Source organism: Aeromonas sp. R2-1 (genome assembly GCF_040908425.1).
GTDB lineage: Bacteria > Pseudomonadota > Gammaproteobacteria > Enterobacterales > Aeromonadaceae > Aeromonas > Aeromonas caviae.
On record NZ_JBFODR010000015.1, the window covers coordinates 1 to 56,067 of the forward strand.

50 protein-coding genes and 1 riboswitch (1 of these 51 only partly in view) are annotated in these 56,067 nt (G+C 62.4%); of the genes, 28 read left to right on the forward strand and 22 right to left on the reverse strand.

Annotated features, from left to right (window positions below; all coding sequences use genetic code 11):
* The first annotated feature begins 348 nt into the window (after positions 1 to 348).
* The 4 genes from AB5Y80_RS03170 to AB5Y80_RS03185 all read left to right on the forward strand — a co-directional run bounded on the left by AB5Y80_RS03170 (position 349) and on the right by AB5Y80_RS03185 (position 5,423).
* Positions 349 to 801 (forward strand): pullulanase, encoded by a 453-nt coding sequence (locus tag AB5Y80_RS03170; RefSeq protein ID WP_029313820.1) that lies wholly within the window; start codon positions 349 to 351, stop codon positions 799 to 801.
* A 204-nt stretch (positions 802 to 1,005) separates the two neighbouring features.
* On the forward strand, positions 1,006 to 3,153 hold the full coding sequence (locus AB5Y80_RS03175; protein ID WP_010673143.1) for an adenosylcobalamin-dependent ribonucleoside-diphosphate reductase: 2,148 nt from the start codon (positions 1,006 to 1,008) through the stop codon (positions 3,151 to 3,153).
* A gap of 9 nt (positions 3,154 to 3,162) precedes the next feature.
* Positions 3,163 to 3,846 carry a hypothetical protein gene (locus AB5Y80_RS03180; protein ID WP_010673144.1) on the forward strand — a complete coding sequence of 228 codons (684 nt, stop codon included), beginning with the start codon at positions 3,163 to 3,165 and terminating at the stop codon, positions 3,844 to 3,846.
* Between the two features lie 206 nt (positions 3,847 to 4,052).
* A complete protein-coding gene (locus AB5Y80_RS03185; protein WP_010673145.1) occupies positions 4,053 to 5,423 on the forward strand; it encodes a PhoH family protein in 1,371 nt (456 codons plus the stop codon).
* Positions 5,424 to 5,489: 66 nt separating this feature from the next.
* On the opposite strand, the gene AB5Y80_RS03190 is transcribed toward AB5Y80_RS03185, so the two are convergent.
* The 4 genes from AB5Y80_RS03190 to thiB all read right to left on the reverse strand — a co-directional run bounded on the left by AB5Y80_RS03190 (position 5,490) and on the right by thiB (position 9,103).
* Positions 5,490 to 5,651, reverse strand: a complete 162-nt coding sequence (locus tag AB5Y80_RS03190) for a hypothetical protein (RefSeq protein WP_180321335.1) — start codon at positions 5,649 to 5,651, stop codon at positions 5,490 to 5,492.
* A 15-nt stretch (positions 5,652 to 5,666) separates the two neighbouring features.
* Entirely contained in the window at positions 5,667 to 6,377 is a 711-nt protein-coding gene (gene thiQ / locus AB5Y80_RS03195; protein ID WP_039041185.1) for a thiamine ABC transporter ATP-binding protein, read from the reverse strand.
* A gap of 141 nt (positions 6,378 to 6,518) precedes the next feature.
* On the reverse strand, positions 6,519 to 8,147 hold the full coding sequence (gene thiP / locus AB5Y80_RS03200; protein WP_042016674.1) for a thiamine/thiamine pyrophosphate ABC transporter permease: 1,629 nt from the start codon (positions 8,145 to 8,147) through the stop codon (positions 6,519 to 6,521).
* Positions 8,123 to 9,103 (reverse strand): thiamine ABC transporter substrate binding subunit, encoded by a 981-nt coding sequence (thiB, locus tag AB5Y80_RS03205; protein ID WP_368172511.1) that lies wholly within the window; start codon positions 9,101 to 9,103, stop codon positions 8,123 to 8,125. The genes thiP and thiB overlap by 25 nt, the downstream gene beginning before the upstream one ends.
* 83 nt (positions 9,104 to 9,186) lie before the next feature.
* A riboswitch (TPP riboswitch) is annotated at positions 9,187 to 9,277 on the reverse strand.
* A 91-nt stretch (positions 9,278 to 9,368) separates the two neighbouring features.
* On the opposite strand from thiB, the gene AB5Y80_RS03210 reads away from it, so the two are divergent.
* Positions 9,369 to 9,659, forward strand: coding sequence for a PilZ domain-containing protein (locus AB5Y80_RS03210; RefSeq protein WP_039041182.1), 291 nt, complete (start codon positions 9,369 to 9,371; stop codon positions 9,657 to 9,659).
* 51 nt (positions 9,660 to 9,710) lie between these two features.
* On the opposite strand, the gene AB5Y80_RS03215 is transcribed toward AB5Y80_RS03210, so the two are convergent.
* From AB5Y80_RS03215 to leuA, 5 genes are all read right to left on the reverse strand, one after another.
* A complete protein-coding gene (locus AB5Y80_RS03215) occupies positions 9,711 to 10,640 on the reverse strand; it encodes a transglutaminase domain-containing protein (RefSeq protein ID WP_323902565.1) in 930 nt (309 codons plus the stop codon).
* Between the two features lie 112 nt (positions 10,641 to 10,752).
* The gene (leuD, locus tag AB5Y80_RS03220) at positions 10,753 to 11,352 is read right to left on the reverse strand and encodes a 3-isopropylmalate dehydratase small subunit (RefSeq protein WP_368172512.1); all 600 of its coding nucleotides are present in this window, start codon (positions 11,350 to 11,352) and stop codon (positions 10,753 to 10,755) included.
* A gap of 99 nt (positions 11,353 to 11,451) precedes the next feature.
* Positions 11,452 to 12,849 carry a 3-isopropylmalate dehydratase large subunit gene (gene leuC / locus AB5Y80_RS03225; protein WP_323917013.1) on the reverse strand — a complete coding sequence of 466 codons (1,398 nt, stop codon included), beginning with the start codon at positions 12,847 to 12,849 and terminating at the stop codon, positions 11,452 to 11,454.
* Between the two features lie 32 nt (positions 12,850 to 12,881).
* Positions 12,882 to 13,967, reverse strand: a complete 1,086-nt coding sequence (gene leuB / locus AB5Y80_RS03230) for a 3-isopropylmalate dehydrogenase (protein WP_041211114.1) — start codon at positions 13,965 to 13,967, stop codon at positions 12,882 to 12,884.
* Positions 13,968 to 14,078: 111 nt separating this feature from the next.
* Entirely contained in the window at positions 14,079 to 15,641 is a 1,563-nt protein-coding gene (leuA, locus tag AB5Y80_RS03235; protein ID WP_010673154.1) for a 2-isopropylmalate synthase, read from the reverse strand.
* A 405-nt stretch (positions 15,642 to 16,046) separates the two neighbouring features.
* Here leuA and AB5Y80_RS03240 point away from each other — a divergent pair, with 405 nt between their 5' ends.
* The 6 genes from AB5Y80_RS03240 (at position 16,047) to ilvN (ending at position 21,194) form a co-directional block, all read left to right on the forward strand.
* Entirely contained in the window at positions 16,047 to 16,670 is a 624-nt protein-coding gene (locus AB5Y80_RS03240; protein ID WP_010673155.1) for a TetR/AcrR family transcriptional regulator, read from the forward strand.
* A 123-nt stretch (positions 16,671 to 16,793) separates the two neighbouring features.
* Entirely contained in the window at positions 16,794 to 17,297 is a 504-nt protein-coding gene (locus AB5Y80_RS03245) for a phosphatase PAP2 family protein (protein WP_039041177.1), read from the forward strand.
* Complete coding sequence (locus tag AB5Y80_RS03250; protein ID WP_029313827.1) at positions 17,294 to 18,403, forward strand: MJ1255/VC2487 family glycosyltransferase; 1,110 nt, start codon at positions 17,294 to 17,296, stop codon at positions 18,401 to 18,403. The genes AB5Y80_RS03245 and AB5Y80_RS03250 overlap by 4 nt, the downstream gene beginning before the upstream one ends.
* A 35-nt stretch (positions 18,404 to 18,438) precedes the next feature.
* A complete protein-coding gene (locus AB5Y80_RS03255) occupies positions 18,439 to 18,591 on the forward strand; it encodes a hypothetical protein (RefSeq protein WP_010673158.1) in 153 nt (50 codons plus the stop codon).
* A gap of 390 nt (positions 18,592 to 18,981) precedes the next feature.
* A complete protein-coding gene (locus tag AB5Y80_RS03260) occupies positions 18,982 to 20,700 on the forward strand; it encodes an acetolactate synthase 3 large subunit (RefSeq protein WP_368172513.1) in 1,719 nt (572 codons plus the stop codon).
* Positions 20,700 to 21,194, forward strand: coding sequence for an acetolactate synthase small subunit (ilvN, locus tag AB5Y80_RS03265; protein ID WP_010673160.1), 495 nt, complete (start codon positions 20,700 to 20,702; stop codon positions 21,192 to 21,194). Before AB5Y80_RS03260 ends, ilvN begins: the two co-directional genes overlap by 1 nt.
* 477 nt (positions 21,195 to 21,671) lie before the next feature.
* Here ilvN and pta read toward each other — a convergent pair whose 3' ends face one another.
* Both pta and AB5Y80_RS03275 read right to left on the reverse strand, forming a co-directional pair.
* Positions 21,672 to 23,825: a phosphate acetyltransferase gene (pta, locus tag AB5Y80_RS03270; RefSeq protein WP_368172514.1), complete on the reverse strand. Its 2,154-nt coding sequence runs from the start codon at positions 23,823 to 23,825 to the stop codon at positions 21,672 to 21,674.
* Positions 23,826 to 23,895: 70 nt separating this feature from the next.
* Positions 23,896 to 25,098 carry an acetate kinase gene (locus AB5Y80_RS03275; RefSeq protein ID WP_010673162.1) on the reverse strand — a complete coding sequence of 401 codons (1,203 nt, stop codon included), beginning with the start codon at positions 25,096 to 25,098 and terminating at the stop codon, positions 23,896 to 23,898.
* 301 nt (positions 25,099 to 25,399) lie between these two features.
* Here AB5Y80_RS03275 and yfbV point away from each other — a divergent pair, with 301 nt between their 5' ends.
* A complete protein-coding gene (yfbV, locus tag AB5Y80_RS03280; RefSeq protein WP_039040944.1) occupies positions 25,400 to 25,840 on the forward strand; it encodes a terminus macrodomain insulation protein YfbV in 441 nt (146 codons plus the stop codon).
* A gap of 54 nt (positions 25,841 to 25,894) precedes the next feature.
* Here yfbV and AB5Y80_RS03285 read toward each other — a convergent pair whose 3' ends face one another.
* The 3 genes from AB5Y80_RS03285 to AB5Y80_RS03295 all read right to left on the reverse strand — a co-directional run bounded on the left by AB5Y80_RS03285 (position 25,895) and on the right by AB5Y80_RS03295 (position 27,611).
* On the reverse strand, positions 25,895 to 26,395 hold the full coding sequence (locus AB5Y80_RS03285) for a YfbU family protein (RefSeq protein ID WP_039040945.1): 501 nt from the start codon (positions 26,393 to 26,395) through the stop codon (positions 25,895 to 25,897).
* A gap of 194 nt (positions 26,396 to 26,589) precedes the next feature.
* Complete coding sequence (gene bcp, locus AB5Y80_RS03290; RefSeq protein WP_010673165.1) at positions 26,590 to 27,054, reverse strand: thioredoxin-dependent thiol peroxidase; 465 nt, start codon at positions 27,052 to 27,054, stop codon at positions 26,590 to 26,592.
* 23 nt (positions 27,055 to 27,077) lie between these two features.
* Positions 27,078 to 27,611 (reverse strand): glycine cleavage system protein R, encoded by a 534-nt coding sequence (locus tag AB5Y80_RS03295; protein WP_010673166.1) that lies wholly within the window; start codon positions 27,609 to 27,611, stop codon positions 27,078 to 27,080.
* A 188-nt stretch (positions 27,612 to 27,799) separates the two neighbouring features.
* Between AB5Y80_RS03295 and dapA the strand changes: the two genes are divergently transcribed.
* The 3 genes from dapA to AB5Y80_RS03310 all read left to right on the forward strand — a co-directional run bounded on the left by dapA (position 27,800) and on the right by AB5Y80_RS03310 (position 31,071).
* Positions 27,800 to 28,687, forward strand: coding sequence for a 4-hydroxy-tetrahydrodipicolinate synthase (gene dapA / locus AB5Y80_RS03300; protein WP_029313831.1), 888 nt, complete (start codon positions 27,800 to 27,802; stop codon positions 28,685 to 28,687).
* Positions 28,680 to 29,798, forward strand: coding sequence for an outer membrane protein assembly factor BamC (bamC, locus tag AB5Y80_RS03305; RefSeq protein ID WP_029313833.1), 1,119 nt, complete (start codon positions 28,680 to 28,682; stop codon positions 29,796 to 29,798). Before dapA ends, bamC begins: the two co-directional genes overlap by 8 nt.
* A 169-nt stretch (positions 29,799 to 29,967) precedes the next feature.
* Entirely contained in the window at positions 29,968 to 31,071 is a 1,104-nt protein-coding gene (locus AB5Y80_RS03310; protein WP_301479888.1) for a phosphoribosylaminoimidazolesuccinocarboxamide synthase, read from the forward strand.
* A gap of 123 nt (positions 31,072 to 31,194) precedes the next feature.
* On the opposite strand, the gene AB5Y80_RS03315 is transcribed toward AB5Y80_RS03310, so the two are convergent.
* A complete protein-coding gene (locus AB5Y80_RS03315; RefSeq protein ID WP_128312855.1) occupies positions 31,195 to 31,797 on the reverse strand; it encodes a short chain dehydrogenase in 603 nt (200 codons plus the stop codon).
* A 97-nt stretch (positions 31,798 to 31,894) separates the two neighbouring features.
* On the opposite strand from AB5Y80_RS03315, the gene AB5Y80_RS03320 reads away from it, so the two are divergent.
* From AB5Y80_RS03320 to AB5Y80_RS03335, 4 genes are all read left to right on the forward strand, one after another.
* The gene (locus tag AB5Y80_RS03320) at positions 31,895 to 32,797 is read left to right on the forward strand and encodes a LysR family transcriptional regulator (protein ID WP_368172515.1); all 903 of its coding nucleotides are present in this window, start codon (positions 31,895 to 31,897) and stop codon (positions 32,795 to 32,797) included.
* A 74-nt stretch (positions 32,798 to 32,871) separates the two neighbouring features.
* Complete coding sequence (locus tag AB5Y80_RS03325; RefSeq protein WP_368172516.1) at positions 32,872 to 33,495, forward strand: DUF2057 domain-containing protein; 624 nt, start codon at positions 32,872 to 32,874, stop codon at positions 33,493 to 33,495.
* Positions 33,496 to 33,568: 73 nt separating this feature from the next.
* The gene (locus tag AB5Y80_RS03330) at positions 33,569 to 34,015 is read left to right on the forward strand and encodes an HIT domain-containing protein (protein ID WP_039040966.1); all 447 of its coding nucleotides are present in this window, start codon (positions 33,569 to 33,571) and stop codon (positions 34,013 to 34,015) included.
* Between the two features lie 118 nt (positions 34,016 to 34,133).
* A complete protein-coding gene (locus AB5Y80_RS03335; RefSeq protein WP_029313837.1) occupies positions 34,134 to 34,826 on the forward strand; it encodes a DUF3334 family protein in 693 nt (230 codons plus the stop codon).
* 61 nt (positions 34,827 to 34,887) lie between these two features.
* Here AB5Y80_RS03335 and AB5Y80_RS03340 read toward each other — a convergent pair whose 3' ends face one another.
* Complete coding sequence (locus tag AB5Y80_RS03340; protein ID WP_042881204.1) at positions 34,888 to 35,886, reverse strand: DUF2860 family protein; 999 nt, start codon at positions 35,884 to 35,886, stop codon at positions 34,888 to 34,890.
* 202 nt (positions 35,887 to 36,088) lie between these two features.
* Here AB5Y80_RS03340 and arcB point away from each other — a divergent pair, with 202 nt between their 5' ends.
* From arcB to AB5Y80_RS03370, 6 genes are all read left to right on the forward strand, one after another.
* On the forward strand, positions 36,089 to 38,401 hold the full coding sequence (arcB, locus tag AB5Y80_RS03345) for an aerobic respiration two-component sensor histidine kinase ArcB (RefSeq protein ID WP_039040952.1): 2,313 nt from the start codon (positions 36,089 to 36,091) through the stop codon (positions 38,399 to 38,401).
* Between the two features lie 29 nt (positions 38,402 to 38,430).
* Positions 38,431 to 39,807: a dGTPase gene (dgt, locus tag AB5Y80_RS03350; protein ID WP_202044168.1), complete on the forward strand. Its 1,377-nt coding sequence runs from the start codon at positions 38,431 to 38,433 to the stop codon at positions 39,805 to 39,807.
* 293 nt (positions 39,808 to 40,100) lie between these two features.
* A complete protein-coding gene (locus AB5Y80_RS03355) occupies positions 40,101 to 40,304 on the forward strand; it encodes a hypothetical protein (RefSeq protein WP_041211124.1) in 204 nt (67 codons plus the stop codon).
* Positions 40,305 to 40,448: 144 nt separating this feature from the next.
* Positions 40,449 to 44,723 carry a transporter substrate-binding domain-containing protein gene (locus AB5Y80_RS03360; protein ID WP_368172517.1) on the forward strand — a complete coding sequence of 1,425 codons (4,275 nt, stop codon included), beginning with the start codon at positions 40,449 to 40,451 and terminating at the stop codon, positions 44,721 to 44,723.
* Positions 44,716 to 45,927, forward strand: a complete 1,212-nt coding sequence (locus tag AB5Y80_RS03365) for an EAL domain-containing protein (protein WP_368172518.1) — start codon at positions 44,716 to 44,718, stop codon at positions 45,925 to 45,927. The genes AB5Y80_RS03360 and AB5Y80_RS03365 overlap by 8 nt, the downstream gene beginning before the upstream one ends.
* 37 nt (positions 45,928 to 45,964) lie before the next feature.
* Positions 45,965 to 47,941, forward strand: coding sequence for a methyl-accepting chemotaxis protein (locus AB5Y80_RS03370; RefSeq protein WP_368172519.1), 1,977 nt, complete (start codon positions 45,965 to 45,967; stop codon positions 47,939 to 47,941).
* 167 nt (positions 47,942 to 48,108) lie between these two features.
* Here AB5Y80_RS03370 and rfaH read toward each other — a convergent pair whose 3' ends face one another.
* The 4 genes from rfaH to metN form a co-directional block, all read right to left on the reverse strand.
* Positions 48,109 to 48,609 carry a transcription/translation regulatory transformer protein RfaH gene (rfaH, locus tag AB5Y80_RS03375; protein ID WP_226043802.1) on the reverse strand — a complete coding sequence of 167 codons (501 nt, stop codon included), beginning with the start codon at positions 48,607 to 48,609 and terminating at the stop codon, positions 48,109 to 48,111.
* A 97-nt stretch (positions 48,610 to 48,706) separates the two neighbouring features.
* Positions 48,707 to 49,507 carry a methionine ABC transporter substrate-binding lipoprotein MetQ gene (gene metQ, locus AB5Y80_RS03380; RefSeq protein ID WP_010673183.1) on the reverse strand — a complete coding sequence of 267 codons (801 nt, stop codon included), beginning with the start codon at positions 49,505 to 49,507 and terminating at the stop codon, positions 48,707 to 48,709.
* Between the two features lie 26 nt (positions 49,508 to 49,533).
* Complete coding sequence (locus AB5Y80_RS03385) at positions 49,534 to 50,187, reverse strand: methionine ABC transporter permease (RefSeq protein WP_368172520.1); 654 nt, start codon at positions 50,185 to 50,187, stop codon at positions 49,534 to 49,536.
* Positions 50,168 to 51,211, reverse strand: coding sequence for a methionine ABC transporter ATP-binding protein MetN (metN, locus tag AB5Y80_RS03390; protein WP_368172521.1), 1,044 nt, complete (start codon positions 51,209 to 51,211; stop codon positions 50,168 to 50,170). The genes AB5Y80_RS03385 and metN overlap by 20 nt, the downstream gene beginning before the upstream one ends.
* Positions 51,212 to 51,682: 471 nt before the next feature.
* On the opposite strand from metN, the gene AB5Y80_RS03395 reads away from it, so the two are divergent.
* Positions 51,683 to 52,138 carry a hypothetical protein gene (locus AB5Y80_RS03395; RefSeq protein ID WP_039040959.1) on the forward strand — a complete coding sequence of 152 codons (456 nt, stop codon included), beginning with the start codon at positions 51,683 to 51,685 and terminating at the stop codon, positions 52,136 to 52,138.
* Positions 52,139 to 52,189: 51 nt separating this feature from the next.
* Here AB5Y80_RS03395 and ppgK read toward each other — a convergent pair whose 3' ends face one another.
* Together ppgK and queG are read right to left on the reverse strand one after the other, a co-directional pair.
* The gene (gene ppgK, locus AB5Y80_RS03400; RefSeq protein ID WP_010673187.1) at positions 52,190 to 52,933 is read right to left on the reverse strand and encodes a polyphosphate--glucose phosphotransferase; all 744 of its coding nucleotides are present in this window, start codon (positions 52,931 to 52,933) and stop codon (positions 52,190 to 52,192) included.
* A gap of 83 nt (positions 52,934 to 53,016) precedes the next feature.
* Complete coding sequence (gene queG, locus AB5Y80_RS03405; RefSeq protein WP_368172522.1) at positions 53,017 to 54,171, reverse strand: tRNA epoxyqueuosine(34) reductase QueG; 1,155 nt, start codon at positions 54,169 to 54,171, stop codon at positions 53,017 to 53,019.
* A 99-nt stretch (positions 54,172 to 54,270) separates the two neighbouring features.
* Here queG and AB5Y80_RS03410 point away from each other — a divergent pair, with 99 nt between their 5' ends.
* Both AB5Y80_RS03410 and tsaE read left to right on the forward strand, forming a co-directional pair.
* Complete coding sequence (locus tag AB5Y80_RS03410; RefSeq protein ID WP_257709772.1) at positions 54,271 to 55,773, forward strand: NAD(P)H-hydrate dehydratase; 1,503 nt, start codon at positions 54,271 to 54,273, stop codon at positions 55,771 to 55,773.
* A 17-nt stretch (positions 55,774 to 55,790) separates the two neighbouring features.
* Positions 55,791 to 56,067: the 5' portion of a tRNA (adenosine(37)-N6)-threonylcarbamoyltransferase complex ATPase subunit type 1 TsaE gene (gene tsaE / locus AB5Y80_RS03415; RefSeq protein ID WP_029313846.1), read on the forward strand. It continues 197 nt past the right edge of the window; the window shows 277 of its 474 coding nt (coding positions 1-277); its start codon is at positions 55,791 to 55,793; its stop codon lies beyond the right edge, outside the window.

Genomic DNA, 56,067 nt, shown 5'->3' on the forward strand with positions numbered 1-56,067 from the left:
GTGTGGCATTCGCCATGCGAGAGTAGGACACTGCCAGGCACCCAATACAAGAAACCCCGCTCACTCGAGCGGGGTTTTTTATTGCCTGAAGTTCAGCCCTCACTGGAGGGCAAACGGGCACTATGGTGCGGTCTCCCGCCGTGTTTTCTGATACTCGCATTCATCATCCCAGCCAATATCGACGTGTTTGTGGCCTGTCTCTGCTCAATATCTATTCGAAGACCCGCGTTCTGGATATAAAAAGCACAGAATGTGATGCTTCTACCTTTCTTGTCATGCCTGCTCTGGTTTAATTCCCGGGTCCACATCGATGGACCAAGGAATCACAATAATTTGAGGAATGGACACATGTTCAAAAGAACAGTAACGATGATGCTGGCGGCGGGAACCCTGGTATTAGGCGGTTGCGCATCCAATGGTGGTGCAGAGCAGGCGGCGGCGGACAACAGCGACTTCGGCGGCAAGTCCATCTACCTGCGTGGTGAGATGAACGACTGGATGGCCACCGACGAAAGCAAGGTCGTCAAGGTTGCCGACAAGCTCTACATGGCCAAGGGGACGCTCAAGAAAGAGTGGGCTCCTTACAAGTTCAAGTTTGCCGACTCCGGCTGGAGTTGTGGCACCAACTTCGGTTACAAGAGCCCGAGCGATGGCGTTGCCGTGCTCGGCGGGGAACCTGTACCGGTCAACCCGTGCTCCAAGTATGAGGACATGAAGTTCTCGCCCGAGGCGGATGGCGTCTATGAGTTCTATCTGAATATGGCGGGTGAGACACCGAGCGTATACGTCAAGAAACCCTGAGATAGTCTCTCGCTTTAAATCTCTCGGAAATTGAACCGGTTAAATGCCCTGGCCCAGAAATCTACTGGCCGGGGCATTTTTTTAGGATAGAATCGGCGCCCTTACGACAGATAAATCACAATATATTGTGCTTTAAGTCCTTAAATTTACTACTGGTAGTATTTTTGTCACGATATTGTCCCATTCACAGGAGGTTGATTGACCATGGCTAAATCCATTCCGGTACTGGAGGGCGTCACCGCCAGCCGCCAGATCCCTCTGCAGGAGACGTCTCTCGAGATCTGGGACAGCAAGTATCGTCTCAAGAGCAAGGATGGCGCCCCCATCGACGGCTCCATCGACGAGACCTACCAGCGTGTCGCTCGCGCGCTGGCTGCGCAGGAGCGCGAACCCGACACCTGGTATGAACCCTTCCTGTGGGCCCTGCGCAATGGTGCCATTCCGGCGGGCCGTATCACCTCCAACGCCGGGGCGTTTGAGCACAAGCCGGCGACCTCCACCATCAACTGCACCGTCTCCGGCACCATTGAGGATTCGATGGACGATATCCTCGGCAAGGTGCACGAGGCGGGCCTGACCCTGAAGGCGGGTTGCGGCATCGGTTACGACTTCTCGACCCTGCGACCGCGCGGAGCCTTCGTCTCGGGAGCGGGAGCCTATACCTCCGGGCCGCTCTCCTTCATGGATATCTACGACAAGATGTGCTTTACCGTCTCCTCTGCCGGTGGCCGTCGTGGCGCCCAGATGGGCACCATGGATATCCGTCACCCCGATGTCGTCGAGTTCATCCAGGCCAAGCGGGAGGATGGTCGCCTGCGTCAATTCAACCTCTCCCTGCTCATCACGGAAGAGTTCGTCAGTGCGGTGAAGGAGGATGCCCCCTGGCAACTGATCTTCCCCTACACCGCCAAGGAGGTGGAGCAGGATGGCATCGCGCTGGATGACCCTGCGAGGGTGGTCTGGGCGGACTGGCCCAACAAGGAGGGTGTGGTGATCAACGAGCTGGGTCAGGTGGCCTGCAAGGTCTACAAGACCCTGCCCGCGCGCAAGCTGTGGAACGTCATCATGACCTCTACCTACGACTATGCGGAGCCCGGTTTCATCCTGATCGATAAGGTGAACCAGATGAACAACAACTGGTTCTGCGAAGAGATCCGTGCCACCAACCCCTGCGGTGAACAGCCTCTGCCGCCCTATGGGGCCTGCCTGCTGGGCTCGGTCAACCTGACCACCTTCGTGCGCGATCCCTTCACCGAGCAGGCCGCATTCGACTGGCCTGCGTTTCGCAAGGTGGTGGCCATCTTCACCCGCATGCTCGACAACGTGGTGGAGATAAACCAGCTGCCGCTGGCCAAGCAGCGCGAGGAGATCACCGCCAAGCGTCGCCACGGCATGGGCTTCCTGGGGCTGGGCTCGACCCTCACCATGCTGCGCATCAAGTACGGCTCTGCGGCCTCCGTCGCCTTCACCGAACAGGTCTCCCAGGAGCTGGCGATGACCGGCTGGCAGGAGTCTCTGCGTCTGGCGAAGGAGAAGGGGCCGGCCCCCATCATGGAGCAGGAGTTCGAAGTCACCGGCAAGATGCTGCGTCTGCGCCCCGAAATGGCGGCAGATGGCATCAAGCTCGGCGACAAGGTGAAGGGCAAGGTGTTGCATGCCCGCTACAGCCGCTACATGCAGCAGGTGGCCGAGGTGGATCCCGCTCTGGTAGCCGAGCTGGCCGAGGTGGGCGGACGCTTCACCCATCACAGCAGCATAGCGCCGACCGGTACCATCTCCCTGTCGCTCGCCAACAACGCCAGCAACGGCATCGAGCCGAGCTTTGCCCACCACTACAGCCGCAATGTCATCAAGCCGGGCAAGAAGAGCAAGGAGAGCGTGGATGTCTACTCCTTCGAGCTGCTGGCCTATCGCGAGCTGGTGAATCCGGCCGCCATGCCCTATGCCGAGGAGGAGGGTAGCCGCCTGCCGGATTACTTCATCACCGCAGACGACATCACGCCGACCGGGCATGTGGATATCCAGGCGGCGGCCCAGCGCTGGATCGACTCCTCCATCTCCAAGACCGCCAACGTGCCGACCGATTTTCCGTTCGAGCAGTTCAAGGATATCTACCTCTATGCCTCGGACTCCGGCCTCAAAGGCTGTACCACCTTCCGCTTCAACCCGGCCGCCTTCCAGGGCGTGCTGGTGAAGGAGAAGGATCTGGAGAACACCAGTTACGAGTTCACCCTGGAAGATGGCACCGTCATCACGGCGAAGGGGAACGAGGAGATCGAATACGATGGCGAGCTGCACACCGCCGCCAACCTTTATGACGCCTTGAAAGAAGGCTATTACGGCAAGTTCTGAGGACGAGACATGGTCAAGAAGATCGACAGAAAAATCGTCGCCTACAAGGTAAAAACCCGGGATGAGCCGCAAGATGCGCCGACGCCCCAGGATGACGTGGTGCACATGCATGAAACCGTGCTGCGCCCGGAACGGTTGATGGGCACCACCTACAAGCTGAAGACGCCGGAGCACGTCTCCGAGCACTCGCTGTTCATCACCATCAACGACATCATTCTCAACGAGGGCACGGTGCACGAGACCCGGCGCCCGTTCGAGATCTTCATCAACTCCAAGAGCCTGGAGCACTATCAGTGGATAGTGGCGCTGACCCGCATCATCTCGGCGGTGTTTCGCAAGGGAGGGGACGTCACCTTTCTGGTGGAGGAGTTGCGCTCCGTGTTCGATCCCAAGGGGGGTTACTGGAACAAGGGCAAGTACGTGCCTTCGCTCATCGCCGAAATTGGCAACGTGATCGAAACCCATCTCACCGAGATAGGCATGCTCAAGGTACCCGGGCTGGACGAGCACCAGCAGGCGTTCCTGGCCGAGAAGCAGGCGCAATTGCAGGCACAGCAACAGGCAGAAGAGCAGCCGGCGGGCAGCGGTTTCCCACCCAGTGCCGCGCTCTGCTACAAGTGCCACACCAAGGCGCTGGTGCAAAAGGATGGCTGCATGACCTGTCTCAACTGCGGGGATTCCAAGTGCGGTTGAGGTGCTGATTGCCACCAAAGGCCGGCGACATGCCGGCCTTTTCGTTGCTGATTTTATGTTCGAACGACGCCCATGATGGCAGCGATTTGTTGCGCACCGGTAAATTCGGGCGTAGCGTTGGGGGTAATAAAACTGTCACGGCCGTGTGGTTTCAATGACATCTGAGATTCACACACGTGGCACCTTCAGTGCCAAGGAGGATGCTTATGGACAACACGGACCGAAAGCTGTTTATCCTGGATACCAACGTTCTGCTTCACGAACCCCTCGCCATCTACTCCTTCAAAGAGCACGACGTGCTCATCCCCATGACGGTGCTCGAAGAGCTCGACAACATCAAGGATCGCCAGAAGGACGTCAGCCGTGATGCCCGCATCGCCATCCGTGCCCTGGAAGATGTGTTCCGCGATGCGACTCCGGAGCAGATAGTGCAAGGAGTGGCACTGGCCGGCGAGGCGAGCGGCCGTATCTCCATCTTCAGCGATCACCATCTGCCCCAGGATGCCGAGGTGTTCACCGACAAGGAGGCGGACAACCGCATCATCAACGCCGCCCTCTACCTGCAAAAGCACGAGATGAAGCGTCAGGTGGTGCTGGTCACCAAAGACATCAACATGCGCCTCAAGGCCAAGGGAGCAGGTCTTGCCCATGTGGAGGATTACCGCAGCGACCAGCTCATCGACGACATCCGCCTGCTCGCCAAGGGCTTCCAGGTGGTGCCCGGCAGCTTCTGGGAGCGGGTCGGTGAGTGCGACAGCGAAACCCATGGCCGCGATACGGTCCACGTCATCGATGCCAACCTGCTGGAGGGAGTCCACGTCAACCAGTACCTCCTGGACGAGGAGAACTTCTTTGCCGCGCGGGTGCTGAGCCACGACGGCAACAAGATCCGCCTGAAAGATCTCGGCCGCGAGCGGCTGATGTCCCGCAAGGCCTGGGGGGTACATCCCAAGAACGTCTATCAGGGCATGGCGCTGGATGCCCTGCTGGATCCGCACATCGACCTGGTGATCCTGACCGGCCCGGCGGGCTGCGGCAAGACCCTGCTCGCCATGGCGGCGGCGCTGGAGCTGGTGATCGAGAAGGGGATCTACGAGAAGGTGATCGTCACCCGCAATACCCCGGAAATCGCCGAGAGCATCGGCTTCCTGCCCGGGACCGAAGAAGAGAAGATGATGCCCTGGCTGGCGGCGGTCACCGACACTCTGGAGGTGCTGCACAAGCAGGACGAGAACATGAGCGGGTCCCTCAGCTACATCATGGAGAAGGCCAATATCCAGTTCAAATCGGTCAACTTCATGCGCGGGCGCAGCATCCAGAACACCTTCGTGCTGCTGGACGAGTGCCAGAACCTGACCGCGTCCCAGATCAAGACCATCATCACCCGCTGCGGTGAGGGGACCAAGATCGTCTGCTCCGGCAACCTGGCTCAAATAGACTCCAACTACCTGAGCCCGGTGACCTCGGGGCTGACCTACATCGTCGAGCGGTTCAAGGATTTCGACGGCAGTGCCAACATCTTCCTGAACGGGGTGGTGCGCAGCCGGCTGGCTTCGTTTGCTGAGGAAAACCTCTGATTTGACGGGATCTCTGCATGAGAAAGGGGAAGCCGGACGGCTTCCCCTTTTTTGATCCCGCCTATCTCATGCCTCTCTCGGTCGGCCCAGGTAGCGCAGCAGCCCGGGGTGATCGCTGCTGTGCAGGATATCCGGCTTGCCCTGCAAGGCGATACGTCCCGTGTCGATGAAGAGCACCTGATCGGCGATGAGCTGGGCATCCTCCTGGGAACGACAGGGAGAGACCATCAGCTTGTCAGCCCTTCACTGTGGCGCCAGAGCGCGGCCCAGGTAGCGCAGCAGCCCGGGGTGATCGCTGCTGTGCAGAATATCCGGCTTGCCCTGCAAGGCGATGCGTCCCGCGTCGATGAAGAGCACCTGATCGGCGATGAGCTGGGCATCCTCGGGGTTGTGAGAGACCATCAGCACGGTGATGCCCTGCTCGCAGGCGAGGCGGGCGACCTCCGCCAGCATCTCCCGCCGCAGGGCCGGATCGAGGGCCGAGAAGGGCTCGTCCAGCAGCAGCAGCGGCCTGCCCCGCACCAGGGCGCGGGCCAGCCCCACCCGCTGCTGCTGGCCGCCGGAGAGCTGCTCCGGCAGGCGCGTCAGCATCTCCCCCAGGCCCACCTTGTCAGCGGCCTCCTGCACCAGCCTTTTCTGGGCCGGATTCAAGCGCAGGCCGGGATGCAGGCCGATGGCGATGTTGTCGAACACCGACAGGTGCAGGAAGAGGTTGTGATCCTGGAACAGGGTGGTGACCGGGCGCTCGGCGGGGCCCAGTGACAGCAGATCCTGGCCGTCGAAGGTGAGGGTGCCCGACTCCACCGGCACGAAGCCCGCGATCATGCCGAGCAGGGTGGACTTGCCGGCGCCGCTCGGACCGATGAGGGCGGTGATCTCCCCTTTGGGCAGGGTCGCACTGAAGGTCACCTGCCAGTCGGGATAACTGGTGACCAGTTCCTCAATTACCAGCATGTTTGGCTCCTGAATGTCGTTTTATAGAACAACAAGTAAGAAAAATTGATGAAAGGCAGCGTGAGTGACTGCCCCAAGGGGCGCCCCAGGGACGTGCCCAGCCGGATCCTGGGGGCGGGGAGGCGGCAATGCCGCCGGGGATCAGTGATCCACATGCCTGCCTCCCAGTCCCCGCTCCACCAGCCAGAACAGGGAGAAGCAGAGGGTGAGCAGCAGCAGGGCGGTGGCGGCCGCCTCGGTCAGCCGGTAGCTGCCGAGCTGCTGATAGAGCAGCCAGGGCAGGGTAGTGAGGGTCTGGCTGCCGAACATGGCGATGGCCCCGAGATCCCCTAGGGACAATATCATCGAGAGCGCCATGGCCAGGGCCAGCGGACGGCGCAGCAGGGGCCACTCCACCAGGCGCAGGCGATGCAGGCCGCGCACCCCCAGGCTGTCCGCCAGCCTATCGTACTGGCGCACCACCAGTTGCATGGGGGCCGAGAGGGTGCGCAGCACATAGGGCAGCGCCATCAGGGCGTTGACCAGCACCACCAGCCAGGGGCCCAGGGCAAAGACGTCGGTGAAAGGCATGAACAGGATGAAGAGGCCGGTGGAGAGCACCACCGCCGGGATCATCAGGATCATGGAGCCGCTGGCCTCCCACAGGGCGGCGGCCCGCCGTTTGCGATCCCGCACCCTCAGATGCCGGCTGGTGAGCAGCAGCCCGGCGCCGAGCAAAGTGGCCAGGGAGCCTGCCGCCAGGGCTATGCCCAGGGACTGCCCCCCTGCCTGCCACAGCCGGGGTGAGCCGAGCGCCGCCAGCAGACCGGGGTTGAACCCGGCGACCACGATGGCCAGCAGGGGCGGCAGGAAGATGGCGAGCCCCATGGTCAGGGCCAGGCCATCCACCAGCGCGCTGCCCTTCTGGTGTCTGTCGGGACGCAGGCAGGGGCGACGGCTGGTGAGGCGACTGGCCGGGGTGGTCTGCAGCTTGTGTTGCAGCAGGAGCAGGGCCAGGGTCAGCAGCAGTTGCACCAGGGCGAGCCCGCCAGCGGTGGCGAGATCGAAGTCGAAGCGCAGCGCCTGGTAGACAGCCACCTCCAGTGTGGTGGACTTGGGGCCGCCCCCGAGCGCCAGCACTGTGGTGAAGCTGGTGAAGCAGAGCATGAAGATGAGGCTGGCGAGCCCCGGCAAGATGCCGCGGATGAGCGGCCACTCCAGCAGCCGGAAGATGTGGGAGGAGCGCATGCCGAGCTGGCTGGCGAGGCGCCAGGAGGACTCGGGGATGCTCTCTATGCTCTGCAGGATGAGGCGGGCGGCCAGCGGCATGTTGAAGAAGACATGGGCCAACAGGATGCCGAACAGGCCATAGAGATAGTTTCCGGGATCCAGGCCTAGGCCGTGCAGCAGTTGCGGCAGCCAGCCCTGACGACCGTGCACCGCCACCATGCCGAAGATGGCGATGATGACCGGCAACACCAGGGAGAGGCCGAAGAGCTTGAGCAGCAGGCGGCGTCCGGTGAAACGGCGTCGCGCCAGGGCTCTGGCCACCGGGATGGCAAGCCCCAGGCTCAGCAGGGTGGAGAGCAGTGCCTGCCAGAGGCTGAAACCCAGCACGTGGCGCAGGTAGGGATCGCCTAGCAGGGCGCGGGGGGAGAGGGCCCCCGCCTGCCACAACAGGGCGACCAGCGGCCCAATGGAGAGCAGCAGGATGACCAGGGTGGCTGCACTGCCGGGCAGCCACCAGAGGGTGCGACGACCTGAACTCACTGGGTGACGGCTTGCAGCCATTCGCGGATCCACCCCTTGCGGTTGGCGGCTACCTCGTCAGCGCTGAAGGTGAGTGGCTTAGCTACGGTGATCATCTGTTCGAACCCCTTGGGCAGCGCCACGTTTGTCACCGGATACATCCAGTTGCCGCCGGGGATCTCGTTCTGGAAGGCGGGGCTCACCATGAATTGCAGGAACTGGTCAGCCAGTTTGCCCTGTGTGGCGCCCTTGAGCTTGGCTGCTACTTCCACCTGGCGGTAGTGACCCTCCTCGAACGCGGCTGCCCGGTACTGGGGTTTGCTCTCGGCAATCAGGTGATAGGCGGGGGAGGTGGTGTAGGAGAGCACCATGTCCGCCTCGCCGTCGAGGAACATGCCGTAGGCCTCTGACCACCCCTTGGTGACGGTGACCGTCTTTTTGGCCAGTTGCGCCCAGGCGGTCGGTGCCTCATCCCCGTAGACCGACTTCATCCAGAGCATCAGGCCCTGACCCGGGGTGGAGGTGCGGGGATCCTGATAGATCACCTTGATATCGGGGCGCGCCACCAGCTCCTTCAGGCTCTTGGGGGGCTGCTTGAGCTTGTTGCTGTCATAGACGAAGGCGAAGTAGCCGTAGTCATAGGGGACAAAGGTGTCGTCCTGCCAGCCACCCGGCACCTTGAGGCCATCGAGCCTGGTGGAATGGGGGGCGAACAGGCCGCTCTGTTTGGCCTCGCTGATGAGGGCATCGTCCAGCCCCAGCACCATGTCGGCCTTGCTGTGCTGGCCTTCCAGCCGCAGCCGGTTGAGGATGGCGACGCCATCCTCGAGGGGCACCAGATTGAGGGTGCAGCCGCACTCCTTCTCGAAGGCCTGCTTGATCTTGGGGCCCGGCCCCCATTCGGCGGCGAAGGAGCCGTAGGTGTAGACGGTGAGGGTGTCGGCGGCAAACGCCTGGGCAGAGAGCAGGCTGGTGGCGATCAGCAGCAGGGTCTTCATCAATGGCACTCCTGTGGGTGTCGGGGTGCTCATCAATGGCACCTCGCGTGTGGTGAGCGCCGGCGGATGAGGGCACAAAAAACGCGCGCCATGCCTCAAATTCCTCCGCCAGCATTATCTGGATCAGGTTCACGGGTATAATCTCAGCGGTAAACCGCACCCCGTTTGAGCAACGCATCGCATTGTATTGGCGTTCCTGGGGGGAGGCCAGCACTATGTTTCGTGGGCCGCATCGTGCGAGCCACCATCAAGGAGGAAGTCCCCAGTGATCACCAGCACCAAGGAAAGACGTGCCTTCCAGCGCATGGTCATCAATGCCCCCGTCACCCTGTTCCAGCATCAGCAGGTGCTGGAGGGGGTCTGCCGGGATCTCAGCGCCAACGGCATGGGGGTCGAGGTGAACAAGCACGCGTTCGATCTGGCCCAGCCCATCCGGGTGAGCCTGGCGACCAGCAGCAATCTTCTGCCTCCCTTCGAGGCCCAGGCCCGCATCGTGCGGGTGCTGGAGGAAGAAGACGGTCTCCTGCTGGCGCTGGAGTTTCTCTCCCTCACCTGAGAGCCGGGCGCCCGTCCTCCTCGAGACAGGCCAGCCATGGGCTGGCCTGTCTCATTTCCCCTCATCCTGCACCGGCTGCACGCTCAACTGGCCGCTGTCGACCAGCGTCTTGCTGGTGGGCGCGAGCTGGCCCATGGGCAGCTGTGCCGGGCCGGTCGGCTCCATCAGGAGGTAGGTCTCCCCCGCCCGGCTCAAGGTGGCCTCCCCCGGTTTGGCTGGCAGGGCCACCCCCAGCAGGGCGTGTCCCGGCACGAACACCATGGCCTGCTTGAGATCGGGATACCCCTGGGCCAGCAGGGCGGCCATCAGGGTCACCTTGCTGTCGCAATCCCCCCGGTTCTGCTCCAGCACCTGGCGCGGGCTCAGAAACCCCTTGCCAGAGCGGCCCGACTGGCTGTCGAGCAGTTGATAGGGGATGGCCTGGATGAAGTCGAGCATGTGGGCCACCGTCTTCTGGCGCGCCTCGGTCTCGGTGGCCCCTTCCTGCTTGAGCTGCTCCATCAACGGGGCCAGTTCGTCCCGGCTCTCCAGGGCGATGCGCACATGATCCTGCTTGATGGCGGGAGCGCCGTCGGGGGCAGTGAAGGGCTGGAAGTAGTGCTGCGTGAGCCAGGCGGTCTCCAGTTTGGCCTGCTCGGGCTTGACCCATTGGGAGGCTTCCCGCGCCTTGTCGGCGTTGCGGCTCTTGATGCTGAGGCTCATGGCGGGGCGAACGAGGGAGAACTGCACCTCGGGGAACGCCAGGGGGGCCTGTTGCAGCAGGCTTTGCAGTACGTCTTCCTGCATCCTGGCCGGACGGTAAGCGATGAGAGGGGGCAGCTTGCCCGCCTCCAGCCGGTAGCTGAGCTGCTGCGCCTTGCCCTCTCTGTCCTGCCAGCCGACATTGAGCTGACCGCCACTGTTGGTGAAAGAGGTCTGTCCGCCCAGGGCCGGGAGGCTGAGCAGCAGGCAGAGCAATGAAAGGGCGCCCCTTGCGGACATAGGTGTCTCCTGTCGGACATGCAGAGGTGGCGGGCTTTGTACAGCGACCCGACAATAAAACAGGGAGCCTCGGCTCCCTGTTGATTCTACTCGCTTTCTTGTCGCAGGTTCGTCAAATCCAGCTTGGCTGCTTCGCCTCGAAGGCGCTGATGGCGGCCTCGTGCTGCAGGGTCAGACCGATGGCATCCAGCCCGTTGAGCAGACAGTAGCGACGGAACTCGTCGATTTCGAAGCCGAACGTGAGGCTGCCTGCACGCACCTGGTTGGCCTCCAGATCCACTTCGATCTCGATACCCGGCTGGGCGGTGACCAGTTGGAACAGGGCGTCGACCTCCTCCTCCTTCAGACGAACCGGCACCATGCCGTTGTTGATGGCGTTGCCGTAGAAGATGTCGGCAAAGCTCGGGGCGATCATGGTCTTGAAGCCGTAGTCCGCCAGCGCCCAGGGGGCGTGCTCGCGACTCGAACCGCAGCCGAAGTTCTCGCGGGCCAACAGGATGCTGGCACCGGCGAATTGCGGCTTGTTCAGCACGAACTCCGGGTTGGGCTGCTCCCCTGCATCGTCCAGGAAGCGCCAGTCGTGGAACAGGTGCTTGCCAAAGCCGATGCGGTTCACTTTCTGCAGGAACTGCTTGGGAATGATGGCGTCGGTGTCGACGTTGGCGCTGTCGAGGGGAACGACGATCCCTTTATGCTGTTTGAAACCTGTCATGTACGTTCCCTCTTACAGTGCGCGAATGTCGGCGAAGATGATGTCGGTGACGGCGAAGAGCCGTCCGTGTTGTTTGAATGCTTTCATCCTCAACCCCTCTTACAGCGCGCGAATGTCGGCGAAGCGGCCGGTGACGGCGGCGGCGGCGGCCATGGCCGGGCTCACCAGGTGGGTGCGACCGGCACGACCCTGACGCCCCTCGAAGTTGCGGTTGCTGGTGGAGGCGCAGCGCTCCCCCGGTTGCAGCCGGTCGTTGTTCATGGCCAGACACATGGAGCAGCCGGGCAAACGCCACTCAAAGCCTGCCTCGATGAAGATCTTGTCCAGCCCCTCGGCCTCGGCCTGGGCCTTCACCTGCTCGGAGCCCGGCACCACCAGGGCCTGTACCCCGGCGGCCACCTTGCGACCGCGGGCGATGGCGGCAGCCGCGCGCAGATCCTCGATGCGGCTGTTGGTGCACGAACCGATGAACACCTTGTCGATGGCCACGTCGGAGAGCTTCTGGCCCGGTTGCAGGTCCATGTAGGCGAGGGCCTTGCGGGCGGACTGCTGCTCCACCGGATCGGCGAAGGATTCCGGTGCAGGGATGGGCTCATTGACGGCAATCACCTGGCCCGGGTTGGTGCCCCAGGTCACTTGCGGGGCGATGTCGGCGGCGTCGAGCACCACTTCGGCGTCGAAGTGGGCACCTTCGTCGCTCTTGAGGGTCAGCCAGTAGGCGATGGCCTGTTCCAGCTCCTCCCCCTTGGGAGCGAACTCCTTGCCACGGATGTAGTCGATGGTGGTCTGGTCGGGGGCAATCATGCCCGCTTTGGCGCCGAGCTCGATGGCCATGTTGCACACCGTCATGCGCCCTTCCATGGTGAGCCCCTCGATGGCTTCACCGGCGAACTCCACCACGTAGCCGGTCCCGCCTGCATGACCTACCTTGCCGATGATGGCGAGCACCACGTCCTTGGCGCTGATGCCTGCGGCCAGCTTGCCGTTGACAGAGATACGCATGGTCCTGGCACGGCCCTGTTTCAGGGTCTGGGTGGCCATCACGTGTTCCACTTCGGAGGTGCCGATACCGAATGCGAGCGACCCGAAGGCGCCGTGGGTGGCGGTGTGGGAGTCACCGCAGACGATGGTGGTGCCGGGCAATGTGATGCCGAGCTCGGGGCCCATCACGTGGACGATGCCCTGGTACTTGTGGTTCAAGTCATAGAGACGAACCCCGAACGCCTTGCAGTTGGCGGCGAGCGTCTCCATCTGGATGCGTGCCATCTCACCGGAGGCGGCGATGTCCTTGGTGGTGGTGGAGACGTTGTGATCCATGGTGGCCCAGGTCAGATCCGGGCGACGCAGCTGGCGGTTCATGGCGCGCAGGCCGTCGAATGCCTGGGGGCTGGTCACTTCATGCACCAGATGACGGTCGATGTAGATGAGAGGGGTTTCCCCTTCCACTTCCCGCACCACGTGGGCGTCGAACACTTTCTGATAGAGGGTCTTGGACATTGCTCGGTTTCCTTGTTATCGATGCCGTGGGGTCAGATGCGCGCGGCGATCTGGCTGCCCATGTCGGCCGTGCTCTGCACCGGGTGCGTGGCGCTGGCCTGATGCAGGTCGGCGGTGAAATAGCCTTCTGCCAGGGTCTGGGCCACGGCCTGCTCGATGGCCTGGGCGGCGGCTTCCTGGCCGAGACTGTAACGCAGCATCAGGGCGGCGGAGAGGATCTGGGCGATGGGATTCGCAATCCCCTTGCCGGCGATATCCGGGGCCGAGCCACCGGCCGGCTCGAACAGACCGAAGCCGGATTCGTTGAGGCTGGCGGAGGGGAGCAGGCCCATGGAGCCGGTGATCATGGCGCACTCGTCGGAGAGGATGTCACCGAACAGGTTGGAGCAGAGCAGCACGTCGAACTGGGACGGATCCTTGATGAGCTGCATGGTGGCGTTGTCGATGTACATGTGGTTCAGGGCCACGTCCGGGTAGGACTTGGCGACCTCGGTCACCACCTCGCGCCACAGGATGGAGGAGGCGAGCACGTTGGCCTTGTCGATGGAGGTGACCCTGGCCTTGCGCACCCGGGCCGATTCAAACGCTATCTTGGCGATGCGCTCGATCTCGAAGCGGTGGTACACCTCGGTGTCGAAGGCCTTCTCGGTGGCGCCTTCCCCTTCACGCCCCTTGGGCTGGCCGAAATAGATGCCGCCGGTCAGCTCGCGCACGCAGGCGATGTCAAAACCGCGATCGGAGATGTCGGCACGCAGCGGGGAGAACTGCTCCAGACCGGTGTAGATGCGGGCCGGGCGCAGGTTGCAGAACAGTTTGAAGTGGGCACGCAGGGGCAGCAGGGCGCCGCGCTCCGGCTGATCGTTGGGCGGCAGGTGCTCCCACTTGGGGCCGCCCACCGATCCGAACAGCACCGCATCGGCCGCTTCGCAGCCTTTGATCGTGCTCTGGGGCAGCGGTGTGCCGTGGTTGTCGATGGCGATGCCGCCGACGTCGTGACGGTCATAGTCGAGGGAGAAGCCGAATTTGGTCTGCACCTTTTCCAGTACCTTGATGGCCTCTGCCATCACTTCCGGGCCAATGCCGTCACCCGGCAATACTGCGATCCGATAACTGCTCATACTCTCTCCGTCTTGATAGTGTGATTCCGTTTCATCCGGGAGGCCGGTCCGGGCCACTGCTCTGGCCCCGGTCCTCCCCATGTCATGCTGTCATCTTGTCCGGCGGCGGGCTCAGACGGTTTCCGATTTGATGGTGTGGTTGCGCTCCATCTGCTCGGCCACCTGGTCCGCGCGCCAGATGCTGTTGATCACGTGGACCAGGGCCTGGGCCGAGGATTCGATGATGTCGGTGGCCAGCCCCATGCCGTGGAACTTGCGCCCCTTGTATTCGGCGACGATGTCCACCTGGCCGAGGGCGTTCTTGCCCTCGCCCTTGCCCTTGAGTTCGTATTTATCGATGCGGATCTCGTAGCCGGTGATGCGGTTGATGCACTGGTAGACCGCATCCACCGGGCCGTTGCCGGTGGCGGCCTCGCACACCAGATCCTGGCCTACCTTGAGCTTGACCGAGGCGGTGGCGAGCACCGAGCTGCCGCTCTGCACGCCGAGGTACTCCAGCTTGAAGTGCTCGGGCTCCTCGTGGATCTGGCTGAAGAAGGCGAGGGCCTCCAGATCGTAGTCGAACACCTGGCCCTTCTTGTCGGCCAGGGTGAGGAACTTGGCGTAGAGATCGTCGAGGTCGTAGCTGCTCTCGGCGTAGCCCATGGACTCCATCCGGTGCTTGATGACGTGGCGGCCGGAGCGGGAGGTCATGTTGAGGTTGTTCTGGGTGAGACCGATGCTCTCGGGGGTGATGATTTCATAGGTGTTCTTCGCCTTGAGCACCCCGTCCTGGTGGATGCCTGAGCTGTGGGAGAAGGCGTTGGCGCCGACGATGGCCTTGTTGGGCTGCACCGGCATGTTGCAGATTTGACTGACGAGGGTGCTGGTGCGATGGATCTCGCTGTGGCGAATGTTGGTGTGTACCCCGAGCAGGTCGGCGCGGGTCTTCAGGATCATCGCGACCTCTTCCAGAGAGCAGTTGCCAGCACGCTCGCCGATGCCGTTGATGGTGCACTCGATCTGGCGGGCCCCCATCTGCACGGCACTGATGGAGTTGGCCACCGAGAGGCCCAGATCGTCGTGGCAGTGCACCGAGATGATGGCCTTGTCGATGTTGGGTACCCGGTTGAACAGGGTGTGGATGATGCCGGAGAATTCGGTCGGCACCGTGTAGCCCACGGTGTCAGGAATGTTGATGGTGCGGGCGCCGGCCTTGATGGCGGCTTCCACCATGCGGCACAGGTTGTCTATCGGGGTGCGGCCCGCATCTTCGCAGGAGAACTCCACGTCATCGGTGTAGCGCAAGGCGTGCTTGATGGCGCCGACCCCCATCTCCAGCACGTCTTCGAAGCTCTTTTTCAGCTTGCTCTCCACGTGGATGGAGGAGGTGGAGATGAAGGTATGGATGCGAAACGCCTCTGCCACTTTCAAGGCTTCGCCGGCGGCATCGATGTCTTTTTGCAGGGCGCGAGCCAGGGCGCAGACCCGGCTGTTCTTGATGTGGCGGGCGATGGTCTGAACCGATTGAAAATCGCCGGGGGAGGAGACGGGGAAACCCACTTCCATGATATCGACACCGAGCCGCTCCAGCGCCTGGGCGATCTGCAGCTTCTCCTTGACCGTCAAGCTGGCCGACAGCGCCTGCTCACCATCACGCAAGGTGGTGTCGAATATGATGACCCGATCTGACATGTGACTTCCCTCTTCCTAAGTTCGCTGCGTGCATCCTGCATGGCATAAAAAAACCCGTGCGGGGTGCACGGGTTTCTGTAAATTCCGGCTATGCCTTAGCCCGGCTACAAGGATCCCGCGCGAGGAGTCGCGATTAGGGAGAGCAGTAGTAGCGGAGCGGCAATACGCATGATGTCTCAATCCTTCCAGTCGATAACGCTACTACCAATAACGAGATTTTTATGCTGTGTCAACCGGAATGGACAGGTTCAATCCACTGGTTTATTTAATCGGATTGTAAAGGAGTGCAAATTCTCTTGTCCCATATTCGGTTCATGCCTGATTATCTGGTCATTCCTGCTGTACTCGATCACCCGCACAATCAGATCGACTTATCAGCCCTTGCTGAATTATCTGAGGTATTCCATGGAAAAACGCAGACCTGGCCGTCCAGTCGGACGTTCCGACATTCGTGACAAGCTGCTTGCCGCCGCACGCGAACGTTTTCTCAACACCCCCTACAGCAAGGTGACGACCCGCGAGATTGCCGAGCTGGCAGGCTCCAATCTGGCGATGATCCACTATTACTTCGGCAGCAAGGAAGGCCTCTACAAGGCGGTGCTGGGGGATGTGGCCGAGCCCCTTGAGCAAGCCTGGCACGACGAGAGCAGCAACCGCAGCCTGACCGATCTGCTCAACACCTACTATCAGGTGATGGCGCCCAACAGCGAGCTGACTTCCGCCATCTCCAGCGCATTGTCCACTGAAAAGAGCCCGGGGCGTGATTTTGTGCTGAGCCGCCTGCTGGATCGCCAACTTCCCCAGTTCGATGCCCTGCTCGAATCCATGCGCTCCAACGGCCAGCTGGCGGACAACCTGGACCCCGAGATGCTGAAGATCTCCTTCCTCAGCATGATGTGGCAGCCTTTCGTGATGAAGGATCTCTACGAACAGGTGTTTGGTCTGACGGTGGACGAGCACTTCATGAGCCGCCTCGCGGCCCACAACTGCCGCCTGATGGAAAACGGCCTGCGCGGTGCCCTGAACTGACTTTTTCGGGATGACGGATGAAAAAGGGCCCCTGGGCCCTTTTTCATCAATCTGTTATCTGGGCGTCAACGAAGTGTCATGCCGCCCTCCTAGTCTGCACTCAGGATGCAAGGGAGGGCCGTGATGAACAAGATCCAGCAATGGGACCTGCGGGTGTGCCGTGTCTGCCTGCTCCACCCCTACAATCAGCCGCAGGCCAGGATAAGCCGGCTTGTCTCCCGTACCGGTGACGGCCCCCTCTATGCCGTGGCGGCCTGCCTGCTCTGGTGGCAGGGGAGCGCCGGGCAGGAGGCGGTCAGGGTGGCGCTCTGGGCGTTTGCCCTCGAGTTGCCGCTCTACCTGCTGCTCAAGAATGCCCTCAAACGCCAGCGCCCGGCAGGGCTGCCTGTCTTCATCACCCCGTCGGATCGTTACAGCCTGCCCTCGGGCCATACCGCGGCCGCCTTTCTGATGGCGACCGTACTGGCCGCCAGTTTCCCGCTCTGGGCACCGCTGCTGTTTGTCTGGGCCGCGCTGGTGGGGGCGTCTCGGCTGCTGCTCGGGGTGCATTATCTGAGTGATCTGGTGGCCGGGGCGCTGCTTGGCGGTGGTTGCGCCCTCTGGGCGCTGGGTTGGAGCCAGGGATGAGGATACTGTTCGGCGTTCAGGGGACCGGCAACGGTCATATCAGTCGCAGCCGGACCCTGGCACGCGCATTGAAGAGCAGGGGCGTGGCGGTGGACTATCTGTTCAGCGGGCGCGCCGCCGACGGCTACTTCGAGATGGGGGAGTTCGGGGATTATCGCACCTTCCCCGGTATCACTTTCGCCAGCCATCAGGGGCGCATCTCGGGCTGGCGCACCCTCAAGGGACTCTCTCCCCTGCGTTTCTGGCAAGATCTGCGTGCCCTCGATTGTCGCGAGTACGATCTGGTCATCAGCGACTTCGAGCCGCTCAGTGCCCATGCTGCTCGCCGCTGGGGCAAACCCAGCCTCACCATCAGCCATCAGGCGAGCTTCGACTGGCCGATCCCACGTTGGGGAGAGAGCGGCTTCAACCGCCAGCTGATGCGCCATTTTGCGCCGGTACGCCAGTCCCTGGGACTGCACTGGTTCCATTTCGGCCAGCCCCTGCTGCCTCCCATCGTCGATCCCCTCGAGCCGGTGCCGGACAACCAGCAGATCCTGGTCTATCTGCCATTCGAGCAGACAGAGACGATCGCGGCCCTGTTGTCGCGTTTCAGCACGCAGTCGTTCATCTGCTTCCATCCCGAGGTGCGCAAGCGCAGCGAGTGGCGCAACATCCGCTTTGAACCTCAGGCCAGAGAGGGGTTCAAGCTGGCGCTGGCCGGTTGTCGCGGGGTCATCAGCAATGCGGGATTCGAGCTTGCCTCCGAGGCGCTCTCCCTTGGCAAGAAGCTGCTGGTCAAACCCCTGGGTGGCCAGTTCGAGCAGTTGACCAACGGCAGGACCCTGGAGCTGATGGGGCTGGCCCAGTTGATGGACAGCCTGGATGCCAATGCGGTGCGAAGCTGGCTGGAGGCCCCTTCTCCTGGCAGGGTACGCTATCCCGATGTGGCAGGAGAGCTGGCCGACTGGTTGCTGGCCGGGGCAGGGGAGGAGGTGGGGGCGCTCTCCCGCCGCCTCTGGGGCAGGACTCTCTTTCCGGAGGAGGTGTGTGACAGCCTGGGGGAGCTTGCCAGCCGCACCGGCCAGGAGCGTCCCTGGTTATCCCAACTCAGCGCCTTTGACTAAACTGAGTCGATCCCACCACGGAGAGGACGGACACCATGCGCTTTACCAATGAAAACGGCGACACCATGACCCTGGCAGACAATCTCACCCTGCATGAGCTGCTCGACATGGGTGTCAGCATCTCGGTCTGCGAAGAGACGGATCCGGATCAGCAGATCTGGCTGGCAGAACCCGAAGACGAGCAGTGAAACCAGCCAGTTTTTGACGGCCCACCCCCTCGGGGTGGGCCGTTTATTTTGTTCCTGACCGACGCGGGCAGCATGATCCGCTGGTTGTTCCCCCCAGGGCCCCTCTTTGTTGCCCGTCTGGTGGCCAAGTCACTGAATGTTAATAGCTGTTTGAAATTTATGACTGTTATGGCCAGACAAAGCCGTGGACAAGCGTTCACGGGCGGGTTAAGTTGGTTTTTCACCCGCTTTTCGGGTGAATGATGGAAAACCCCTATTTTTCTACTATCGACGGCTCCGAACTCGCCTGATCTGCCTGCAGACAACAACAAGACTCGGATCGGCGCTGCCGGGAAGCAGCGGACTGTCGATAGCTTTCGCTTAACGGAGCAAAGCCTGGAGGGCTTTATCATGGAGATGTTATCAGGCGCCCAGATGGTGGTTAGAGCGCTGGAAGATCAGGGAGTGGAACACGTTTTCGGCTACCCTGGTGGCTCAGTGCTCGACATCTATGACGCTCTCTTCGAAAACGGCAAGATGGAGCATGTCCTGGTGCGGCATGAGCAGGCCGCAGTGCACATGGCGGACGGTTACGCCCGCTCCACCGGCAAGGTGGGCACTGTGCTGGTGACCTCGGGTCCCGGCGCCACCAACTGCATCACGGGGATCGCCACCGCCTACATGGATTCCATTCCCCTGGTGATCCTGTCCGGCCAGGTGCCGACCAGCATGATCGGGGAGGATGCGTTCCAGGAGACCGACATGATCGGCATCTCCCGCCCGGTGGTGAAGCACAGCTTCCTGTGCAAGAAAGCCAGCGACATTCCCGAGGCCATCAAGAAGGCCTATTACATTGCCGCCAGTGGCCGCCCGGGGCCCGTGGTGGTGGATCTGCCCAAAGACGTGCAGAATCCGAAAGAGAAGTTCCCCTATCAGTATCCCGAGTCGGTTTCATTGCGCTCCTACAATCCGACCAAGGCGGGACACAAGGGCCAGATCAAGCGGGCTGCCAAGCTGCTGACCGAGGCGAGCCGCCCGGTCATGTACGTGGGTGGCGGCGCCATCAACGCCAATGCGGATCACCTGGTGACCAAGCTGGCGGAGCTGCTGAACCTGCCGGTGACCACCACGCTCATGGGGCTGGGCGCCTTCTCCGGTACCCATCCGCAGTTCATCGGCATGCTCGGCATGCACGGCACCTTCGAAGCGAACAAGAGCATGCACAACGCGGATCTCATCTTCGCCGTGGGTGCCCGCTTCGATGACCGCGTGACCAACAACGTGGCCAAGTTCTGCCCCAACGCTACCATAGTCCACATCGACATCGACCCCACCTCCATCTCCAAGACGGTACAGGCCCATGTGCCCATCGTCGGCTCGGTGGAAACCGTGCTGGAACAGATGCTGGAAGTGCTCCGCGAATGCGGCTTTGACAACGACAAGCAGGCGCTGGCGGACTGGTGGGAGCAGATCAACCAGTGGCGCTCCCGCAACTGCCTGGCTTACGAGATCCATCCCACCCTGATCAAGCCGCAGCAGGTCATCGAGACTCTCTACAAGGTGACCAAGGGGGAGGCGTTCGTTGCCTCCGACGTGGGTCAGCACCAGATGTTTGCCGCTCTCTACTACCCGTTTGCCAAGCCGCGTCAGTGGATCAACTCCGGCGGTCTCGGCACCATGGGCTTTGGCATTCCCGCCGCCATGGGGGCCCAGTTTGCCAATCCGGAAGCCGTGGTCTGCTGCGTCACCGGCGACGGCTCGGTGCAGATGAACATCCAGGAGCTCTCCACCTGCATGCAGTACGGGGTGCCCATCAAGATCATCTCCATCAACAACCGTGCGCTGGGCATGGTCAAGCAGTGGCAGAAGATGTTCTACGGCGGCCGTCACAGCCACTCCTACATGGAATCCCTGCCTGACTTCGTCAAGCTGGCGGAAGCCTATGGCCACGTCGGCATCGCGGTGAGCGATCCGGCGGAGATGGAGAGCGCCATGGAGAAGGCCTTTGCCATGAAGGACAGACTGGTGTTCATGGACATCTCGGTCGATCCGGACGAGCACGTCTATCCGATGCAGATCAAATTTGGCGCCATGGACGAGATGTGGCTGAGCAAGACGGAGAGAACCTGATGAGACACATCATTTCAGTACTGCTGGAGAACGAATCCGGCGCCCTGAGCCGTGTGGTGGGCCTCTTCTCCCAGCGCGGCTACAACATCGAAACCCTGACGGTGGCCCCCACCGAGGATCCCACCCTGTCCCGCATGACCATCGTCACCATGGGGGATGAGCGGGTGCTGGAGCAGATCCAGAAGCAGCTGCACAAGCTGGTGGACGTGCTCAAGGTGTGTGACCTGAGCGAGGGTGAGCACATCGAGCGGGAGATCGCGCTGGTCAAGGCGCGCGCCGCCGGTGGTGCCCGTGACGAACTGAAGCGGCTGGCGGACATCTTCCGTGGCCAGATCGTCGACGTCACCCCCGAGCTCTACACGGTGCAGCTCGTCGGGACCAGCGAAAAGCTGGACGCCTTCATCAAGACGGCTGCCCAGACCAACGAGATCATCGAAGTGGTGCGCTCCGGTGTCTGCGGCATCTCCCGGGCAGACAAATCCCTGCGTCCCTGATGTGGCCGGATGTGAAAATAGTTGTTCAAGGGCTCTTCGGAGCCCTTTTTCGTGTCTGGCAGCGTTGCGGGCAAGTGGGGGGCCGGTAGGGATGCAGGCCACAGCATCAGGAGGTTATCGAGGGGGTGAAAGAGAAGGGGGAGGGGAGGGGCTTCACCTGTCATTTTCTTTCAAATGATCGGTAAACTATCCACAAAAGCTGTGGAAAACTCTGTAGATTAGCGGTGTGTCTGGCGTTAGTCTCATGATCTTAAAGGGATATTTCAATTTGATCCTGGCTGGATCGCATTTGTGCAATCCCCTGGCGAGGGTGTGAGCGTTTGCTTATCCCTCGTGCCTTGCCAAGGGCGGAACGCGGATCTGTCCGTGGATCCGGACGGGATCCCGACCTGATCTTGCGGATCAACATTTCTGGGCACGAGCCATAAAAAAACCCGCCTCTCGGCGGGTTTTTCATTGCATCGGACTGCGGGTCGATTACTCGGCCTGTGCTGCCTGGATGCCGGTCAGGGCGATGGTGTAGACGATGTCGTCCACCAGGGCGCCACGGGAGAGGTCGTTGACCGGCTTGCGCATGCCTTGCAGCATGGGGCCGATGGAGACCAGCTCGGCGGAGCGCTGTACCGCCTTGTAGGTGGTGTTGCCGGTGTTCAGGTCCGGGAACACGAACACGGTGGCCTTGCCGGCAACCGGGGAGTTCGGTGCCTTGGACTTGGCGACGTTCTCCATGATGGCCGCATCGTACTGCAGCGGGCCGTCGATGATGAGGTCGGGACGCTTGGCCTTGGCCAGCTCGGTGGCTTCACGCACCTTCTCCACGTCCGCGCCGGCGCCGGAGGTGCCGGTGGAGTAGGAGATCATGGCCACGCGCGGCTCGATGCCGAAGGCGGCAGCGGAGTCGGCGGACTGGATGGCGATCTCGGCCAGCTGCTCGGCAGTGGGGTCCGGGTTGATGGCGCAGTCACCGTAGACCAGCACCTGATCCGGCAGCAGCATGAAGAAGATGGAGGAGATCAGGGAAGAGCCCGGGGCGGTCTTGATGATCTGCATCGGCGGACGGATGGTGTTGGCAGTGGTGTGCACTGCGCCGGATACCAGACCGTCGACCTCGTTGCGCTCCAGCATCATGGTACCCAGTACCACGTTGTCTTCCAGCTGCTCGCGGGCAACCACTTCGGTCATGCCCTTGTTCTTGCGCAGCTCGACCAGACGAGCCACATAGCGCTCGCGCACGGCAACGGGATCGATGATCTCGACGCGGTCGGTCAGTACTACGCCCTGCTGTTCGGCAACGCGGCGGATCTCGTCCGGGTTGCCCAGCAGCACCGGACGGGCGATACCGCGCTCGGCACAGATGGCGGCCGCCTTGATGGTGCGCGGCTCTTCCCCTTCCGGCAGCACGACGCGCTTGTTGGCCTGACGGGCCAGCTCGGTCAGCTGATAGCGGAAAGCCGGCGGGCTCAGGCGACGGGAGCGGGTGGACTTGGCGGAGAGAGACTCGATCCAGTGCTTGTCGATGTGACCAGCAACGTAGTCCTGCACCAGCTCGATACGCTCGCGGTCATCTTCCGGGATGTCGACGTTGAAGTTCTGCAGGCTGACGGCGGTCTGCCAGGTGTTGGTGCCGGTGATCATGATCGGCAGGCCGGTGGCCATGGCCTGTTGGCACAGGGCCATCACCTGGGGTTCCGGGTGGTAGTTGCCGGTCAGCAGCAGGGCACCCAGCTTGACGCCGTTCATGGCGGACAGGCAGGCGGAGACGATGACGTCGGAGCGGTCGCCGGAGGTCACCAGCAGGCTGCCCGGACGGAAGTGCTCGATCATGTTGTGGATGGAGCGGGCGCAGAAGGTCACGGTCTGCAGGCGGCGGCTTTCCAGCTCACCCTTGTTGATGATCTTGGCGGCCAGGTGCTTGGCGAGATCCTTGGCGCGCGGGGCGATCAGCTGGGTGTTCCAGGGGATGCAGCCGAGGATGCGAAGCGGGCTCTTGCCGAAGACCTGCAGTACTTCAAGGTTGTGGCCGGTATCGGCGCCGTGGTGGTGCGCTTCGAACATCTCGGTCAGGTCGGGACGGGTCACGCCGTGCTCGTCAACCGGGGCACCCACCTTGTTGATGACGCAGCCCACGATGCGCGGGTTGTTGACGCCACCGAAGTTGGAGCAGGCCAGCTCGATGCGCTCTTTGAGCTTCTGGCTGGAGTCGTTGCCCGGATGGGTCACGAACACCATGTCGGCGTCCAGCGCCTTGGCGACGTCGTAGTTCAGCTTGTTGGCAAAGGGTTGCTTGTCGGTCGGAACCAGGCCCTCGATCACCACCACTTCGGCGCCGTTGGTCTTCACGTGCTCTTCGAAGCGGGCCACGATCTCTTCCAGCAGGATGTCGGTGTTGCTGGAGGTGATCATGTTCTCGGCGTAGGAGAGGGCGAACGGCTCGGGCGGGTTGATGTTGGCAGCGGCGCGGATCACGGCGGTGGAGCGCTCGGTACCGGTTTCACCCGGACGCGGCTGGGCGACCGGTTTGAAGAAGCTGACATTGACACCGTGACGTTCCATGGCGCGAACGACGCCAAGACTCACGGAGGTTACGCCGACACCAGTGCCGACCGGGATGAGCATAATAGTGCGTGCCACTTATTACCCCTTGTTCATTTTTTGGGATCAGGAAAAGGCCGCCCTGGGGCGGCCTTGCTCTACAGCTAATTTATGCGCCGACCAGTTCCAGCGCGTCGTGGGCGATGACCCACTCTTCGTTGGTCGGGATAACCAGGGCCTTGGTGGAACCAGCCTTGGTGATCTCGCCGCCCTTGCCGAAGCGAGCCTTCAGGTTGGCGTCGTGGTCGACGTCAAAGCCCAGCAGGCCCAGCTTGTTCAGGGTGATCTCACGGATCGGGGCGGAGTTCTCGCCGATGCCGCCGGTGAAGACCACGGCATCCAGACGACCGTCCATGGCGGCGGCGTAGGCACCGATGTACTTGGCCAGACGGTAGCAGTACACGTCCATGGCGCGCTTGGCTTCTTCCTTGCTGTCGTAGTTGTCTTCAACGAAACGGCAGTCGGAGGTGACTTCGGTCAGACCCTGCAGGCCGGATTCCTTGGTCAGCATGGTGTTGATCTCGGCGACGCTCATGCCCAGCTTGTCGTGCAGGAAGAAGATGATGGCCGGATCGATGTCACCGGAACGGGTACCCATCACCAGGCCTTCCAGCGGGGTCAGGCCCATGGAGGTGTCGACGGACTGGCCGTTCTTGATGGCGCAGACGGAGCCGCCGTTGCCCAGGTGGCAGTTGATGATGTTGAGCTCTTCCACCGGCTTGTTCAGCTGCTTGGCCGCTTCCAGGCTGATGTAGTAGTGGCTGGTGCCGTGGGCGCCGTAGCGACGGATGCCGTTCTCTTTGTAGAGCTTGTACGGCAGGGCGTACAGGAAGGCTTCTTCCGGCATGGTCTGGTGGAAGGCGGTGTCGAACACGGCGACGTTCTTCTCGGCCAGTTCCGGGAAGACCTTCAGGGCGGCACGGATACCGATCAGGTGAGCCGGGTTGTGCAGCGGTGCGTAAGGAATGGCGGCTTCGATGCCGGCAATGACGTCATCACAGATGCGAACGGAGGAGGTGAAACGCTCGCCGCCGTGTACCACGCGGTGGCCGATGGCGATCAGGTTCTTGGACAGTTCCGGGTTGAGCGGCAGGATCTTGTGAACGATGAAGTCCAGCGCTTCCTGGTGAGCGGCACCGGCACCCAGATCAGCGTTGCCTTTCTCGCCGTTCAGCTTCCACTTGATGCGGGCGTCGTCGAGGTTGAAGCATTCGGCCAGGCCGGACAGCAGGTCATCACCGGTGGTTGCGTCAATGACAGCAAACTTCAGGGACGAGCTGCCACAGTTAAGAACAAGAACCAGCTTACTCATGAATAAATCCTATCGCAGATTGGGTTGGGTTGGAGGATGCGCCGGACGCGGTGCGTCCAAAAACTATCAACTTATCCTTATGAGGGTTGGCAATCTGTTGCTTGCCCCTTGTATAGTGATACAAGACCCGAAATTCAGACGTCCCTGACTGGTCAGTGGCCGTGCCCCAGCGTAAAAATGGGCGTACAAAGGATAACCTGATTGTTGAAAAATAACAAAGTCATCCTCAACCTTTGTTATTGCCTCTCAAATATTGTCGAGGTTTTGCCGTTAATGCGTTCGAAAAGAGCTCGGAGGTAGCATGAGCATGAACATTTTTGGAACTAAATTACAGCAAGGCCGTCATTATATGACTCTTTGGCCGCGCCGTCCCGAGCTTAATTCCATGTTCCCGGAGAATCGGGTGATCAGGGCCACCGAGTTCGCCCTCAAGGTGATCCCGGCACTGGCGGTGCTCAGCGTCATGGTGCAGTTCCAGTTTGGCGAGCTTCATTACTGGCCCTCCGTGATGGCGTCCGTGCTCTTCCTGCTCAGCCTGCCGCTGCAAGGGTACTACTGGCTCGGCCAGCGCGCCGATACCCGCCTGCCCCCCTCCCTCGCCACCTGGTATCGGGAGATAAACGGCAAGATGAACGAGCAGGGCGGTCAACGTCAGCTGGTGGCCCGTCCCCGCTACGAAGAGCTGGCCGATACCCTCAACGCCGCCTTCAAGCAGCTGGACAAATCCTTCCTCTACGAATGACTTTCCGGAGTCAGACTGACGACAAAGGCGCCCTCAGGCGCCTTTTTCACATTCTCAGGCGGCCAGCACCTTGCTGATCTCCTGGATGGAGAGCTTGTACTGACGGGGGCACTGACGCCAGACCGCCAGCATGCGCTGGTACTTGTCCCGCATGGCGATGTCGCTGGAGAGCTCGTCGCAGGGGCAGGGCAGTTCGGGGAAGCGCTTGTCCACTTCCAGCAGGAAGCAGACGTAATCCGCCAGTTCCCGCTCCTGGCTGCGGCTGTAGCCGTTGAAGGCAAGGCGGCTCTCGTTGACATCGGCCCGGGCGCTGGCATCCAGGTTGCCCCAGGAGATGGCCAGTGCATGGTGCAGCTCCAGGGTGTCCAGCACCTCCTGGCAGGTGGCGAGATCCAGATGGCCGAAGCTCTTCTCCAGCTCGAGGATCTGCAGGCAGTAGCCGCGCTCGACGATGGTGCTGGCACGCTGGTAAAACGCCGCCTTTTCCGGATTGAGTTTGGCCAGGATCTCGTACTGGTTGCTCAGGATCAGGCGTTCGGTGTGGCTCATGTTCATGGGCTGTCTCGCTGGAAAATGAATCTGGGGTCACGTTAACCCATATCCAGGATGAATTTTTTGATCTGAGAGGGGAGGTTGGCGAGAAAAGGGGGGAAGAGGTGCCCTGGTGGGCCGCCAGAGAGTGGGACTGATGCCGTGGTGAAACGAGCAGGGCCCGCCATGGCGAGCCCTGCAACAATGCCGCTGGTGGCTTAGCCCTTGACGAGGTCGAGCACCACCTGATGGTGATCGCTGGTCTTGAACTTGTCGAAGCGATGGGCAACCTTGCCCTCTTCGTCGATGAGGAAACTCAGGCGATGGATGCCGTCATACTCCTTGCCCATGAACTTCTTCGGGCCCCAGACGCCAAAGGCATCGGCCACCGCGTGATCCTCATCGGCCAGCAGGCGGAAGTTGAGGTTGTCGCGCTCCTCGAACTTTTTCAGGCGCTTGGCGCTGTCCGGGCTGATGCCGAGCACCACCACATTGAGGGCAGCCAGCTCGCTATTGACGTCGCGCAGACCGCAGGCCTGGGTGGTGCAACCCGGGGTCATCGCCTTGGGGTAGAAATAGATCAGCACCTTCTTGCCGCGCAGGTCGGCGAGGCGAACCTGATTGCCGTCCTGATCGGAGAGGGAGAAATCGGGGGCCTGGGTACCAGCTTCTAGTGGTGACATGGGGTCTCCTCGGATAAACGCCGTCAGGCGTACTTGTGATTGACGATGAATTCGAACGACTCGGCGCCCAGTCCACGACAGAAATCGGCGAAGGCTGTCTTCGAGCCGGGCTCTTCTCCCTGCTTGGAGAGATTCAACTGAAAGTTCGCCTTGAGCAGGTTGAAGGGTTGCTGTTCCAGGGTGATGGTCTGCATGGCCTGGATGTCCCAGCCGTGATCGCTGAAGAACTGGGTGCACTGACTTACGATGCCCGGCTGATCCCGGATCAGCACCTCTGCGCTGGCGCTGATGTCATATTGCAGGGAGTGGTGGCGCTCGGTGCGTTTCATCATGGTGATGAGATCCCACTCCTGGCTGCGCAGTGGGAGGCTGATTTCCAGTTGCATCAGGCTGTTCCAGTCACCGGACAGCAGCATGATGAAGGTGAATTCGTTGCCGAAGATGCCAAGACGGCTGTCGACAATGTTGCAACCGCAGCCACTGACGTGACGGGTCACCTCATTGACGATGCCAGGCCTGTCCGTGCCGATGGCCGTTACGACCAGGTAGTGAGTCATAAATCGTCTCTCGTCCATTATTGAGAATGCGTTGACCGCGGGTGCCGGCACCCTGCCGTGAGGCCTCTTGCGCGCGCGTGCATTCATACGTTTTGTGCCGGATGGTAACACGGCTTGTCCCGTGCCTCCCTTGTTTTTCAAAAGGGGCAGCTTTACCATTACGCCCCTGAAAATCGGGAGAATTATCCATGTTACGCGGTAGTATTGTTGCGCTCGTTACCCCCATGCTGCCCTCGGGCGACATCGATTGGGTCAGTCTGGCAGCGCTGGTGGAATATCATGTGGATGCCGGGACCAGCGCCATCGTCGCCGTGGGAACCACGGGAGAGTCGGTCACCCTGAGCGAGCAGGAACATATCGCCGTGGTTGAGAAGACGGTGGAATACGCCGCCGGACGCATTCCCGTCATCGCGGGCTGCGGCTCCAACAATACTGCTCACGCCATCGCCCTCTCCCGGCGTTTCGCCACCATGGGCGTGGTGGCGGGTCTCTCGGTGACCCCCTATTACAACAAACCCACTCAGGAAGGCCTCTATCGTCACTATTGTGCGATCGCCGAGGCTAGTGGTCTGCCTCAAATTCTCTATAATGTGCCCGGTCGCACCTGCTGTGACCTCAAACCCGAGACGGTGGCCCGTCTGGCCAAGGTGCCCGGCATCATAGGTTTGAAAGAAGCGACTGGCGATCTTGGCCGTACCCCGCTGCTGCGCGAACTGTGCGGGCCGGATTTCGCGCTTTATAGTGGCGATGACGCCAGCGGATGTGATTTTATGCTGCAAGGGGGCGATGGTGTCATTTCGGTCACCACCAATATTGCGGCGCCCCAGATGGCCGACATGTGTCGTGCTGCCCTGGCCGGTGATGCCGGGCAGGCTCATGACATCAACAATCGATTGATGCCGTTGCATCAGACTCTGTTCTGTGAACCGAGTCCCATCCCGGTGAAATGGGCCTGTGCCCGGCTGGGATTGATGGCGACGGCGACCTTGCGTCTGCCCCTGACCGATCTCACCCCCGAGGGGGAAGCGGCGATGGCGCGAGCACTGACGACTGCGGAGTTGATGGCGAGTGTTTAAAGCAAATGGAAAGGGAAATGCAGTGCGCCTGGTACTGAGTGTCGCGACGGTGGCCGTGCTGGCTGCCTGCAGCTCACCCCAGGAACGCAAAATGGCCAACCGTGGCTTCGAGTATGAAGAGAGCCGCCTCGAAGGCCGCGCCTTCCTTGTGCCCGCCGGGTTGAGTACCCCCGCCTTTAACAGCAATTTCGACATTCCGGCCCTGCCCGAGAGCAGCCGTGAGGGCGCCCTCGGGGCCAAGGTGGACGTGCGTCCGCCCGCCCAGTTGCTCACCGTGGTGCCCGGCAGCCAGGTGGTGGCCAATGCCAGCGAGCCGACCGTCGCCTTCTATGCCCTCAGCACTTCCCAGAGCGTGGAGCGCGATACCTGGGCCTTCCTGATGAACTTCCTGGCCGAACACAAGGTCACCACCGAGAAGCTGGACCAGCAGGACGGCGTCTTGCAGACCGGCTGGTTTGACAACTCCGCGGTGCTCGATGGCTGGGCGGAAGATGACGATGACTTCAAGATCCGTCAGCGTTACCAGTTCACCCTGCGCAACGATGTGCAGCGCCACGCCATCAAGATGTCGGTACGGGTGCTGGATCACGAAGAGACCATCGACGGCGAGACCAGCACTGTGCTGACGCCGGCGGACGCCCAGCGTTATGCTACCCGCGCCCTGAACCAGTTCTCCCTCTATTACGACAAGCAGCTCAAGGCCCGTGAACAGCACAAGTCCAGCGATGGCATGGGGTTGGAGCTGGGTCTGGACAACAACGAGCTGAGCGCCTGGATTGCCGAAGGGTCGTTTGACCAGGTGTGGCGCCGCCTCAATCAGGTGCTGCCTGCCTATGGTTTCACCATCAAGGATACTCAGCAGTCCCTGGGCTGGATCGACGTGGAGTACGATGAGCCGGACAGCGAGTTCTGGAAGGCCAAGGGAGCGGAACCGTTCAAGCTCGAGGAAGACAAGTATCGCTTCCAGCTCGGCGAGATGACGGGCGGCAAGACCTCCATCACCCTGTTCGACAAGGACAAGAAGCCTGTCGCATCCGGTGTCATCTCCCAGATGTACATCAGCCTGTCCGAGGCCTTTGCCAAGGGCTTGGCCGATCAGGGGGCGAAGTAAGCATGGAAACAGGGGCCTCGCGCCCCTGTTTTGTTATGTCCGGGTTGCCGCAGGGCCCGCGTGCCGAGCCGGTTGCCCCGGGCCTGAGTACCTGATGATGTGAATCCCCCACAGACAGGGGTCTGGTGCCCCTGCCTAACTAGTCCCACAACAGGAAGTGTTATTAGCCATGAGTCTTGCAGATCAAGTATTGGCGGTGAACGACGATTTGCCGATCCGTACCGATAAACCTGTCCATTCCGGCAAAGTGCGCAGCGTCTACTGGTTGACCCCGGCAGACAGTGCCCGGCTCATTCGGGAGAAAGGCTATGATGTGCCGGCCGATACGCCCCTGGCCCTCATGGTGATCAGTGATCGCATCTCGGCTTTCGACTGCATCTGGCAAGGGGTGGACGGTCTGAACGGCGTGCCGGGCAAGGGCGCGGCGCTCAATGCCATCTCCAGCCACTGGTTCAAGCTGTTCAAGGAGCAGGGGCTGGCGGACAGCCACATCCTGGACATCCCGCACCCCTTCGTCTGGATCGTGCAAAAAGCCCGTCCCGTGATGATCGAGGCCATTGCCCGCCAGTACATCACCGGCTCCATGTGGCGTGCCTACAAGGATGGTGAGCGGGAATTCTGCGGCATCACCCTGCCGGAAGGGCTCAAGAAGGATCAGAAGCTGCCCGAGATCCTCATTACCCCGTCCACCAAGGGGATCCTCAAGGGGCTGGATGGCGTGCCGGAAGCGGACGACGTCAACGTCTCCCGCGGCGACATCGAGCGCCACCATCAGGCCTTCGGCTTCCGCTCCCCGGCGGACATCGACCGCTACGAGGTGCTGCTCAAAGAGGGCTTCAACGTCATCAGCGAGGCGCTGGCTGCCCTGGATCAGGTCTTCGTCGACACCAAGTTCGAGTTCGGTTACGTGACCGATGCCGCCGGTCGCGAGAAGCTCATCTACATGGATGAAGTGGGCACCCCCGACAGCTCCCGCATCTGGGACGGCGCAGCCCTTCGCGGCGGCGAGATCATCGAGAAGTCCAAAGAGGGCTTCCGCCAGTGGCTGCTGAACCACTTCCCGGATCCGGACATCCTGCTCAACAAGAACCGCATGCCCGAGCGCTTCGCCCTGGCCCGTGACAACAAGCTGCCCACCGAGGTGATGATGGATATCTCCCGCACCTATGTGGGGATCGCCGAGAAGATCATCGGTCAGCCGCTGGTACGCAGTGCCAATCCGAAGCAGGAGATCATCGAGGTACTGCGGGAGCAGTACGGCCTGATCGACTGAGGCCGACCGCTTTTTTTGCCGCAGGCGAACAAACGTTTGCTGGTGGCAGGGGAGGCGCTTGCAACGCAGATGACAAAACGGGCCCCATGACGGGGCCCGTTTTCATTGGGTTGTCCGGAGCGCTCAGCCATTGACCCGGAAGATCTGGCCGGTCTGTACCCCCAGTACCGATTTCTTGTAGGCCTGGGCCACCCGGGCGGCGGGTACCGGCACGAAGCCCGGGAAGAAGTCGGCATACTTGCTCATGGACTCTTCCAGCACGGTGGGGCTGACCACGTTGATGCGAATGCCCCTTGGCAGCTCGCAGGCGGCACCTTTCACGAAGTGCTCGATGGCACCGTTGATGGTGGTGGCGCTCACCCCCCAGTGGATGGGCTCCTCGCTCAGAATGCCGCTGATGAGGGTGATGGAGCCACGGTCACTCAGGTGGGCAATGGCGGCCCGGGTCAGGTTGATCTGGCCCATCAGCTTGCTCTGAAGCCCCACCTGCCACTGCTCGTCCGTCATCTCGGTCAGGGCATTGAAGGCGACGCTGCCGCTGGCGACCACCAGGGCATCGAAGGATCCGACCTGCTCGAAGAGCGCCCGGATGGAGTCGGGGTCGCGCATGTCCACTCTGGCATCCCCCTGGCTGTGACCTACCCGGATCACCTGGTGATCCTGGGCAAGCAGTTCGCTGACGGCGGCGCCAATGGTGCCGGAGGCACCCACAATCACAATCTTCATATCTATCGCTCCTGGTTGAGATGAGTTGATGATAGCGGGATAAAAAGGGAGAAAAAGCGCTTATGATGAACCCATTGTTTCCATATTGGCGCTAATGATGGATATCACCCACTTGGCCAGTTTCTATGAAGTGGTGCAACGAGGCAGTTTCTCCGCCGCTGCCGATGCCCTGGGGGTGAGCAAGGGGATGCTGAGTCGCCATGTCAGCGCCCTGGAGTCCGCCCTCAATGCCCAACTGCTCCAGCGCACGACCCGCAGACTCAGCCTGACCGAGGCGGGGCGGGTGCTTCACCAGCAGGCCGGCGAGATCTTCGCCCTGGCCCGGGAGGCGGAGGAGGGGATCCGCGCCCTGACCGAGGAGGACAGCGGCCGCCTGCGCTTCACCTGCCCGGTCAGCACGGGGGACCGCATGGTGAGCGAGCTGCTCGCCCGTTTTGCCGAGCTCTGCCCCGGCGTCCAGGTCGAGCTCAACTTCACCAATGCCATGATCGACATGAGCCAGGGGGAGAATGACATCGCCCTGCGGGCCATGGAGCTGATCCCCGACAACCTGGTGGCCCTGCCGCTCGGCAGGCTCAAGGATGTGGTGGTGGCAAGCCCCGCCCTGCTGGCCCTGGAGGGGATCCCCGCCACTCCCTATGAGCTGGGGGGGCGCTCCTGCCTGCTGCAGGGCCACAACCCGGACTGGGAGCAGTGGCACTTTCGCCAGGGGGAGGAGGAGGCGCACATCCTGGTGCAGGGGCGAGTGCGGGCCAACCACTACAGCACCCTGCTGCAACTGGCCCGGGCGGGCATGGGCTTTGCCAAGTGCCCGTTGATGCTGGTGGAGGCCAGCCTGGCCCGAGGGGAGCTGGTGGCCGTGCTGACGGAGTGGCAGACCGGCCTGCACCCGATCCATGTGCTGCACGCCCAGCAGCGCCGGGTGCCGCGCAAGATCCGGCTGTTCAAGCAGGTGCTGGCCCAGTGGTTTGCCGAGCGGCCCCATTATCTGCTGGGGTGAGCCTGCATCCCGTTATTTTTCTGTCATCTGGGGCTGCTACCCTGCGCCCTTCATCGCGAAAGGAGAGTCAGGGAATGAAGCGTCATCAGGGTTGGGCAGGGGTTGCGCTGCTGTGCTGCGGCGGTGTGCAGGCCGAGGTCAGGGTCGAGGTGCCCCGGGATTTCCAGATCCTAGCGGTGAGCGTAGGCAAGGTGCAGGACGAGCTGCATGCCGTGCTGGCCGACGGGGAGCAGCAACTGCTGGTGCGCTACGAGGGGGTGATCCCGAGTCGCAACAGCAGCGACAACGATCGCCAGGTTCGCTCCGAGCCCCAGGTGCTTCGCTATGAGGCACGCGGGCAGTCGGTCCGCCTGCAGGCTCCCGTGCCTGCGGACGAGGCCGGGATGGAACGCTACGCCAGAGCCCCTGTCCTGGGCCTGGTGGCGGGGGGACAGCCCCTCGAGGTGCGCCAGGATACGCTGATGGTGCAGGGGATGCAGATCGGCATGGACTGGCATGCCAGGCTGATGGAGTACAACCGTGGCGAGGGGCCTGCCGTGCTCGCCGGTGCGGCGGATGTGGCTGCGGCCGCCGTGGCGACGCCCCGGGCCTCCTCCGTGCCGGCCAGCGCCCTGGAAGGGCAGTTGCAACAGCTTTTCCTGCAGGCGGACCCCGCGCTTCGCAAGCGCTTCATCGGTTGGGCCGTGCCGCGCCTTTAAGTTTGCTCCCTGTTGCAGTAACGTGGGCACATCTTTGATTCCCGATGTGCCCATGTTGATCAGCGAGGCCCCCATGTTTGAATTGCACCCCCGCCTTCAGGCGGATACCCGGATACTCGGGGATCTGCCCCTGTGCCGCGTCCTGCTGGCCAAAGACAGCCAGTATCCCTGGTTGATTCTGGTGCCCCGGGTCGCCAACCTGCGGGAGATCCATCATCTGGCCCCCGAGCAGCAACAGCAGTTGATGCAGGAGTCCTGCGCCGTCGCCACCCTGATGGAGCGGGCACTCGGCCCGGACAAGATCAACGTGGCGGCCCTCGGCAATCTGGTGCCTCAGCTGCACCTGCACCACGTGGCCCGCTTCAGCTCGGATGCGGCCTGGCCCGGTCCCATCTGGGGTGCCTGTCCCGCCATTCCCTATGAGGAGCAGGCCTTGCAAGGGGCGGCTGCCAGTTGGCAAACCCGTCTGGCTACCCTGGATGGATTTCAGCCATTTCTGACTGATAATCCAGTCAAGTGAGAGGTGGCTCGCGCTTTGGGCACCGGGATCACGCAATCTGTTAGCGTATCGCGTCGGTGCATGGTGACATGGGCGACACGAGTGACAGCCCCATTATTTCGATCAGCAGGAAGGTTCCATGATAGTGACAAGATCCGAGGATGATGCCGTATTGACCACAGAGGACGTACTGCTGAGCCTGTGCAATTCGGTGACGAGCGTATTGAGTGCGGCGACCCAGACCCAGGTGCGCTTCTCCGGCATGGTGCAGCGGATCAGCAAGACCTGCCTCAAGCCTGACATCGGCTGTTTCGTGCTGTTTGACGGCGGCTTCTCCGGGCTGGTGGTGATCAACTTCTCCGCCGCCGCGGCCATGGAGCTCTACCAGAGCTACATGCTGAGCATGGGGCTCTCCAAGGAGGATCTCGCCATCTCCCACACCTCGGACGAGGTGAGCAACGTCATGGGCGAGCTGATGAACCAGATCGTCGGCAGCTTCACCACCAAGGTGGGGCGCGAGCTGCAGACCCACATCACCCAGAACCAGCCCAAGATGCTGGCGCTCAACAAGCAGGTGATGCTGAGCGTCGACACCAACCTCGACAATCCCGAGACCCGCCGGGTGACCTTCTTCACCGCCAGCAACAACATCTTCTATCTGGAGCTGGCCATGGACAAGACGGAGTTTATCCGGATCCATGATGGCGGCGTGCAGGAGGAGGTGGATCCCGACGAGCTGATCGCCCAGGCCAAGCAGTCAGCCAAACCGGCACCGGCGGCCGCGCCGGCGAGCAACGAGCACGACGATCTGCTGGATTCCCTCGGCATCTGATGGTCGAAGGTTGTGCAAATGAAGAGGCCACCCCGGGGGTGGCCTTCTTGCTTGGGGCGGGTCAGAAGTTGTAAAGCAGCCCGGTACTGAAGCGAAGCGCCTCGGCATCGTAGAAGTCGATGTCGGAGTCGGCGCTGGAGTAGGCCGCGGTGAAGGTGGCGGCAAGGGGTTTGATGCCGAACAGGTTGTGCCAGAAGAAGGTGCCATTGAGGGCGAACTCGCTGGCATCGGCGCGCTGGCCGAACAGGGGATTCGCCTCGTCATACTTGCGCTTGCCGGCGTAGAGGTTGCTCACGATGGACCACTGGGAGGCGCGCTTGGCATAGGTCAGCTGCAGACCGGTGTTCTTGAAGCTCTCCGCACTCCCGTCCAGGCGGGCCTCCTTGTAGAGGAAGGCGGGCTCCAGCAGCTGGTCGCCGCCGAAGTGGTACTGGTAGGAGACAGCCAGGTCGTGGACCTTGCCGTTGCGGCTCAGCATGGAGGCGTAGTGGGTGCCGTGGGTCAGGTCATATTGCTGGCCGCTGCGCTCCTCGTCGAGCTCCACTTCCCGACTGGTCAGGGTGGCGTAGACGTTGCTGCCCCAGATCCTGTCCCAGGCAAAGCGCACCCCTTTCGAGGTGAGATCGGTGGCGCTGCGATCCACGCCGGTGGCGAAGGGATCGCTCCACACTTCCACCGGCATGAGGTTGAACACCAGGGAGGTGGCGACGATACCCTTGTCACCCATCTCCTGGCGCAGACCGAGTTGCTGGGTAAAGTCGAAGCGCACCGCGTCCTGGATGAGGTTGCCGAGGAAGACCTGGGTGCGGGTATCGGCGAAGGTGTAGCGGATATCGGCATTGAGCAGCGGGCTCAGACCGCTTTCGCGGCCGGGGGAGCCCAGATCATCGATACGGCTGTTGCTGTCGTCACCGGCATAGAAGTTGGACTTGTGGCTGCCGGCATTGACCCCGCCCAGCAGAAAACCGGACCAGCCGGTCTGGCGGGGGATCTCCCCCAGATCGGCGTGGGCGGTGGTGGCGACCAGCAGGCCAAGGCTCAACAGAACATGATTTCGCATCGGGTATGCTCCTGACATAACGAATGAGAAGGGTGACAGTGCGCCCCGGTATTCCGGTGGAACCGGTGCTGACTGAGGCATGGCAGGCATGCTACCCCAGCCGGAGTGTGACGTTAATCAATAATTGAATACGCGACGGACAAGAGTTCATGGCGCCGTACTGGTATCCTGTTTGCGCAAGAAAAGGGGAGAAAACAACGAGATGAAGCAGATCAAATCCTGGGCGCAATATTACGTCGACCTGATGACCAAGCTGGGACTGGTGCGCTTCAGCATGTTCCTGGCCACCGCCATCATAGTGCTGGCCGTGTCGATCCAGATGGGGGTGACCCTGTTTTTGCGCGGCACCGTGGACATCGTCGACCTGGTGCGCTCTGTCTTCTTCGGCCTGCTGGTGACCCCCTGGGCCGTCTATTTTCTCTCCATCGTGGTGGATCAGCTGGAGGACTCCCGCCAGCGGCTGACCCGGATGGTGCGCAAGTTGCAAGACATGCGCGAGCGGGATCTCGAGCTCAACAGCCAGTTGCAGGAGAACATCAGCCGGCTCAATGCCCAGATCGCCGAGACCAACCGGGCCGAGACCCTGCGCCAGCAAGCCATCGAGGATCTCGAGAACGAAGTGTTCCAGCGGGAGAAGGCCCAGTTGCATCTGGGGGAGCGTACCGCCCTCTTGCGCTCCTTCATCGACTGCTCCCCCGATCTGGTCTATTACCGCAACGAGGACGAGCAGTTCTCCGGTTGCAACCGCGCCATGGAGGAGCTCACCGGCAAGGTGGAAGCGGAACTCATCGGCCTGACCCCGTTCGATGTCTACAAGCACGACATCGCCAGCAAGGTGGTGGAGACCGACAAGCAGGTCTTCGCCCAGAACGAGCCGCTCACCTATGAGCAGTGGCTGGAGTATCCCGATGGCCGCAAGGCCTACTTCGAGCTGCGCAAGGTGCCCTTCTTCGACCGCTTCGGCAAGCGGCTCGGCCTGCTCGGCTTTGGTCGCGACATCACCGAGCGCAAGCAGTACCAGGACAAGCTGGAGAAGGCGAGTCGGGACAAGACCACCTTCATTTCCACCATCAGCCACGAGCTGCGCACCCCGCTCAATGGCATCGTCGGCCTGAGCCGGATGCTGATGGATACGCCCCTCGATGCCAGACAGCAGCAGCAGCTCAAGACCATCCACCTGAGCGCGGTGACGCTCGGCAACATCTTCAACGACATCATCGATCTGGACAAGCTCGACCGTCGTCGGCTGGAGATTGCGCCGGCTCCGCTGGATTTGCCCGCCTTCCTCGACGAGCTGGAGACGCTGTCGCGCATCCAGGCGGAGCAGAAGGGGCTCTACCTGCACTTCGACCGGGACGGCGACATGCCCCAGTTCGTGATGGCGGACGGCACCCGGCTGCGCCAGGTGCTGTGGAACCTGGTGGGCAATGCGGTCAAGTTCACCGATGAAGGGGGCGTCACCATACGCTGTCTCGCCCACGCCGCTGATGAACCGGGCAAGCTGGCGCTGCACTTCGAGGTGGAAGACACCGGGGTGGGCATTCCCCGCGCCCAGCAGGAGAAGATCTTCGCCATGTACTATCAGGTGCAGGGCAAGAAGCACGCCACCGGCACCGGCATCGGTCTTGCGGTCTCCCGCCAGCTGGTGCAGGCCATGGGTGGTCAACTCTATGTGGACAGCGACCCGGGCGAAGGCGCCTGCTTCACCGCCGAGCTGGAGGTGGACTGCGTCGAGCCCAAGGCCGCGGCCCCGGAGCCCGAGATGCCCTCCCTCGACATCCTGCTGGTGGAGGATGTGGAGCTCAACGTGACCGTGGCCTGCGCCCTGCTGAACAAGCTCGGCCATCAGGTCAAGGTGGCGCGGGATGGTGCAGAGGCGCTGGCCATGGCCAACCCGGATGATTTCGACTTGATCCTGCTCGACATCCAGTTGCCGGATATGACGGGGTTCGATGTGGCGGAGCAACTGCTCGCGCGCTACGGCGACAGCCTGCCCCCCATGGTGGCGCTCACCGCCAATGCCACCGGCGATCGCCAGTACTACCGGGATCACGGCATGCAGGATGTGATCAACAAGCCGCTGGGCTCCAAGGCGGTGCGGGAGGTGATAGGCCACCTGTTTGCGGATCTCGCCGGGGACGAGGCGGACGAGCAGGACGATGTCCACCATCAGGATGCCCTGCTGGATCTGCCCTTCCTCACCGATTACGCCAGCACGGTCGGCAAGCCGGTGCTGCTCTCCAGCGTCGAGCTGTTCGAGAAGATGATGCCGGACTACATGGCAGTACTCGACTCCAACATGATTGCCAGGGATCAGGCCGGTGTGGTGGAGGAGGCCCACAAGATCAAGGGGGCGGCGGGCTCCATCGGCCTGCGCCGGTTGCAGCAGACGGCCCAGCTTATCCAGAGCCCGGATCACCCCGCCTGGTGGGAGAACGTGGAAGACTGGATTGAAACCCTACGCCGGGAATACCCGGGTGACATCGCCCGCCTGCGGCGCTGGCTGCTCTCGTAGACACGACGCCTCAGGCAAGGAGCCACGACATGTATGACCGTTTGATCCCCCCCGAGCGCATTCACCCCTGGGGAGACGAAGACCTGCTGGAGGCGACGGAGCAGGACCGCACCCGCATCGTGCAGGCGGCGCCGGTGCGTCGGTTGCAGCAGAAGACCCAGGTCTTCCCGCTCGATGTGAAAGCCTCGGTGCGCAGCCGCCTCACCCATTCGCTGGAGGTGCAGGAGACTGGTCGCCAGATCAGTCGCCGCATCCTGGCGGCGCTGCCGGCCGGAGCGGTGTGCGAGGGGGCCTTCATCAATCTGGTGGAGATGTCCTGCCTGTTGCACGATGTCGGCAACCCGCCGTTTGGCCATTTCGGCGAGCAGGTGATGAGTCAGTGGCTTGCCCAGGAGCTGGACGGCCTCTTCGCCCGTGCCCACGACCAGTTGCCGAGCCCCCAGTGGGCAACCCTTCGCCAGGATCTGCTGGTGTTTGACGGCAATGCCCAGAGCCTGCGACTGGTGCACAGCCTCCATGAGCTGAACCTCACCCTGGGGCAGCTGGCGGCGCTGTGCAAATACCCGCAGCAGCCCCTGCCGGGCCTGCACCATCCCCAGGGCTATGGTCAGCACCACGGCTGGACCAGCAAGCGCGGCATCTTCTTCAGCGAACAACCCCTCTATCGTGCCCTCGGCCAGAGCCTGGGGCTGGCCGAGGGGTGCCGTCATCCGCTGGTCTACATCATGGAGGCGGCGGACGACATCTCTTACTGCATCGCCGATCTCGAGGATGCGGTGGACAGGCGCATCCTCACCCAGAGCGAGCTGCTGGCAGCCCTGCGCGAGGCGGACGAGGGCGGTTACATGGCCGACCTGCTCGATGAGGCGCTTGCCTCCGGTCGGGGGTTCTTCCCCCATTTTCGCCAGCATCTGACCCGGGATCTGGTGGCGCTGGCCGCCCATACCTATGTGGCCGAGCACGATCAGATCCTGAGCGGGGCCTATCCCCAGGCGCTGCTGCACGGTCAGGCTCCGGCAGCCCGGGTACTCGATACCCTCAAGCGGGTGGCTCGCGAGCTGGTGTTCATGCGCCCGGAGGTGGAGGCGCTGGAGCTGGAAGGCTATGCCGCCCTGCGCGGGGTGCTCTCCACCTACGCCTGCCTGCTGGCCCTGCCCGCCAGCCAGTTCGAGCGGCTGCTCGCAGGCAACGGCGGGAGCGAGCTCTTCTTTGCCCGGCGGCTGTTCCACCGCCTCTCTGCCCGCCACCTCAAGGCGTACCGGCTGGCGGTGGCGAGCCGGGATCCCCGTTTCGAAAAGGAGAGCGAGCAGGAGTGGTACTACCGGGTGCGGCTGCTGCTCGATTATGTGAGCGGCATGACGGATACCTATGCGCTGGAGGAGTTCCGGCTGTTGTCAGGGATTTGACTGAACCTCTTTTTGGCCGCATTCCACCCATATGGGTGGGAGAGATATTGCGTAAAATTCGGTGTTTTTTTACACTGCGGCAACTTGTTCAACTTTCACACGGTAAGGAGACGACCATGCAACATTCCATGTTCAACGTTGCGTTCGATCGCTGCTCTGGCAGCGCGAAGACTCGTGCTCTTTATTTGCCGCGTGGAGGGGACAGGTAACACCTGCTTTTTTCATCACCCGCGGTTGTCCCGCAGGGTGATCACCTCTCTCCGGGGGAACCGCACGTTCAACTGGAGAATATTATGTCTATCGAACTCGCCCTGCTGCGCCACGTAGAGACCCTGGTTCAAAAAAGGATCACCCGGCTGGAGCGTCGCGTCAGCTACCTGCATCTTTCACCTGCCCTGCTCAAAGACATCGGGCTGGAAGGCAAGGAAGTGCAGATCGCCCACATCCGTGAGCGGGAGTTTCAAACCGGTTTCCGGCTCGGGAATCGAATAACCTGAGGGGAGGGGGCCCGGCCCCCGACCTGGTGGATGGCAGGCCTGGGCCTGCCATTTTTCTTTCCTGATGAGCATTGTCTCAATTTAGTTGTCGCACATTGCGCCAAACACTCTATGATCCCCCTCCGTTTCGTATGGGAGTTGATAATGTTCCGCCGCTGCTGTCGTCTCATCCTGCTATGTGGTCTGGCTTTCTGGAGCCTGATGGTTGCGGCCGCGCCGGCGCAACTGGACCAGAGCAACTTCACCCTGGACGAACTGCACTGGCTTGCCACCCATGATGAACTGGTCGTCGGCATGCCTTCGGCGGCCTGGCCACCCTATGTCTATACCGATGGGCGCGGCAACTTCACCGGCCCCCTGGATGAATTCGCCTCCCAGATTGCAGCCAGGCTGGGGGTGAGCCTTCGCTACCGTGCCTATGCCAACAATGCGGCGGTCCAGCAGGCCTTGCTGGATGGCAAGGTCGACATGTTGATCGGGGTGGCTCCGAGCCCGACCCGCACCCTGCAGATGCAATTTACCTCCGAGCTGATGGCACTGCCCCGGGCCGTGCTGTTGACGGGGGGGCGGGAGAGCCTCTCCCTGGAGGAGGCCTATGGGGTGCGCTGGGTCTGCGTCTTCGGTGTCAGCGCCTGCGATGAGCTGCTGCGCCTTGGGATCTCGAACCTGATCACGGCCGACAGCCGGGACGAGGCGATCTTCATGCTCAAGGAGGGCAAGGCGGATGCCTACCTGGCCGAACTGCCCATGCTGAACAGGCTGCAAGCCATGGCGGGCATGGCGCTGGCCAGGATCGACTGGATGAGGGATACCTCCCTCGCCATGGCCGTGGCGCCCAGGAATGATGTCTTGCAGGGATTGCTGGAGCGGGCCCTCGAGGATATCTCTCCCCTCGAGCGTCGCGCCATTCTGGAGGCGGGGGATATCCTCGACTATGCCCTGGTGAAAAGGAGCAGGGAGATCGTCTTCAATCCGCAGGAGCAGGCGTGGTTGCAAGCACATCCGGTCATCCGCTACGGGGTTGCTCCGGATTGGCCCGGGATGAGCGAGGTGGACGACAGGGGGCGGCTCAAGGGGCTCATTGCCGATCTGCTGACACTGATGAGCCAGCGTGCCGGGCTCCAGTTCACCCTGGTGCCGACCCGGAGCTGGGCCCAGAGCATGGCGCTCTTCCAGGATCGCAAGCTGGATCTCATCCCGGCCATGACTCCCACCGCGGAGCGTCAGCAGTTTGCCCGGTTTACCCCCAACTACGCGTCGATCAACCGGGTGGTCGTGGCGAGGCAGGGGATGGCCGAGCTCACCGCCGCCAGGGCACTGAAAGGGCACAGGGTGGGCATGGTGGGGGGCTCGGTGGAGCAGGTCTTGCTGAACGAGGTGGGGGCCATCGCCGTGCCGGTGGCCAGCGATGCCGAATTGCTGCCCCTGCTGGACCAGCAGAAGGTCGACTATGTGCTGATGAGCACCACCACCCTGGAGCAGTCGCTGCAAAAGGGATTCAGCGACCGCTACCAGGTGGTCTTCTCCGGCAGCGACCTGCGGGTACCCATCGCCATGGCGACCCAGTTGCAGGACCCCATGCTGCAGCAGATCCTCACCAAGGTGCTGATCGCCATTCCCCCCGACGAGCTCTCCGCCCTGGAGAAAAAGTGGCTCTCCCTGACCATACAGACGGGACTGGATCCGAAGACGGTGCTGCTCTGGTCCTCCCTCGGCGGCGGCATTTTCCTGCTCTGCCTCTTGCTGTTCATGGGCTGGAACCGGACGTTGCGCCGCCAGATCAGCCAGCGGCGGGAGGCCGAGCGGCGGCTCGAGGAGCAGCTGGTGTTTGTCCAGATGATGCTGGATGCCCTGCCCAACCAGGTGGTGCTGACCAACGAGCGCTATGAAGTGGCAATGACGAACCGGGCGTATCGGCAGATGTTCCTCGGCGGGGAGAACCTGACGGGCTCCTATGAGCGGTTGCTCCAGGATCGATTGCCCGAGTCGATCCGTGCCAGGGTGATGGAGGAGGATGCCAGCGTCTGGGAGAGCGGAGAGGAGCTTCATGGACGGGGCGAGATCCGGTTTGATGACGATCGCCTGCACCAGATGATCTACACCAAGCGGCTCTTTGCGGGGCCCGATGACAAGCGGCTCGGGATCCTGACCGTGCTGACCGACGTGACCGAGCTGGAGCAGGCGCGGTTTGCGGCCCAGGAGGCGCAGACCCGGCTGACCCAGATCACCGACAGCATGCCGGGTCTGGTCTATCAGTATCACTGGCTTGGGCCGGGCAAGGGGCACTTCCTCTACACCTCGCAAGGGGTCAGGGAGATGGTGGGGGTGGAAGAGGACCTGGTCGGCATGGCGGTCACCGGTGCCTCCATCCTGGGGCTGACAGGCAAGGCGCACCAGGACTTCGTGGCCACGGTGGATCGTCATGCCCTGAGCATGCAGCCGCTGGATCTCGAGGTGGAGATCCGGCGCCAGGGGGAGGCGGGCTATTTGCAGATCCGTGGTCATTTCGTTCACCAGGAGGGGCTTGAAGGGGTCATATTGAACGGCGTGGTGCAGGACATCACCAAGCTCAAGCGCCAGGAGCTGGAGCTGCGCCAGGCCAGGCGGGTGGCGGAGGAGGCGACCCAGGCGCGCAGCCGCTTCCTCGCCACCATGAGTCATGAGCTTCGCACTCCCATCTCCGGCATGCACGGCATGCTGGAGCTGCTGCAAATGAGCCCGCTGGATGACGATCAGCGCTACATGTTGCGCAATATCTCGACCTCCACCAACCACCTGCTCTATCTGGTGAACGACATCCTGGACTTCTCCAAGATGGAAGCCGGGCAGTTGCAACTGCACCCCCATCACTGCCGCCTGACCTCGGTGATTTGCGATGTCATCCGGGGACATGCGGCCCTGGCCTATGGCAAAGGGCTCAACGTGACGCTGCGGTGGGGAAAGACGGTGCCGGATCTGGCCTGCATCGACGGGATAAGGGTGGGGCAGGTGATCTCCAATCTGTTGAACAACGCGGTGAAGTTCACCGAGGCGGGGGCGATCGCCATCCAGGTGGATTATGAAGACGACCGGCTGGCCTTCCGGGTCCGGGATACCGGGATCGGCATCGCCCTGGAGCAGCAGCGCACCCTCTTCATCCCGTTCAAGCAGGTGGAGTCCGACACCAACCGCCGATTTGGCGGCACCGGGCTTGGGCTTGCCATCTGTCATCAACTCACCCAGAAAATGGGGGGGAGCCTGACCCTGGAGAGTACCCCCGGAATGGGCACCTGCGTGACTTTCACGTTGCCTCTGGCCGAGTGCCAGTGGGAAGCGCCCCCCCTGACCGGCCAGGTATGGTGGTGGTTTGGGGAGGATGAGGGGCTGGAATCGGTGATGGCCAGGCTGGGCGCCAGACTGGTACGCATGGAGGCACACCATTGGCAGCAGCCCCTCGAGGGGCATCTGTTGGCGCAGGAGAATCACCTGGAGCAGGCCCTTGGCAGTGACTGGCTGGCCTGTTTGCAGCGTTCGAACCTCAAGGGCATAGTACTCTCTCCCCATGAGGCCCTGCGGGGGCGCATGGGTGGCGACGCCTGGTGGCGACTGGGACAATCGCCTCTCTACCCGGATCTGTTGCTGGAAACCTGCCAGTCACTGTTCAACCAGCAGGCGAGCCAGTCGATGGGGATGGAGGGGGAGAAGCTCAAGGGGCGGGTGCTAGTGGCCGATGATCACCCCGTCAACCGGGCATTGCTGACGAGACAGCTCGCTATCCTGGGGCTCGAGTCCGAGGTGGTGGAAGATGGCGAGGAGGCGCTGCGCGCCTGGCAGGGGCAGGACTTCGCCCTGCTGCTGACCGACTGCCACATGCCGGTGATGGATGGCTATGCCCTCACGCGAGCCTTGCGGGATGCCGGGGACAGTGCTCCCATTATCGGGGTGACGGCCGATACCTCTGAGGAGGCGAGCCAACAGATGCGTGATGCCGGCATGAACGACATGCTGTTCAAGCCCTACAGCCTGGATGCCCTGAGCCAGACCCTGGGACGCTGGTTGCCGGCTCAGGAAGAACAGCTCGCCTCGGAGGCGCCCCGGCAAGCCAGGGTTCAGCTGCCAGGCATAAGCTGGTTGACCCTGTTCGGGGATGAGGCGGTGGCACGCAGCATGGCCAGCGAATACCTGGAAGCCAACGAGCAGGATGGCGAGGACATGAGGCTGGCGCTGGCCAGCCAGGATACCCAGGCGCTGGTGGAGACGGCACATCGCATCAAGGGGGCCGCGCGCATGGTAGGACAGCAGGCATTGGCAGAGGAGGCGGCCCGGCTGGAGGCGGCGGCCAGATTGAAACAACTGGACAAGCTCGATGACCTGGCCAGGGCGGTACAGGCATTGATGGACTCTATCAGAGGTGAAACGGGGTTATGGCTCGATGAATAGCGCACGGCATGAGTTGGCGATCATGGTGGTGGAGGATCACAACTTCCAGCGCAAGGCCCTGATGCACCAGATCCGCGGACTGGGCTACGGCAACCTGCTGGAGGCGCAGGACGGGGAGGAGGCGCTGGCACAGTGTCAGCACCACAGGGTCGACATCCTGTTCTGCGATCTGCGTATGCCGGGCATGGATGGCATGGCGCTGCTGCGCCGCCTCTCCCTTGGCGGGTTCCGCGGCGGCATTGTGCTGTGCAGCGCCCTGGAGGATGACGTGGTCGATGCCGTGCTGCGCATGAGCCGGGCCTATGGCCTGCAGGTGCTGGGGCGCATCGAGAAACCCGCGTCTTCCCAGCAGATCGCGCAGCTCATCGGTGCCTGGCGGCCCCAGCAGGTGCGCAGCCAGGAAGAGGATGGTTATCACCTGACCCTGGATGAGCTGCGCCGGGCGCTGGATCAGGACCAGTTGCTGCCCTGGTATCAACCCAAGGTGGGTTTTCACAACGGGGAGTGGCTCGGCATGGAAGCGCTTGCCCGCTGGCAGCACCCCGAATATGGCCTCATCTCGCCGGCCCGTTTCATCCCGCTGGCGGAGCACAACGGGCTCATCGACCCGCTCACCGAGGTGATCATCGGCAAGGCTCTGCGGGACGGCCACCTGTGGGAGAAGACCGGGCTCTCCCTGAACCTGTCGATGAACCTCTCTACCACCTCCCTCATCGAGGGGGATCTGTGCAACACCCTGCTCAGCCACTGCCAGCGCTGGAGCATCAACCCCGAGCTCATCACCCTCGAAGTGACCGAGAGCGCCTTCGTCAAGGATCTCGGCAAGTCGCTGGAGGTGCTGACCCGCTTGCGGATGCACGGTTTTGGTCTCTCCATCGATGATTTCGGGACCGGCTACTCCTCCATGCAGCAGCTCGCCCTGCTCCCCTTTACCGAGTTGAAACTGGACAGATCCTTCGTGGATCGCTGCTATGAAGATCCCTCTCGCCTAGCCATCATCGAGTCCAGCATCGAGCTGGCTCGCAAGTTGGGCTTGAAATCGGTGGCCGAGGGGGTCGAAGATGAGGCGACCTGGCAATTGCTGGCGAAGCTGGGGTGCGATCAATGCCAGGGCTTCTTCTCCGCCCGTCCCATGCCCCGCGAGGAGCTGATGGGATGGCATCAGGGTTGGCGGGCTCGTTTGCCCGCGCTCATCAGACGCTAATCCCGGGCAGGATGCCCGACGAATTCCAAGGATGGCCATGAAAATATCAAGCAAGTTGTTGTTGAGCTTCTGTTTTATCAACCTGCTCATCATTCTCTCCTCCGCCCTTGTCTATCATCAGCTCGGCCGGATCGAAGGCTCGCAAGATGCCTTGCTGGCCCAGGCCCTGCCCGCCCTGCAGCGGGACGAGGCGAGCCAGAAAGCCCTGATTGCCACCGTCTCCTCCCTGCGGGCCTATCTCATCCTCGGCAAGGATCCGGCACAGGGTGATCGCATCAAGCAGGAGTGGGAAGAGGCCTGGCACGCCATCGAACGCCAGCGTTTCACTCCCGACCTGACCCGGGCACTCAAGGATTTCAAGGGGGCACAGTCACAGGTGTGGGCCCTGGCTCACACCGAAGAGAACCTGCCCGCCCACACCCTGATGCTGCTGGAGGCCGGCCCCCTGGCGGAGTCGGCCCTCGATCAGTTGCAGTCTTTTGCCAATGAAGAGGTGGCGACGCCCCAGGCGACGTTGCCCGGTGACAGGCGCCTGCTGCTCAAGCAGGTGGGGGATGCCTACAACAGCCTGGGCAATGCGCTCTCCGCCCTGCGGGATTTCCTCATCTCGGGGGAGAAGGAGTACCTGGACAAGTACCGGGACTACTACCAGTTCCACCAGCAGCGGGTGGCCGAGCTGAAACAGCAAGAGGCCAACTTCACCGAGGCACAAAAGGGGCTCTGGACGCTCTTTGAAGAGATGTCAGCCCCCTTTGCCGAGCTGGTCGGTCAGGTGATCGAGAAGCGCCAGGCTCCGGACTGGGACAGGGCCAACCACCTGATGGCCACCGAGATAGAGCCCGCCCTGACCCGGCTGGCGGATCAGCTGGCGACCCAGGTGACCCATACCCGTGCCGAGGTGGACAAGATGGCGGGGGAGATGGCGGCCGCCAGTCAGACCATTCACCGCACCCTGCTGCTGGCCACCACCAGCGTCATCCTGCTGGGCACCCTGGTGGCCCTGCTGTTCAGCCGGCGCCTGACCCGGGACATCGCCAGCCTGGTGAAACGGGCGGGCCTGGTGGCCGATGGCCGCCTCCCCGTCACCCCCTTGCCCGTGCTTCGTCAGGATGAGCTGGGAGGGCTCACGGGCTCCATCAATCGGATGTCGGCACAGTTGCGCGAGCTGGTGGGGGAGATCCAGGGGGCGGTCGGTCAGGTGGAAGGGGCTGGCCGCGAGGTGGGCCAGACCACCAATGCCATCGTGGATGATCTGGCGAGCCAGAATCAGCGTCTCGATGCGGTGGCAGCCGCCATCGAGCAGATGTCGGTCAGTACCCGGGATGTGGCGGGCAACATTGCGGACGCGGCGGGAGCGGCTCGCCAGACCGAGCAACAGGCAAGGGAGGGGGAGCAGGCCCTCGCCCGCATGGGGACCACCATGGCGCAGATTGGTGCCATGATTGCCCAGGCAAACCAGGCGATGACGCAGCTCAGCAGCCAGAGCGAGCAGGTGGGGAGGGTCACCGAAGTGATCGCCACCATCGCCGAGCAGACCAATCTGCTGGCACTCAATGCGGCCATCGAGGCGGCGCGAGCCGGTGAGCAGGGACGGGGATTTGCCGTGGTGGCCGATGAAGTGAGGCAGTTGGCCAGCCGCACCAGCGCATCGACCATGGAGATCAACCAGACCATTGCCAGCATCCAGCAGCAGACCCGGGAGACCGCGGATACCGTGGGCAGCGGTACCCTGCTGGTGGAGCAGGGGCGCTGCGCCGTGGCCTCGGTGACCGAGACTCTGGAGTCGATGGCGACGCTGGTGCAGGATCTCAGCGGCCAGCTTGCCGCCATCGCCACCGCCACCGAGCAGCAGTCAAGGGCGGCGCAGGAGGTGGCGGGCACGGTGGAGGAGATTGCCGGGCTCAGCCATCAGTCCAGCGAGCATGGCCAGCAGGGGGAGCAGATCGCCGCCCGCCTGACCCGGGAGACGGGGAGACTGACATCGGCCATCAGCCGCTTCGAACTGGATGCCTGACGAAAGGAAGAGAAAAACGGGGCAGACCTCTGGGTCTGCCCCGTTTTTTTCGGCCCGAAAACCTGGTGGCGGAAGGACGCACGACGCAGGTGCGGTCCTGACCGATCGGGAGCAGAGGGATGGTGTCTTGTGTACTGCCCTGTGGCTCTTTCTGCCGACAGGACGGGTCACTCCAGGCGGCGGAAGGCCTGGTTTTCGAAGCTGCTGCAGGTCTCCTGGTTGAGCAGGTTGACCAGCAGGATGGCCCGCTTTTCGCCATCCGGCTCCAGATAGATGGCTTCAAACCCGGCGAGGGGGCCGGATTCGATAAGTACCTTGTCTCCCTGGGTCGGCAGACGGGCATAGCTGGCGCGCGCCTCGTCGCTGTCGTCCCGGCTCATGAGCCGGTAGATCAGCTGGCTGCTGACGGGGGTCCACTCCTTGCCGAAGTGGATGATGCGACTGATGCCCCGGGTCGATTTCAGGGTGATCGGGGTGACCTCTTCCAGATCCACGTAGATGAAGAGATAGTTGGGGAACATGGGCTCGCGCTGGGGCACGCGCTTGCCTCGCCGCAGTTTTTCAATCTCGACCATGGGGTAATAGGATTCCACGCCCTGGGCTGCCAGATGGGCGCGGGCGCGGGCCTCTTCCTTGGGTTTGCAGTAGGCCAGATACCATTTCTTCATTGTTGTTCTGTTTTTCGTGTTGCCGTGCTTGTGGCTATGATAACGGGGGTAAAAAAAAAGGCCACGCTTGACGTGGCCTTTTTTCCAGAGTGAGTGATTACCAACCTTTCACCAGACCGCCCTTGAACAGCTCGGTCCCCTTCTTGAAGACCTCGTCGGTCTGGAAGGACTGAACGAACTCCTTGACCTTCTCGTCGTCCTTGTTGTTCTCGCGAGCAACGATCAGGTTGACGTAGGGGGACTCCTTGTCTTCGACAAACAGGCCGTTCTCGGTCGGGGTCAGACCAATCTGACCGGCGAAGGTGTTGTTGATGATGGCCAGATCCACGTCTTCCAGGGAGCGCGGCAGTTGTGCGGCTTCCAGCTCGACGATCTTGAAGTTGCGCGGGTTGCTGGCGATGTCCAGTACGGTCGCTTCCAGACCGGCACCCTCTTTCAGCTTCAGCAGGCCCTGCTTCTCCAGCAGGATCAGGGAACGACCCAGGTTGGTCGGATCGTTCGGCACCGCGATCTGGGCACCGTCTTTCAGCTCGGACAGGGCCTTGACCTTCTTGGAGTAACCGGCGATCGGGTAGACGAAGGTGTTGCCGACCGGCACCAGCTTGAAGCCGCGATCACGGATCTGGGCATCCAGGTAGGGTTTGTGCTGGAAGGCGTTGACGTCGACGCTGCCGTCGTTCAGGGCCACGTTCGGGGTGACGTAGTCGGAGAAGGTGACCACTTCGACGGTCAGGCCGTATTTTTCCTTGGCCACCTTGGCCGCGGTCTCAACCAGCTCGGTCTCGGGACCGGCGATGGCGCCCACCTTCAGGGTCTTGTTCTCTTCCTTCTGGCCGCAGCCGACCAGTACCAGGGTTGCCAGCAGCGCAGCGGCTGCGGATTTGATGCCCAATTTCATAAAAACCTCCTGTCAGAAATCGACGATTAACGATGATCACATTGTTTGACCAGGCGCTCACCCGCGCTCTGGATGAGTTGAACCAGCACCACCAGAATGACCACGGTGACCAGCATGACGGTGGGATCGAAACGCTGGTAGCCGTAGCGAATACCCACATCACCGAGACCACCGCCTCCGATGGCACCTGCCATGGCGGAGTAGTTCACCAGGGTGACGAGGGTGATGATGACGCTGTTGAGGATCCCCGGCAGGGCCTCGGGCAGCAGCACCTTGGCGATGATTTGCAGGGGCTTGGCCCCCATGGCCTTGGCCGCTTCCAGCAGGCCGTCAGGCACCTCCATCAGGGCCCCTTCCACCAGGCGGGCGATGAAGGGAATGCAGCCCACGGTCAGCGGCACGATGGCGGCGATGGTGCCGATGCTGGTGCCGACGATGAAGCGGGTCAACGGAATGATGGCGACCAGCAGAATGATGAAGGGCACGGAGCGACCGACGTTGACGATGACGCCCAGGACCTTGTTGAGCAGCGGATTGGCCAGGATCTGGCCTGCCTTGGTCACGTGCAGCGCCACGCCGAGCGGCAGGCCGAGCAGGCAACCGAACAGGGCGGAGGCAAACACCATGATCAGGGTGTCGCCGAGGGCCGTGATGAGCAGGTTAATCATTGCTTCGGACATAGCCCATTACCTCCAGCTGAATGTGGTTGTCGATGAAGAACTGCTGGGATGCCTCGCACTGGGCCTCGTCCCCGAACAGCTCGGCCAGCAGGAAGCCGAACTTGACCCCGCCGGCGTATTCGATGTCCGCACTCAGGATGCTGATATCGATGTTGAAACGGCGGCTCACCTCGGAGATGAGCGGCGAATCGACGGTCGCGCCGGTGAAGCCGAGCTTGACCAGGGGGTAGCTGCCGGGCACGCGCTCCGCACTCATCCGCTCCTGATACTCCTGCGGCACCTCCAGATGGATGGTGGAGTGGATGAAGTCGCGGGCCAGCTGGGTCTTGGCGTTGCTGAAGAACCAGGCCACCTCTCCCTGCTCGATCAGGCGACCGTCGCTGATGATGGCGACCTCGTCACAGATCCCCTTCACCACGTCCATCTCGTGGGTGATGAGCAGTATGGTGAGCCCCAGCTTGACGTTGATCTCCTTGAGCAGGGTCAGGATGGAGCGGGTGGTCTGGGGGTCGAGGGCCGAGGTGGCCTCGTCGCACAGCAGCACCTTGGGAGCCGGTGCCAGGGCACGGGCGATGGCGACGCGCTGCTTCTGGCCGCCGGAGAGCTCGGACGGATAGGCGTGGGCACGGGCTTCCAGCCCGACCAGGGCCAGCAGTTCGCTGACCCGGCTCTGGATCTTGTCCTTGCTCCAGCCCGCCAGCTCCAGCGGGAAGGCGATGTTGGCGGAGACGGTGCGAGAGGCCAGCAGGTTGAAGTGCTGGAAGATCATGCCGATCTGGCGGCGAGCCTGAGTCAGATCCCGCTCGCTCAGGGCGACCAGGTCCTGGTCATCGACGATGACCTGCCCCTCGGTGGGGCGCTCCAGCAGGTTGACGCAGCGGATGAGGGTACTCTTGCCGGCACCGGAGGCACCGATCACCCCGAAGATCTTGCCTTGGGGCACATGCAGGCTCACGTCACGCAGGGCGTGCACGGCATCACTGCCTTTACCGTAGACTTTGTTGAGACCGATCAACTTAATCATGGATTCTTCCGTGCTAACAGCCTTAAAGCACAGGGCGCTACAGGCGGGTAAATTGGGCAGAGGTTTCACTGGGTAGCTCTGTCATCATGGAGGATGATGCTAAGATGTCCGGATGGCTGTGTCAACGCATGTTTTTACGTCTAGACGTCTAAAAAATGGATAAGGATTCCCGCCATTTGACTATGGTGTGGAGGTATCACCACCAGTATCAATATTAGATTCCGATTTTATGAATCTAGTCCGAATATAAGCTGGTAAATATCTTTTATGTCGTCGATTTGATGCCTCCCTTCGGGCAAGGTGCCCGGTCGTCCGGGCAGCATCGCTGCCGGTTTCCCCTTCCTCCTGCCGTCTCTTTTTCTGCTTTCTTTTCCATCTCCTTGATGCAGAACAATAAATGACCAGTTCGTGGCCGTGTCGACATGCCAGCTCCCTATACTGGCTGCAGGTGGATGCCAGGAGGGAGGCGAGATGCGATTCCAACAGATCAAGGACCTGATGCTCTATCTCGAGGAGCTTCATCATCGGCAAGGGCGCATTTACGGGCGCCAGATCCCCCGGGTGGATGCTGAGCGCAGCAGAATGTTGCTGGCCTATCTGCAAGGGCGGGAGGATGCCGCGGCGGCCCATCTGCACGATTATCGCGAGCAGATGGGCAGCGCGGTGAAGGAGACCTGGCTGGATCAGGGGTTTGGCGAGGATCTGCTGGCCGAGGGGGATCGTCTGGCGCTGCCCGCCACAACCCAGCCCGCGGAGATAGTGGCCCTGGTGTCACGCCAGGAGGAGAGGCTCATCGGCGAGCTGGAACGTCTGGCCCGGGAGTGCCCCACGCCCGATACGGCGGCGCTGCTGAAAGCCCTGGCCTCCATGGCCCAATCCCGCCTGACCCGTCTGGTACACGGTGCTCATCGCCTCGACGATCTATGAGCCGGATGGGAGAGACCCGGCACGGGCCGGGTCTTCTGATGTTGCTGGCGGTCAGCCCCCTTGCCGGGCCGCGCCATAGAGGGCGGCGCCTATGATGCCGGCCTGGTTGAGGTTCGCGGCCGCCACCAGGGGAGCCCGGGTCTCAATTTTGTCGATGAACTTGTCGAGCTTGGCGGCGCTGCCGCCCCCCAGGATGAAGAGGTCGGGGGAGAACAGAAACTCCAGGCGAGCCAGGTATTTGTTGAAACGTTTGCCCCAGCGGCCCCAGGAAAGATCCTCGCGCTTGCGCACCGCATCGGAGCAATAGTGTTCGGCCACCATGCCTTCCAGCATCAGGTGACCCAGTTCGGTATTGGGCAGCAACTGGCCATTGACGAAGACGGCGGTACCGATGCCGGTGCCGACGGTGATGAGGATGATGACGCCCTGGCGATCCTGCCCGGTGCCAAAGCGCATCTCCGCCAGACCGGCCGCATCGGCGTCGTTCAGGACATGGCAGGGCAGGCCGGTCACATCGGCAAACAGGTGGGCGGCATCGGTCTCAATCCAGCTCTTGTCGATGTTGGAGGCATTCTTGGCGATGCCGTTGTGGATGGTGGCGGGAAAACCGCACCCCACGGGACCCTTCCATTGGAAGTGCTCGACCAGCGCCTTGAGGGTGTGTGCCACGGCGGCCGGGGTTGCCGGTTGCGGTGTGGCGATGCGGTGGCGTTCGCCAATCAGCTCCCCGGTTTCGGTGTCGACCAGGCAGCCCTTGATCCCGGACCCCCCAATATCTACTCCCAGCATCTGCATCAGAATCTTCCTTTTATTGTGCCGATGTTCAATGGTCGGCAGAGCATGAAAAAATGGCTGCGATCCGGCAAGTGCCAGATCACTTATGCGTGATCGGGCAGACCTTTTTCGATGCAGCGGATCAGCAATCGCGTCTTTTTATTCTCTTCCTGCTGACGCCTGGCCAGGGTCGCCAGCGCCCACTCGATATGCTCGGCCACCATGGACGCCGCCTCAGGCAGCGCCTGTTGCAGGGCGGCCAGGACCTCGCTGCTGGCCGGTCCGTTGCCAAGGGCCACCGCCAGGTTGCGGCGCCAGCGCTGATAGCCGATGCGGCGGATGGGGCTGCCTTCCGTGTGCTTGAGAAATTCGGCCTCGCTCCAGCCCCACAAGGTCAAGAGGGGCGGGCGGTGCAGATTGGGGCGCGGGCTGAAGTCGGGCTCCGGGCTGGCATCGGCATAGCGGTTCCAGGGGCAGATGAGCTGGCAGTCGTCACAGCCATAGATGCGATTGCCCATGAGCGGCCTGAACTCCTCGGGAATGGGGCCGTCGTTCTCGATGGTGAGATAGGAGATGCAGCGCCGTCCGTCTACCACATAGGGGGCGATGATGGCACCGGTGGGGCAGATATTGATGCAGGCCACGCACTTGCCACACAGCTCCTTCTCCACCGGGGCATCCACGGGCAGCGGCAGGGCGATGAGCAATTCTCCCAGAAAGAAGAAGGAGCCGGCGGACTCGTTGAGCAGGAGCGAGTGCTTGCCCACCCAGCCAAGGCCGGCCTTGGCCGCCAGCGGCCTTTCCAGAATAGGGGCCGAGTCGACGAAGGGGCGCCACTCGCCCAGGGGTTGTCCCGCCGCCCGCAACAGGGTGTCGCACCGCAGCTCGATGCGCTCCCCCAACTGCTTTAGCCGGTTGCGCAGCACCTTGTGGTAGTCGCGGCCGAGGGCATAGCGGCTGATGTAGCCGAGGGTGGGATCGCGCAGGGTGGCGGCAAAGCCCGCCTCGAACGGCAGATAGTTCATCCGCACCGAGATGACCCGCAAGGTGCCCGGCAACAGCTCGTGGGGGCGGGCCCTCATCATGCCGTGGCGCGCCATGTAGTCCATGGTGCCGTGATAACCGGCATCCAGCCAGGCCTGCAACCTTGGCTCTTCCAGGGTGAGGTCGGTGTCGGCGATGCCGACCTGGTCAAATCCTAGCTCCCTTGCCCAGAGCTTGATATCGTGGGCCAGTTGCGCAAGTTCGGCAGCCGTCATGCAGCATCCCCCCTCTGCCTGCAGGAGTGTGGCAGGCGCAGGGCGGCAATATGGCGTGCCAGTTGCCGGGTCATGGGATGATGAAACGTGGGGGCCGTCATGGTAGAGGTGTTCGGGGACGCTATCCGCAAAAATGAGTGGGAGAGTCTAGCACAACCCCTGTGGCGGGCCGAGCAGATCCGCAGCATGGAACGGCGCTGGGCCGAGCAGGAGGGGCTTCCCCTCTATGTGCTGATGGAGCGGGCCGGGAGTGCGCTGTGCAACTATGCCTGTCACCACTGGCCCGACAGCCGCCAGTGGTGGATCTTCGTCGGCCCTGGCAACAACGGCGGTGACGGCTACGTGCTGGCCCGCCTTGCCCGGCGCATCGGCCTCGAGCCTTTGGTGATTGCCGCCCGGGCTCCCGGCCTGCTGAGGGGAGATGCCAGGCGGGCTGCCGAAGAGTGGCTCGCATCGGGGGGGAGCGTGACCATGGCCGAGGATCTGCTGCCCGCCACGCTGCCGCCGCCGGATCTGGTCATAGACGCACTGCTCGGTACCGGCGTCCAGCTTCCCCTCTCCTCGTCAATGACAAAGATCGTCGCAACAATCAATGGCTTGAACGCGCCCGTGCTGGCGGTGGATCTCCCCTCCGGTCTCAATGCCGACACCGGCCGCGCCATGGGCGCACTGGTGCGTGCCACCCGCACCCTCACTTTCATCGGCATCAAGCAGGGCATGCTCACCGCCGACGGGGTAGACGGAGTCGGCCACCTCGACCGGGATCCCCTGGGAGTGACGCCGGGGGAGGAACGGGTTCCCGCTGCCGAGCGGATCGATTATCCCAGCCTCAAGGGGTTGCTGACCCCGCGCAGGCGCTCGGCTCACAAGGGACACAGCGGCAAGGTACTGCTGACGGGGGGGAACCTCGGCATGCAGGGGGCCATCCTGCTGGCGGGTCAGGCCTGTCTGCGGGCGGGGGCGGGATTGGTACGCCTGCGCCAGCACCCGGATTGCCCTGCGGCCAGCCTGGTTCAACCCGAGCTGATGGGATGCCCGGCGGACATGGATGAAGGGTGGGCATCGGTGCAGGTATTGGGCCCCGGGCTCGGTCAGGATGAGTGGGGCCGGGCTCGGTTCGAACAGGGCATCGGAGCCGCCGTGCCACTGGTATTGGACGCCGATGGATTGAATTGGCTGGCGCAGGCCCCCCGTCATCAGGATAATTGGGTGCTCACACCCCACCCCGGGGAGGCGGCTCGCCTGCTGGGTTGCTCCATCGCCGAGGTCGAGGGGGACAGGTTTGCGGCCGTCTCGCGACTGCAACAGCGCTACGGTGGTGTGGTGTTGCTCAAGGGGGCGGGGTCGCTCATCTGCGACGGCAGGCGCATTTCCCTGTGTGACGAGGGCAACCCCGGCATGGCCAGTGGCGGCATGGGTGACCTCTTGTCTGGTATAATCGCCGCCCTTCTGGCTCAGGGCTGGTCTGCGGGCATGGCCACCCGACTCGGGGCCGTGATCCACGCAGAGGCCGCCGATCTGGCGGCTGCCGAGGGTGAGAGGGGCATGCTGGCATCGGATCTGCTGCCCTGGATCCGTCGTCTGGTCAATCCGACACAGTAACAAGTAACAAGAAGAACATGGCAAAAACCTTGATGATGACACTGCCGGACGAGGCAGCAACAGTGGCGCTGGGTGGCCGTCTGGCAAAGGCGTGCCAACAGGCCACCACGGTATTTCTGCACGGTGCCCTCGGGGCCGGCAAAACCACCCTGACCCGAGGCTGGGTGCAGGGACTGGGTCATGAGGGCAAGGTCAAGAGTCCGACCTATACCCTGGTGGAGCCCTATGAGCTTGCCCAGTGGCAGGTCTATCACTTCGATCTCTATCGACTGGCGGACCCGGAAGAGCTGGAGT

What these genes read in the sequence shown, in the direction of transcription:
- ppgK (WP_010673187.1), bottom strand. Translation starts at nt 52,933, where the DNA reads ATGCAGATGCTGGGAGTAGATATTGGGGGGTCCGGGATCAAGGGCTGC.
- yfbV (WP_039040944.1), top strand. Translation starts at nt 25,400, where the DNA reads ATGAGCATGAACATTTTTGGAACTAAATTACAGCAAGGCCGTCATTAT.
- leuA (WP_010673154.1), bottom strand. Translation starts at nt 15,641, where the DNA reads ATGTCAGATCGGGTCATCATATTCGACACCACCTTGCGTGATGGTGAG.
- AB5Y80_RS03180 (WP_010673144.1), top strand. Translation starts at nt 3,163, where the DNA reads ATGGTCAAGAAGATCGACAGAAAAATCGTCGCCTACAAGGTAAAAACC.
- AB5Y80_RS03260 (WP_368172513.1), top strand. Translation starts at nt 18,982, where the DNA reads ATGGAGATGTTATCAGGCGCCCAGATGGTGGTTAGAGCGCTGGAAGAT.
- AB5Y80_RS03330 (WP_039040966.1), top strand. Translation starts at nt 33,569, where the DNA reads ATGTTTGAATTGCACCCCCGCCTTCAGGCGGATACCCGGATACTCGGG.
- AB5Y80_RS03185 (WP_010673145.1), top strand. Translation starts at nt 4,053, where the DNA reads ATGGACAACACGGACCGAAAGCTGTTTATCCTGGATACCAACGTTCTG.
- thiQ (WP_039041185.1), bottom strand. Translation starts at nt 6,377, where the DNA reads ATGCTGGTAATTGAGGAACTGGTCACCAGTTATCCCGACTGGCAGGTG.
- dgt (WP_202044168.1), top strand. Translation starts at nt 38,431, where the DNA reads ATGTATGACCGTTTGATCCCCCCCGAGCGCATTCACCCCTGGGGAGAC.
- AB5Y80_RS03320 (WP_368172515.1), top strand. Translation starts at nt 31,895, where the DNA reads ATGGATATCACCCACTTGGCCAGTTTCTATGAAGTGGTGCAACGAGGC.
- AB5Y80_RS03340 (WP_042881204.1), bottom strand. Translation starts at nt 35,886, where the DNA reads ATGCGAAATCATGTTCTGTTGAGCCTTGGCCTGCTGGTCGCCACCACC.
- AB5Y80_RS03250 (WP_029313827.1), top strand. Translation starts at nt 17,294, where the DNA reads ATGAGGATACTGTTCGGCGTTCAGGGGACCGGCAACGGTCATATCAGT.
- AB5Y80_RS03175 (WP_010673143.1), top strand. Translation starts at nt 1,006, where the DNA reads ATGGCTAAATCCATTCCGGTACTGGAGGGCGTCACCGCCAGCCGCCAG.
- AB5Y80_RS03370 (WP_368172519.1), top strand. Translation starts at nt 45,965, where the DNA reads ATGAAAATATCAAGCAAGTTGTTGTTGAGCTTCTGTTTTATCAACCTG.
- AB5Y80_RS03255 (WP_010673158.1), top strand. Translation starts at nt 18,439, where the DNA reads ATGCGCTTTACCAATGAAAACGGCGACACCATGACCCTGGCAGACAAT.
- AB5Y80_RS03170 (WP_029313820.1), top strand. Translation starts at nt 349, where the DNA reads ATGTTCAAAAGAACAGTAACGATGATGCTGGCGGCGGGAACCCTGGTA.
- AB5Y80_RS03395 (WP_039040959.1), top strand. Translation starts at nt 51,683, where the DNA reads ATGCGATTCCAACAGATCAAGGACCTGATGCTCTATCTCGAGGAGCTT.
- AB5Y80_RS03410 (WP_257709772.1), top strand. Translation starts at nt 54,271, where the DNA reads ATGGTAGAGGTGTTCGGGGACGCTATCCGCAAAAATGAGTGGGAGAGT.
- rfaH (WP_226043802.1), bottom strand. Translation starts at nt 48,609, where the DNA reads ATGAAGAAATGGTATCTGGCCTACTGCAAACCCAAGGAAGAGGCCCGC.
- AB5Y80_RS03285 (WP_039040945.1), bottom strand. Translation starts at nt 26,395, where the DNA reads ATGAACATGAGCCACACCGAACGCCTGATCCTGAGCAACCAGTACGAG.
- queG (WP_368172522.1), bottom strand. Translation starts at nt 54,171, where the DNA reads ATGACGGCTGCCGAACTTGCGCAACTGGCCCACGATATCAAGCTCTGG.
- AB5Y80_RS03295 (WP_010673166.1), bottom strand. Translation starts at nt 27,611, where the DNA reads ATGACTCACTACCTGGTCGTAACGGCCATCGGCACGGACAGGCCTGGC.
- AB5Y80_RS03325 (WP_368172516.1), top strand. Translation starts at nt 32,872, where the DNA reads ATGAAGCGTCATCAGGGTTGGGCAGGGGTTGCGCTGCTGTGCTGCGGC.
- arcB (WP_039040952.1), top strand. Translation starts at nt 36,089, where the DNA reads ATGAAGCAGATCAAATCCTGGGCGCAATATTACGTCGACCTGATGACC.
- dapA (WP_029313831.1), top strand. Translation starts at nt 27,800, where the DNA reads ATGTTACGCGGTAGTATTGTTGCGCTCGTTACCCCCATGCTGCCCTCG.
- ilvN (WP_010673160.1), top strand. Translation starts at nt 20,700, where the DNA reads ATGAGACACATCATTTCAGTACTGCTGGAGAACGAATCCGGCGCCCTG.
- bcp (WP_010673165.1), bottom strand. Translation starts at nt 27,054, where the DNA reads ATGTCACCACTAGAAGCTGGTACCCAGGCCCCCGATTTCTCCCTCTCC.
- AB5Y80_RS03240 (WP_010673155.1), top strand. Translation starts at nt 16,047, where the DNA reads ATGGAAAAACGCAGACCTGGCCGTCCAGTCGGACGTTCCGACATTCGT.
- AB5Y80_RS03315 (WP_128312855.1), bottom strand. Translation starts at nt 31,797, where the DNA reads ATGAAGATTGTGATTGTGGGTGCCTCCGGCACCATTGGCGCCGCCGTC.
- AB5Y80_RS03335 (WP_029313837.1), top strand. Translation starts at nt 34,134, where the DNA reads ATGATAGTGACAAGATCCGAGGATGATGCCGTATTGACCACAGAGGAC.
- AB5Y80_RS03365 (WP_368172518.1), top strand. Translation starts at nt 44,716, where the DNA reads ATGAATAGCGCACGGCATGAGTTGGCGATCATGGTGGTGGAGGATCAC.
- AB5Y80_RS03310 (WP_301479888.1), top strand. Translation starts at nt 29,968, where the DNA reads ATGAGTCTTGCAGATCAAGTATTGGCGGTGAACGACGATTTGCCGATC.
- AB5Y80_RS03355 (WP_041211124.1), top strand. Translation starts at nt 40,101, where the DNA reads ATGTCTATCGAACTCGCCCTGCTGCGCCACGTAGAGACCCTGGTTCAA.
- leuC (WP_323917013.1), bottom strand. Translation starts at nt 12,849, where the DNA reads ATGTCCAAGACCCTCTATCAGAAAGTGTTCGACGCCCACGTGGTGCGG.
- leuD (WP_368172512.1), bottom strand. Translation starts at nt 11,352, where the DNA reads ATGACAGGTTTCAAACAGCATAAAGGGATCGTCGTTCCCCTCGACAGC.
- metN (WP_368172521.1), bottom strand. Translation starts at nt 51,211, where the DNA reads ATGATTAAGTTGATCGGTCTCAACAAAGTCTACGGTAAAGGCAGTGAT.
- AB5Y80_RS03360 (WP_368172517.1), top strand. Translation starts at nt 40,449, where the DNA reads ATGTTCCGCCGCTGCTGTCGTCTCATCCTGCTATGTGGTCTGGCTTTC.
- AB5Y80_RS03245 (WP_039041177.1), top strand. Translation starts at nt 16,794, where the DNA reads ATGAACAAGATCCAGCAATGGGACCTGCGGGTGTGCCGTGTCTGCCTG.
- thiP (WP_042016674.1), bottom strand. Translation starts at nt 8,147, where the DNA reads ATGGCTGCAAGCCGTCACCCAGTGAGTTCAGGTCGTCGCACCCTCTGG.
- AB5Y80_RS03190 (WP_180321335.1), bottom strand. Translation starts at nt 5,651, where the DNA reads ATGGTCTCTCCCTGTCGTTCCCAGGAGGATGCCCAGCTCATCGCCGAT.
- AB5Y80_RS03385 (WP_368172520.1), bottom strand. Translation starts at nt 50,187, where the DNA reads ATGTCCGAAGCAATGATTAACCTGCTCATCACGGCCCTCGGCGACACC.
- AB5Y80_RS03215 (WP_323902565.1), bottom strand. Translation starts at nt 10,640, where the DNA reads ATGTCCGCAAGGGGCGCCCTTTCATTGCTCTGCCTGCTGCTCAGCCTC.
- metQ (WP_010673183.1), bottom strand. Translation starts at nt 49,507, where the DNA reads ATGAAATTGGGCATCAAATCCGCAGCCGCTGCGCTGCTGGCAACCCTG.
- AB5Y80_RS03275 (WP_010673162.1), bottom strand. Translation starts at nt 25,098, where the DNA reads ATGAGTAAGCTGGTTCTTGTTCTTAACTGTGGCAGCTCGTCCCTGAAG.
- leuB (WP_041211114.1), bottom strand. Translation starts at nt 13,967, where the DNA reads ATGAGCAGTTATCGGATCGCAGTATTGCCGGGTGACGGCATTGGCCCG.
- thiB (WP_368172511.1), bottom strand. Translation starts at nt 9,103, where the DNA reads ATGAAGACCCTGCTGCTGATCGCCACCAGCCTGCTCTCTGCCCAGGCG.